The organism is Enterococcus sp. AZ128 (assembly GCF_051714485.1).
Classification (GTDB): domain Bacteria; phylum Bacillota; class Bacilli; order Lactobacillales; family Enterococcaceae; genus Enterococcus_A.
Genome location: NZ_JBIORZ010000003.1, coordinates 57672 through 115342 on the forward strand (window position 1 = coordinate 57672; position 57671 = coordinate 115342).

Here is a 57671-nt window from a genome sequence, read left to right on the forward strand (position 1 = left end):
CCAATAATTTTTATAATTCTTGTCTTCATTCTCCTGCACTCCCTTTCTTTTTTCTCTCCTTTTTCTTCAATAATTTTCTTCCCCGTTAAGCGTCACCTCCCTATTTTTTTAAATCACCTGTTACTTCTCAACTACCGTTAATTTTTTCTCAAGAAGATCATCTTCAAAATAGTTGAAAAATTCCTTATTCAATCGATAGCCTTGCCCCCATACTGTTTGAATTGCTGAATGTCCGCATTCATATTCCACCTTTTCATTGATTTTAGAGACAATTTTCGACAGACTTGCTAAAACAGATTTATTTGCTTCTTTTCTCCAAATCTGGCGGCTGATTTCTTCTCTGGATACGATTCGATTTCCAGAATAGATTAAATAGTCAACAATTTCTTTTTGTTTTAATTTCAAATTCAAATCCGTTAATTTTTGCTTAACATTGAGCTTTTGAGCATTATCTTCCTTCTGGTAAGCCAAACGAGATATCTCAGCAATCAGCAAAATTTCCCTCAATCTTTCCAAGTTTGAATCTATCGGAATCAAACCATCGAAACTGGTCTCTGCCATCTCATCACAGTTAACTTCAACGACTCGACGAAAAAGTTTGAAACGCCCTTTCTGCAGTAGGTGCACCAATTCCTCTACTTCTTTGTCATACAATGATTCACTAAAAATAATTCCATCAAATTGCGATAAAAACTGTTTGTTAAATGTTTCTTTTTTCATCATCGTAATCAGGTTATTTGAACAATAAACCTCATTCCCTAGTTGCTTCAGCTGGCTTTCGAAGGTTTCCTCATACGGAGGAACCTTAGTTAGAATCAATAGCTGCATCATTTTCTCCTTTCTTTACGCTATATTTTTGATTGTTTTTTAAGACCATTCGACAAAATAAGCATCTTAAAGTTAATTAGATTAATAATCATAAAAATAAAAATATTTTTACAAAATAATTATATTATATAGTTAAATTAAGGTCAAATTATCATTTTAGGTAACTTTATAATCAATTATATTTTATCCGTAATTGTTATTATGCGGATTTTTTATATACAAACGACACAAAAAACAATCTTTGATTGTCAGGAAAGTTCTGTTCATTAAAAAGAAATAACAGAAAAGCCTTATAGTTTAACCTCGATTTTTTACATGTAGAGCTTGATTTTTAAAAATAAATTGATTATCTAAATCAATTTATTTGCATCACTGATTGCTATTAAATTTTTTCATTCAAAAAAGGTGCTCGTTTAGTTTTATGTCTGATCCTAAAAAAGATTTTCTTGCACTTAATTCATTCCAAAATTGGCTTCACCTGACTTAGGTCATCCATAGAGCAAACCGTTATTTTTTGTCATAAGAAACTTTCGTTGAAGTTTTCCTTAACTTTTGGGCAGATAAATTGCTTTCATTTTTTTAGACCGTATACTTAAAATTAAAATTGAAAAGCAGGTGATCTTATGTATGTTGTCAAAGTCCTCCATGGTTACATTGGTAAAGAAGGTCGGCGCACCCGTGAAAAAGACCCTGAAAAGCTTTGGATATTCCAAAGCAAACAAGAATCCGATCATTTCGCCGCAAAAATTGGCGGTCGCAGTAAGCATGTATCTAAAATCAGAAAAGATTGATTATCTAAAAAAAAAGAAGACTGCCCTATCACTGAGTGATAGGGCAGTCTTCTTTTTTTTAGAAACTTTTACTTGCCATCGGATACTATTCTCTATCTCCTTCTCTTTGTAAAGTAATATGCAAAATGGTACATCAACATCCAGAGATCTGACCAGCTTTTGGGATCTTTTTCCGTCAAATCGTAAAGACGCTGGATTCGATAATTCAATGTGTTGCGATGAATGTGGAGTTGTTCTGCACCGGCTTTCATATTAGTACTATTAGCAGCAAAACAAATCAAAGTCTCATGATACTCATCATAAATGACTTCCACTCTTTTTAATAAAGATGAATCTATTTCAACTGGAAATTCAAACAATTGGGCAAAATAATACTCTTCAGTAAAAAAAGTATCGGTTAATGGAACTTGCAAGAAAGATAAATAGAGGAACGTATTCTCTACCTCTTTTACACACCTGCCTACATTCAATCGTGGAGGGCTAACAATCAATGTCGTCGAACTTTTAGCGATAGTGTGTTCGATATCAACAAAAACGAGATATTTTCCGTGCCAAGAAAATATCTCTTGTAATGGAAACGAGTTTCGCAGATTTTCTTTTTCGATTGCCCATACACAGCGGTTGGGACGCAACAAATTTATTCCATAATTTTCCAGAGCTCTTTGGATTAATTCTTCGCTAAACCGTTCTTCAGCTAGAAAGACTTCCTTCAAAAAATCTGTTTTCAGTTGTTTTTTCTTTTCTTTCTTGCTAAACTCGTTCAATTCTTCAACTAGAAGTAAAACGATCGATTTTACTAACTTGGTAAATGGGCGTACTTCCTCAGGCTCACCAGATATTCCCACTACGCCTAACAATTCTCCATTTAAAATGATTGGTTCGTTCGTTCCTCTTTTTTCTAAAGAGGTGTCTTTGAAAACCTCAACCATCTGCATTTGTTTGATTGCTCGTTCAGCGCCGCGATGGCGTTGACCTATTCGGTGGTTCTTTCCGCTAGCGATAATGTACCCTCGCTCGTTCATGATATTGATATTATATGGGATATCCGCCATCAGCTTTTGCACAATTAGATTGGCTTGATCTTTAGTTAATAGATTACTCATTGAGTTTCCGTCCTAAAATCTGTCTTTTTCTTCTTAGTTTAACGAACTTTGGATAGAAGACAAAAAATTAGTCTTAAATCAAACAGCTAGTACACGAACAATATTTTCGACTGTTCTTTCTAGATTGGCCTCTCCTAATTTTAACGCTTCTGGCAACGAACCCGCTTTTGCTAAGATGCCAAAAATTGCAGTCATGCCTTCCTCGTACAAAACCTCCACTTGCTCTCCAATGTAACCAGCACAAGCAAAAACAGGTATACCATATTGTTTCGCGATTTTCGCAACTCCATAGGGTGCTTTGCCGAATTTCGTTTGAAAGTCCATTCCGCCTTCGCCAGTAAAAACATAGTCCGCTTGAGCAACTTTTTGAGCTAAACCTGTCAGCTCAATTACTAAATCCACACCCGATTGCATAGTTGCTCCAGTAAAAACTAACAAACCGGCTCCCAAACCGCCTGCTGCACCAGCACCAGGAATATCTTGAATATCCATGGATAGATCTCTTTTTATAATTTCTGCGTAATGACCGAGATTCTCATCTAACACCTTCACCATATCAGGTGTCGCGCCCTTTTGCGGCCCAAATACAACAGATGCTCCGTTAGAACCAGTCAGTGGATTGGTTACATCGCTCGCAATAACGACTTCAGTATTTTTGATGCGTGGATCGATAGTCGACAAATCGATTTTCTCTAATTTAGAAATCGCTCCGCCCCCAGCAGGTATTTCTTTATTTTCTTTATCTAACAAGCGGGCTCCCAAAGCTTGAGCCATCCCCGTTCCACCGTCGTTGGTTACACTTCCGCCAATACCGATGATGATTTTTTCAACCCCGTGATCTAGCGCATCTTTTATCATCTCTCCAGTCCCATAGGTGGAGGTAAGAAGCGGATTCCGTCTATCCTCATTCAGCAATTCGATACCATTAGCTTTAGCCATTTCCATTACAGCGGTCTTTTTATCTGCCATCAAGCCATAATATGTCCTTAATTTTTCTGTCGGTATCGGACCGGAGACCGCCACCTCAACTCTAGTTCCTCCGATGCCGTCAATCAACGCATCGACCGTTCCTTCTCCACCATCTGCCATAGGAACATGAATGATTTCGGCAACAGGGAAAACTTTACGAATTCCACGTTCCATCGCTTCACAAGCTTTTTTTGCACTCATACTTTCTTTAAAAGAATCCGGCGCTAACACAAATGTTTTTTTCATCACCATTCTCCTTATTGCTGCTTATTTTTATCAATTGTACCTTGCACATAAAACAAACAACCTTAATTCAAAATGAACCCATATAGAATTGTCGCAACAATCGTCATGACTCCGCCAACACAAAGCTCATAAGGAATGACTTTCATTCGTTCTTTAATGGACATATGCATACTATTCGCAGTAATGTGGAAATAATTTCCTTGTGGTACGCTATCGATCACTGTCGCACCTGTGTGTACCATTACGGCTGCAGCCAACGAAGAAGTTCCCGTAGCTAGAATTGCGTGTCCAAACGATCCTGTCGCCAAAATAACTGCAGTAGATGTAGAACCGACTGCTAAGCCCATCAAAATACCAGAAATCGGCGCTAAAAACGTTCCCGAGATTCCGGTAATAGCGATCAAATGTACAACTTGTTTTGATAAATCTGAGACAGAGATCAATCCTGCAATCGCACCGGCACCTATCAGAATCAAAACCGTATCGGTCACACGATAGATTCCAGCTTTTGAATATTCTCTAATTTGGTGCATATGCCCCATAGCAATCGTACCAACAATCGAAGCAAAAGGTAAGATATACATGGCATCGATTTTTAAATTCGCTAGGACGTGAATATGAAGCATCGTACCTATTGGGTTAATCAACAGTAAAACGATCGATAAAACAGGAGCAATCAAGGCCTTGTTCAAAGGCATCAAGATCTTTTCACCCTTATCTTCAATATCGCCAGCTTGAACCATTCCACCTTTCTTTTTGATCAAACTAGCAATCACGACTGCTGCGATCAAACCACAAACGGCTGGAATAAACCCAGCGATCATAACGCTGCTTAAGTCTAATTTGAATCCATTCGCTGCCGCAATCGTATTAGGGTTGGGCGAGATAATATTTCCTGCTTTTCCCCCACCTGATAAAGCAGTTAATAGAGATAATTTACTGATACCAGTTTGTTTACCAACAGATAAAGCAATTGGCGCAACAATCAAAACAGCTACAGGGATAAATACACCCACAGCGGTAATAATCATTGTCGATAGTGCCAAAGATAGGATTGCTTTATTTGTACCTAATTTATTTACAATCGCATGTGCGATTGATTCGGCCGCGCCTGACTCCATCATGACACCCGCTAACATTCCTGCTGCCAAGACTCGAATGGCTGTCCCCATGATACTTTGTGTTCCATTGATCAATATATCTACTGTATCATTTAATGAAGCCCCTCCAATTAGGCAACCGATAATAGCTCCTAAAAATAATGAATAAACCGGATTCATTTTTTTTAAAATCAAAAAGATAGCAAAAACTAAACCAATGATTGCTGCATACCATGGAATCATAATCCCCGTCATGTGAAACATCTCCCTTATTTTTGTTTACGTTTCCATTCTAATATTTTGAGAAACAAATGAAATTGGTAGATTAACAGCATCCATTGTGCAAATGCACATACCAAGTACTGATTCAGGACAGAATCTGAACAATCGAGTAGCGGTCCGAACGCGTAGGTTCGCCCCCTCTCATACCACCGGACATACAAACCTGTGTACGGCGGTTAAATAATTTAAGTGTACGAACTGGTATTTCAAGGATATATTCATATATCCTCGTTATACCAGTTCTTTGTCTGCAAGCGAACGGTGGGTTACATGGCTTTTAGATATCTCCTAAAGACCTTTTCTTGTAAGGGCACACTTAAAAAAAAGCGTAACCAGCCTTGGTTACGCTTTTTGCTTATTTCAACACATCATTCAATGCCTCGCTCATTGTTGGGGGTGTATAGATCTGATCCCGCAACAGCGTGTACGGCAAATGCCCTTTCATTGCCAACGTGATCAAATTGATCACTTCATGGGATTCTTCAGCATAGATACTTGCCCCAAGAATTTGATCCGTTTTTGGATCGATTAATACTTTAAACATCCCTTTAGGGTCTTCCAAAACATTCGCTTTAGGGACACCAGCAGTCATGAATTTAAATAATTTGTAGTTGATTCCGCCTACCTTCGCGGCTTTTTCAGTCAGACCTACATTTGATAAGGGTGGTGTAATGAAAACACTATATGGAACAATCGTCCGGTCCTTCAGCGAACGGGTATCTTTTCCATCTAGTTGATCCAGGATAATTCGATAATCGTCTAAAGAAACGTAAGTAAACTGCAATCCGCCTTTGACATCGCCGATCGCCCAAACATTCGGCGCGTCTGTCTGTAACCAATCATCTACAATAATAGCATCACGATCGGTCACTTTTACATCTGTATTTTCCAAACCTAATCCTTCTATATTCGGTTTGCGACCTGTCGCCGCCAATAATTTATCTGCTTTGATCACAAACGACTGGCCTTCTTGAGTATACGAAATCTCGACGTATTCCGCTTGATCCCTCACTTCATCTATCGAAACGCCAAAATGAAACACAATTCCCTGAGCTGATAAATCATTGTAAATCAGTTCGGCAATATCATCATCTTCACGCGCCAAGAATTTCTCCTTCGCATCTAAGACGATGACTTTCGAGCCATATTTCGCAAATATTGAGGCAAATTCCAACCCAATATAGCCCGCGCCGATAATCACTAGTGTTTCCGGTAAATTTTCCAAATCCATCGCTTCCGTAGAATCGATGCTATACTTGCTTTCTCTTAAGCCGGTGATTGGTAAAATAATCGGTGTCGCTCCAGTATTAATAAAAATTCGTTCACCTTCAACTCGTGTTGTTTGCCCTTCATTTTCAACTTCTAAAACATGATTGGAAATAAACCGAGCCGTGCCATCCATGACTGTGCCTGTCGCTTCATCAGCGATCATATGATAATTTTTATTGCGTAATTTGGCAGTCAACGCATCCTTTTTCGTTACTCCTTCTGTAAAGGATGTGCCTTTTTCACCATTAAGTATCATGGATTTTGATGGGATACAGCCAATATTGATACAGGTACCGCCATACATTTGGGTTGATTTTTCGATAACTAGTACCGTTTCCCCGCGATTGGCTAAGGTCTTAGCCAATGTTTTCCCGCCTTTACCAAATCCTACAATGATGTTTTTATATTGTTTCATAATCAATACCTCCATAAAGGGTTCAAAAACTACACTTGAAGAATACTCCTTAATTTTTTTAAAGTGAAATTTCTAGCTTACAGCTGAAAGGATTATCTTCGATTATTCTGAATAATGAAAAAGAGGTTGTGACAGAAGTGATCAGCTTCAAGAAATTTCGGCTTATTTCCGAATGCTAGCTCTGCTTAGTGAGACTTAACAATAACTGTATGCGTAGCTTGCGAAGAAGAAGCTGCTTCTGACACACTGTTTGTTCGGAAAAAGGACCTGTGACAAGACTTTTGTCACAGGTCCTTCTTTGTATTCTTGGATCATCTAGTCCTTATTATCTTCAAGCGAGTTAAGGACTGTTTTCAGCTGCTCGCAAGATACAGCGAACTTTTTCCGTTCATTCGGATCAATATTCAGTTCGATGATTTCTCGAACACCATTTTGATCCACAACTGAGGGCACACCAGTGAAAATATTCTTCTCACCGTATTCCCCATCTAAGTAGGCAGACACAGGCAACACAGCCTGTTCATTGTTCAAGATTGCCTTCACAATTCTTGCTACGCTCATACCGATCCCATAAAAAGTCGCTTTCTTTCGATCAATGATCTCATAGGCCGTATTTTTTACACGATCAGATATTTCAGTTAAATCATCGACGGTTAAGCGATTGTTTTCGACCATAAATTCTAGTATCGGTTTACCGCCTACTGTTGTGTGGGACCACACCGCTACTTCGGAATCTCCATGTTCACCGATAATATAGCCATGAATACTTCTTGGATCTATTTGCAATTTCGCTGCGATCTCTTTCCGAAATCTTGTCGTATCTAATGTGGTTCCCGTACCTACTACTCTGTTACTTGGCAGACCAGATGCTTTCCACGCACACTGAGTCAATACATCCACTGGATTTGACGCAACCACTAGGACACCATCAAAGCCTGATGCCATGATCTTAGCAGCGACATCTTTAATGATCCCGGCGTTGATATCGATCAATTCCAAGCGCGTTTGACCAGGTTTTTGATTCACCCCTGCTGTAATAACGACGATATCCGCATCTCGACAATCTTGGTAATCACCAGCCCAAACCTTGATATTTTCTTGTGCCCAAGACATGCCGTCTAAAAGATCTAGTGCTTCGCCTTCAGCTTTCTCTTGATTGACGTCTATTAACACCAATTCATTGATGATCCCTTGATTGATCATCGAATAAGCAATACTTGTTCCTACAAATCCTGTTCCTACGACGGCTACTTTTCTGCTGGTATTTTCCATACTAATCCACTCCCCTTATTTTTTTGATTTGAATCCTTCCAATAAGAAAATTTGGAAAAGAAAACAATGAATGCTGCAGAATTTATTTAAAGCTTTCAACGGCTTCTTGCCAAGTCGGCAACTCAAACCCAAGCGCTTTGGTTTTACTTAAGTCCATAATCGCGTATTGCGGGCATTTCGCTTCCCGCTGATAGTCTTTTGACGCTATCGGTAATATCTCTATATCTGTTTCCTTCAGCAGTTCTTTTGCAAACTCATACCAAGAACAGCTATTCTCATTCGACAGATGATAGACACCAAAGGGCGATTGATTTTCAATAATAAACAGCATGAATTCCGCTAACGTTCGGGTCCATGTGGGACGACCAAATTGATCATTTACAACGGTTATCCGTTTCTGGGTCTCGGCTAAGTTTTGAACAGTAGAGACAAAGTTCTTCCCATACTGACCAAATACCCATGAAGTTCGAATGATATAATAGTCATCCAAGATTTCCTGAACCAATTTTTCTCCCGCAAGCTTTGTTCGACCATATTCATTTAATGGGTTGGTTTCATCATCCACTTGATACAGCTTATCTTTCTGCTCTCCGTCAAAAACGTAATCCCTACTAATGTAGACCAAAGTTGCGCCAACAGCTTTGGCTGCTTCGGCCACATTGCGAGTCCCTTCAATATTAATTTTTTCAGCGGATGCTTTCCCGCGAGTTTCTGCCTGATCAACTGCGGTATAGGCAGCACAATGATAAATGACCGTCGGCTTTAATTCATTAATAAAGCTAAAAACCGCTGTTTTATTGGTAATATCCAGTTCCTTAGAACCCGTGGCTACATAGTCGATTCCCTTTTCATCTAACAAATAGCGAAGTTCTGTCCCTAATTGACCCGTTCCACCTGTTATTAAGATCATTCAGCTCTGCTCCTTTTTACTATTATTCATACTCACCTTTTAAATGTAGCAGTTTTGCTTGATTACGCAAGTGAAGAACATAGGTGACCAATACATAACAGACTACTAAAATCGCTACACCTGTTTCAAAAATGCTCAAAAGTTCAGTAATCCTTGATAATGTCGGAGACCCTGCAAAAAAGTTAGAGACTTTAAAGATCGCCGTAGCTGATATCACCATTGGAAAGGTAAATGCCGCATAGCTAGGATAAAAACCAACTTTCAGCATCTTTCTCAAATAAATGACGATCCCAAAATATATAAGCTGGGATAGAACCATTAAGCTAAGAACTACTGGCAACGAAGCATCTTTAAAAACGGAAAGGTATCCAGCTAAACACAGCGAACCTGGCGCTGTCAAAATAGTGATTAAAGGAATCGCAGCGTCTTCCATTTTTTTTGGATGCGCTAAGCGTTTGATGATTATCGGCAATAAAATGAGATACGTTCCTAATGCCAGCCAAATCACCGCTTCGCCTAATTCTTTGACAAATACTTCAGAGGTATTAGGAATAACACCAATCCCGACAAAGGTAATGAACCAACTAGGGTAGATACACTCAAGTGTTACCTTAACTGGGAAGATGTGAGCGGCAATGAAATAAAGCATTAACCCAAGGTGAACGATAATAGACAACATCCAAATCACACTGACAATCAACGAACCCGGAAACAAGCGATTTAGAAAGACGCAAATGACCATCCAAGCCATCGTAAAGGTTGGCGCAACAGACGCGATAATCGGATTTCTCAGATCTGCTAATGTTTCCTTCAATGTGAAGAGCAATTTCATGACAAACAGAAGCATAATAAAACTGCCGATTAAACAAAATAAAGTTCCTATTCCTCTGAATCCTTCTGAAAACAATAAATTTCCTAGTGAGACGGTTCCTAATATCAATCCGCAAATTGGAATAGGGATCGCTTTTAAAAAGCCTTTGATCTTATCATTCATAAAATCATCCTTTCTATCTATAAAAAAGCTCTTAAGCACTTGATAATTATTTATCACACCCATATAATAAACAACGATATACTATTTGTAAAATAAAGATATTACATATCAACTATAAATATTTTTAATAGAAAGAGAGGCAAAGCATTTGTTTGATTTGCTAAAAACGTTCGTCGCCGTTTATGAAACTAGAAATTTTAGTCTTGCTGCGGAAAAGATGTTCAAAACACAGCCTACGATCTCCATCCAAATTAAAAAACTGGAAAATGAGTTAGGCTTCAAATTATTCGAGAGAAACGGAAAGCAGCTTATTCTGCCGACTAAACAAGCTGAGTTCTTATATCCGAAGGTCGTTGAGTCGCTAAATTCCCTTTCAGGTATCTTCGCTCAAGCCAAAGATTCAAGCAATTTTAAGACAGACTGTCTGTTGGCCTGCTCCAATACAACAGCCGTCTATCTATTACCTAAAATCATGAGCGATTTAGTCGAAGCCTTTCCTGCTCTTGCTTTTGAAATAAGGATCATGAATTCTCAAGAAGTGATTGATGCCGTCGAAAAAAATAAAGCACATATCGGTCTTATTGAAAAAGCGATCGTCTCACCCCTGATCAAAAAGGATTTTGTTTATCGAGATGAGCTAGTACTTGCAGGAAATATCGAGTCAGATTTTTGGATTCTCAGAGAGAACGATTCGGGAATGTACTATATTAACGAGAATTATCTCTATACCAATCATTTAAATCCTCAAATTATTAAAGCCAATAATAGCGAGGTCATTCTAGCATTATTAGAAAACGGTCTAGGAAAATCAATCATCTCGAAATTGGCATTGACCGATTCGCTGAATTGGCAACCTTTAGATCCCGATTTTAGCTATCGTGATTTGTTTATTATCCAAAATGAGCAGGCTCCCGTGCCGGATGCCGACTCGGTTTATGCCTTAATAAAGGACTTGTTAGCAAAAATGCTGGATAACGCGGATCACTCAAAACAATAGCAATTGTCGGTTGAAAAAAAGGAGCTATGACAAAAATCTTGTCATAGCTCCTTTTTCCGAACAAACGGCGCCCCAGAAGTAGCTTCATCGGAAAGAAGCTGACCTTTCTGTCGCAATCCCCTTTAGTCGCTTATTTGTTGTTCACTTCTTTCCAAACGGACACTACCGCTTTGATATCTTCCTTGAGCTGCTTATCATACTTTTTCATAATGGCTTTCGCTTCTTTGATCGAAGTGCGTCCATCCCCAAGCTTCTCGTAAGCTGGATTTTGCTGTTCACTTTTCTTATAGCGTAAAGAAAAATCTGTATTTTTCGGAATATCTAATTTGGTTCTTTCCGCGGGTTCATACAGCCCCACATAAATATAGTCTCCATCAATTCCAACATCAAAGGAACTTCCTCGATACGTATGAACCGGTATATTCCCATTGTGTAAGGGCTCCAGATACTTGAGATCGTGTGCTTGAAACGTGTAACCCTCTTTTTTTAGATAATTATTTACCTCTGTGTGCTGCCAATCGGCTAAATTCTTGTTTTTTGTATAAACAGAACTAAACCAATAGAGGTTATAAAGGGCAAAGCAGCCCAAAATTATTATCCCTATCACCTTGATTGTCTTGTAGCGCTTCAAACTCTTTCTTTCAGTCACGATGTTTTCCATGATCACCGGCTCCTCTTTAATTAGTTGGTCTAAGGAGAGATCATATAAATTGCTTAGATAGACCAGCTTTTCAATGTCAGGAAACGTTCTTCCTGTTTCCCAGCTGGAGATCGTCGTTCTAGAAACGTTAAGCTTTGCGGCAACCTCCTCCTGTGTGAAATGTTTCGCTGTTCTATGTTCTTTTAATCTTGAACCAATATCCATAAAATCCTCCCTAACCTCTCTTGATTATAGTGTACAAACTAATTAATTCGTGTCTATGAATTGTGACATCGCTGGTTTGCCACAATTCATAGCATTGATTTTTAGTGATAGATACTGGAGAAGCCTATCCCTTGTCAGTTTATTGTAACAAACTATTCTACGTGCTGATCGAAATAGTGTTATCTATTGATTTCCATGAATGACTTTTTTCTCTATATTTATTCCTTTAGTTTTCACCTGACTTTCTTGGTTACTGACAATGCTTCTTCCCCTTTTTTGGTACAAAAATAACCCAACCATCCGATGAAGATGATTGGGTCTTTGGATACTAGATATCAATTTACTCCATGCTATCATACAGGTGGCAAGCCACTCGATGACCAGGAGAACGTTCTAGAAACTCCGGTGTCTTCTCAGCACATTTGCTCATCGCATAAGGACATCTAGTACGAAAGGCACAGCCTTTAAACGTATCGGTTCTGACCGGCTGCTCTCCATTAAATTCGGGAACGGCTTCTTTGCGGATATAAGGATCTGGTACAGAAGCAAACAACGCTTTTGTGTATGGATGCAGCGGATTTTTAAAAAGCTCATCGGTTTCTGCTTCTTCAACTAAAGTGCCAAGGTACATGACTCCTATTCGGTCAGAAATATAGCGAATCACTCCGATATCATGCGAGATGAAAAGTAAACTCAGCCGTAAATCCTGCTGCAGCGCCATCAAGGTATTCAAAATCTGTGCCTGAATTGAAACATCAAGCGCGGATACTGGTTCATCACAGATAATCAAGCGCGGCTTGATCACCAAAGCACTGGCAATCCCCAGCCTTTGGACTTGCCCGCCTGACAACTCATGAGGATATCTGAAATAGTGATATTCCGACAATCCCACCTTTTCTAAAACGTCAACCACTTGATCTCGACGGTCACGGGCATCAGATACGCCATGTACTTTTAAAATATCTTCAAGAATACTGCCAATTCTTTGCCTTGGGTTTAGTGCAGACAAAGTGTTCTGAAAGACCATCTGCAGCTCTTTTCTCAATGGGAAAAATTCTCTATCATTCAGCATACCTAAGTCTTTTCCCTTATACATGATAGATCCGCTGTTGGGTTTCTCCAGCCCAACGAGCATTCGTCCTGTCGTTGACTTGCCACAGCCTGATTCTCCCACCAGTCCATATGTTTCGCCTTCTTTTATCGTGAATGACAAGTTATCGACTGCCAGCATTTGTTCACGCTGGCTAAAAAGACCTAACTTTTGTTTGCGGATAGGAAATGATTTTTGAAGGTTTCTAATCTCTAATAAATGATTTTCCATCACTAATCCTCCTTTATATCCGCGGATTTGTCATATCTCCAGCACTTTACAAGATGATCCTGCTGGGCTTCGATCATCGGCGGCTGTTCTTGGAAACAACGTTCCTCCGCATAGGTGCAGCGAGTACAGAAATGACAGCCTTTCGGAATCTCAGAAAGCGCCGGAACCGTCCCAGGAATTGTAGGGAGAGGATTACCACGTTCAGTTTCTAGATGGGGAATACAAGCGATCAACCCTTCGGTATAAGGATGTAACGGCGTTTCAAATAGTTTTTCGGTTTCAGCATCTTCGACGATTTGTCCTAAATACATGACTTTAATGCGATGACAGAGTTTGGAGACAGCGCCCATATCGTGTGTAATAAAAAGGACAGACATTCCCAACGTTTCGTTCAGGTTCTTAATAAGACGTAAAATCTGCTCTTGAATCGTTACATCTAATGCGGTCGTTGGTTCATCTGCAATCAAAAGCTTGGGTTCGCAGGCCAGTGCCATTGCGATCATTACCCGTTGCTGCATTCCGCCTGACAGCTCAAAAGGATATTTTTTCAGACAAGCTGCGGGATCAGGAATACCGGTCAAATGCAGCATTTCCATACTCTGTTTTTTTGCTTCGCTCTTTGATACCTGCTTGTGAAGCGTAATCACTTCACTTAGCTGCTTCTCAACTGTATGCACAGGACTTAGCGAGTTCAATGGATCTTGAAAGATAATTGAAATTTCATTCCCGCGAATGTCTCTGATCTGGGAAGGGGAGCTCTGCAAGAGATCGTTGCTTTCAAAGAGAATCTCGCCTTCATATCTTACGGCTGTATCATGATCGCGCAGCCGCAAAATAGATTGCGACATGACACTTTTCCCCGAACCTGACTCCCCAACAATCCCAATGATCTCACCCGCATGAATCTTTAGATCCACCTCGTCTACTGCCGGAAGCCACTGCTTGTGAATAGGGAATTTCACTTTAAGACGTTTGAATTCTAGAATTTCTTTAGCTTCAACCTCTTGTTTAGCCACTATTTTTTACCTCCTTTGACTCTTGGATCAAGGTAATCTCTAATCCCATCACCTAAAAGATTCAAGCTCAGCACACAAACGACTACTGCAACTCCTGGTGCGATCATTGTCCATGGCGCTTTTGAAAAAACTAGCTTACTATCCTGCAGCATATTTCCCCAGCTTGCCGCTGGAGCGGGGATCCCCGCTCCTAAAAAGCTCAAGGATGCCTCAGAAATAATCGCTTGCGCAAAAATGAATGACGCCTGAACAGTCAGCGGGGAAATAACCCCAGGTAAAATCAGCTTCCGCAAAATTTTGAAACTACTGAAGCCTTGTACTTTGGCTGCCTCGATATACGGCTGCTCCTTAATCACCATCGCACTAGCTCGAACAGTCCGGGCGACACTTGGTGTATATACGATGGTGAGTGCCCATACCACATTCCAGCTAGAGGTACCGAAAGCCGTAATGAAAGAGATCGCTAATAAAATTCCGGGAATCGCAATCAGCGCATCACAAATCCGCATCAGTAGATGATCCAGCAGCTTAAAATAGCTGGCATATATCCCAACAACCGTCCCAATCACACAAGAAAACACGGCTACAGAACCGCCCACCCACAGCGAAACTCTGGCTCCATACATTAAGCGAATCAAGATGTCCCTGCCAAATTCATCCGTACCGAACCGATGAAGACTACTAGGTGCGTTGAAACGTTCCGTAACGGCCATGGCATTAGGGTCTGTTGAATTAAACATCGGAAGAATCATTGCAGCGGCAAAAATTGTGGCAAAACCAACCAGTCCAATGATCAGCGCTGGATTTGTCAGTAGTTTTTCCTTGCGAAGCTGCTTTTGCTCCTTGACGATTGCCACGCCCGCTTCAGATATACTTTTTCTGGTTAAATACATGCTTTCACCTCCTACTTACGCCCCGGCTGAAGCCTTGGGTCCACAAATCCATACAACACGTCTACTAACAAATTAATCAGAACATAGAGTAACGTCACAAATAGAACAACTCCTTGAATCACAAAAACATCCCGCCGATTGATAGCGGACATCGTGAGCATCCCAAGCCCTGGAATGTTAAATAGTGTTTCGGTAACGATTGTTCCTGTTATCAGACTGCCGAAAGATTGACCGATCGCAGTTAGAATGACTGGTGCAGCATTCTTCAGCCCATAACTCAAGATGACGCTCTTTTCCTTTAATCCTTTAGCGCGAGCGGTTTGAATGAAACTCTTATGTAGAACGTCTAATAAGGAGGACCTTATCATCCGCGTGAGGTAGGCTGCTTGTACAATGCCTAATGACAACGCCGGAAGAAATAGGTATTTAAAATACTCGCCGATACCTGAAGAAATATCGACATAACCCGCTACGGGAAACCATTGATTATAGACGCTAAATGCCAACATTAAAAACATACTCAATAAAAAACCGGGAAGAGCTGAGCCAAGCAGCGACACAGATACGGCCACTACATCGATTACGGTTCCCCGCTTATAAGCAGCTAATATTCCAAGGGGCATCGCAATAATCACCGCAAAAATTTGAGCCACAATCGCCAAACTCAGCGTCGGTCCAAAATACTCGCCAATCGCAGAAATCACTGATTGCCGCAGAAAATAGGATTCGCCCCAATTCCCTCTAACAATCCCGCCCAACCAATCAACATATTGAACAAGAAACGGCCGATCAAACCCAAGCTGCGCGTTCATTTGATTGATCTGTTCAGGCGTCGCTTCCATCCCAAGAATAGCAGTAGCTGGTCCCCCAGGTGTTAGATAGACAATCAGAAAAGTGATGAGGGATACGATAAACAAGACTGGAATCAATGATAGTATTCGTTTTACTATATAAGAAAACATAATGTACTCCTTTTTAACTATACTTCTGTTTAAAAAACGGCGAGCCGCTGTCGCAGCTCACCGCGTCTATCTTTTATTTTGAGACCGTTGCATTCCAGAAAATCGGGAATCTCATATATTCGTAGCCGTCTACGTCATTGCTGACCGCATTCACTCCAGTAAAATGACCAAGGACTGTTGCGCCGCCATATTCATAGATGTATCCTTGCAAATCGTCCCAGGCTGCTTTCGCGTCCTCTTGTGAATCCGCAAAACGCATTGCCTTGATCCCATCCGTAACCTCTGGTCTATCCATCCCAGCCCAAGTCTTATCAAGTACGGTTAATTGGATTGGAAGAACATTATAGGCATTGCTGGTGATGAACATACTGTTTTGATTTGGATCCGCACGACGCTCCATAAACGTACTGAAGTCATAGCTTTCAACTTCGGCGTTTATTCCTACTTTCTTAAGCTGCTCTTGTACGACCAATGTAGCGTTGTACATCTCTGGATAGTCCTGAGTCGTTACTAGGACCAGCTTCTCATTATTGTAGCCAGCCTTCTTCAACAATTCTTTTGATTTTTCAGGATCATTTTGATTGTAGTATTCTTTCCCAGCATCGCTGCCCCATTGTTTATCCTCTGGGTTGAACCAGCCTGGATTTACTTCATAAAGCTTTTTGTTTCCATAGCTTGCCAGAAGAATGTCATCCATATTAAGTGCTGCCAATACCGCTTGTCTCATCTCCTGTTTTTCCATTATTCCTACAGTCGTATTAAGAAACAGGTTCAGCGTTCCGCCTTTAGTCACGTCCAGTTTTAGATTAGACGCTTTTTCCAGCTCTTCATAATTATCTTGCGGAACCTCTTCTACAATGTCATATTGTCCATTTTTCGCACCAGCGATTCGGGTTGACGCATCTGTTACAATTTCAAACGTCAGCGTCTTTGTAGCCGCTGTTTTTTTACTTGCTAAACCAGTCGTCGCATTCTCTCTGACTTTGTAATCATCAAATTTATCCAATTGAATAAATTGATCCTGCTTCCACTTCGTTAATTTATAAGGACCGGTTCCAATGTATTCACTGATTCCTTTTTCTCCGGCTCCCTCTACGACTTCCGCAGGGTAGATCGCCGCAAACATAATCGGATTCGCCAACACAGTGATAATATCTGATGCAGCTTCATTAGCAGTCATCTTGACTGTGTAGTCATCGACTTTTTCAAACTTAGAACCACCGATCAATGTACTCGCTTTTTGCGAATCTTTCACCCAACGATTTAAAGAGGCCACAACATCATCAGCGGTCATCTCTTCACCATTATGAAATTTAACGCCTTTCAACAATTTGATCGTGTATTCCTTACCATCCTCGCTTACCTCATAAGAATCAGCAAGCACCGGTTGCGGCTCAAAGTTCTCATCCATCGCGAAAAGCGGCTCAAAAATATGATAACCAACTTGTGCTGTGATATTAGAGTTTGCAATCTGAGCATCTAGAGAAGGGGGATTCGCTGAAATGGCGATGCGAAGCTCGTCTTTTTTTTCAGACGCCGCCTTCTTATCACTATCCGCCGTCTTCCCTCCAGAACCTCCACATCCTGCTAACAACAAGAGCAAACACAATGGTAATGTTAAATATTTCAAAACTGACTTTCTCAACACAAACAACTCCTCCAATTTTCAATTCATTTTATTCAGGCAGTATAAAATAGGACGGTGATTTCAAAAAACAACTCTGACTGAAACATCAAATGGTGACTCGAAAATAGCCCACTCTTTCCATTTTTTATTGAACTCCTATTCATTAAGAGCACGAAAAAAGCACACCGAGCCACAGCATGCTTTCTCTCATATCCTAAATAAACGCCTTGCAACCGAAACATTAAAGACAGCTTTCGGGCACACAAAAAAAGCCAGAAATCACGGAAAGCTTCAGTATCCAAAACATTAGAAAAAATGGGTACAGAAATTTCCGACAATACGGTTTATTTATCTAATAAAATATGATGAGAAAATGTTTCATTCCATACTGACTTAGAGCACGCTAAGATTTCAGTGCTCGTTCAGTAATAGCGAATGGTTTCATTGAAATCAACCTTCAAGATCATTTTCTCACCTCATCTCTTTCTATTTTCATCATCGTTTTATAATCAAAATAAAACGTTTTCGACAACAAAAAGATTAGCATTCCTACTCGTAGACTGTCAAGAACATATTAAGTGCTGGAGCGGTTAAATTAACAGGAAAATATCATTCCTGGTGATAAATAGTCCTATTGCTCCTTCCGTTGGATTTTTTTCGACTTCAAACTCTATTTCGTTTGATACTGACTTGTTCGCTCCTCTTATACAGAGTATTTTTATTAGTAAGCAGCTTTCGGAGCAGTGAACACAATGTAAGTCGTCCGATAAACTCGAAATATCTTACTGAAAAAACTGAATTGAGCCACCTAAAAAGGGCATCCACATGCCAAATAACCCGCTGAATCGGCGGGTTAAAATTTTGCTTAGAATGTCATCGAACAGACACGTTCCCCCCATACCAACGTTGGATTTTTGATGAGGAACGTTCGTCAGTTATTCCCGCTTGCGGATTCGATCGAGTAACCGCTTACGCTTTTTCTTTGGCTGGACTGGCGGCGACTTAGTTGCTTCTGGAGCCGACTCTTGGACTGAAGCAGGGGCCGCCCGCTCCTCTGCCTCTACTATTGCCGTAACGAGCAGCTTCGCCGGTACGGATTGATCATCGACATCCAGATTGATCGGTGTCGCATGCTCAGGCAGACAGGCCGATATCACGGCGATCGCCTGTTCTTCATTCAATGACCATGGATCTATCCCTCTCGGCAGTTCAATCGTTTGAATCAACCGATCCGGCGCTGGCCGTTCTTCAGCTATACGCAAATCCTCCGGAATGCGGACGTGTTCTAAGGTCTCCTCCGTTTTTATTGGTGTTGACTCTGTTGCTAGTTCAACTGGTGCAGACACTGGTGCAGCCGCAACACTATTCATCAGTGTGCTCAACGGATCCTTCGGCACTTTCGGTTGGCTTTCAAATTTCGCGGACTCATCAAATACTTCCGTTTCTCTTTCTTCGATAATAGTCGCGTGCTTCACCTTTTTGAATAATTGCACGCCGTCCTTTTCAAACAGACTCAATTTAGTTAATTTTTCTAATGCCGAGCGGATTTGTTCCCCCGTTTTCGTTGCATCAAAATTCTTGAAGTAAAAATGATGTGATTTTCCATTGCTATTTTCAAACTCTGCATCTAATGTAACTGTACTTATCATGGTTTTATCCTTTCTTTTTTCGTATTTTTTTGCCTCCTTCCTTCACTCATCGTCATGATTCCGCTAATCCTTCTAATGATGGATTGATGACTTGGCTATAGAGGTGTTCCAACTTTTCTGCGATAAATGTTTGTGCTGGAAAGAGCTTGACTGACAATAATCGCCACTCTTTCTTTCCAAAATAATCAATAAAATAGAGATAATAGCGTCGCATAGCTTTCGTTGATCTTGTTTGTAAAAAGATCCGCTGCACTAAGCTTCGTAAAATATATGAGAAGTCCGCTTTACACAATTCTTCGCGAACCTGCAGCGTAATCAACATTTCGAGGGTGGCCATTCCATCGTTTGTTTCATGATAAAAGCTGTTGATTCGTCGTTCTAACGTTTTCCGTGTAAGCGAAAACAATTTTTTCATGTTTAAACCGTAGTCTTCCAAAACACTGTCTCCTTTCCAATTTTTTTTCGTTTGAGATATCTTCACAATCAAAATACGCCTTTCTTTAAACAAATTACACACCAAAAAATTTATAAAAAATAAACCATAATGATTCTCAGAAGCGAACCGTTACCGCCTCAAGGGATTCCGCTCCAATAAATAATGAAATCCTTTTCAAAAAAACTTCTAGTGTCGTTTACGTCAGAGAACCTGTTAACTATAGAATTTAGATACCCTCTCCATGAATGAAAGTTCGATTAGATCATAAAGTTCAAGCATCAACTCAAACTACTTTGAGTTGATATTCCTCCGTACAGTACTGCCCACATTCTTTATGGTAAATCACGGCCTTAAAAATGAACACGTTGTCATTTTTATATTGACAAACAAATTCCGGGTTGCTATTATATAAAAGTGAACAGTATGTCATTTTTATTTTTGAATCTAAACTAAAAAATTTGATTTCATTTTAAGAATACAAGGAGGACGGCAACATGCCAAAAGTTAATAAGGAGTATTTTAATAAAAAAAGAGATGAAATTCTAGACGCTGCCTACAAGGTCGTGATGGAAAAACCTATTTACACCGTCTCTTTACGTGACATTATCCAGCAAAGCGGACTAAGCCAAGGCGGGATTTATCGCTACTATTCGGGATTAGATGATATCTTGATCTCCCTGATCAACCGTGAGTGCCCGGCCTGTGACATGGAACAAGAAGTGGATGCAATCTTGTCTCTTGAACTTGTCCCTGAACAAACATTAGAACGGCTGTTTCAGCTTTGGCGGAACGAGGTGCTGCAAAATTATGTAGGCGCAGGAAAAATCTACTTTGAGATTTCAAACATGTATGCCAATGATTTGGAACGATTGGAGCACTTCAAGTCTGAAAATCGCCTCGGCGCACAGGAAGTGATTTTTCAAGAAAAATGTTTCGGCTGGCTGGCGGCAAACATTCAAGAAGGCTATTTTCAACCAAAAACAACTATTGAAGATCTGATTCTATTTCTGGGGACCTCTTTCGATGGGATGATTCGGGACTTGATCCTGACACATCACTACAAAATAGGCAAAACGTACGAAAATGCTATGCAGCTAGAGCCTGAAAAACTTGTAGCAACTTTATGCACAGCGACCGTCCTCTTGCTGAGCGGCGATGTAACAAAACTAAAAAATGGAGGGTTATCTAATGAAAAATAATAAAAGTGGTTTGAAGACCTATTTACTATTGGTGTTCTTGGCTCCATATTTACTGTGGGGATTCATCCTGTTGGCTCAGGAGCTTGGTTGGTTTAATTATGGCGAGTCTTTTTCTGTGGTTCTTGTTGTTATTGCCGCCAACTTCCCGTCCGTCGCTGCATTTTTCGCACTTCGCCGGGAACAACCTAATTATTCACTGAAAAAATTCGTCAAATCGTCTTTTGATATCAAACAAAAGCCTGTCTATTACGGACTACTGGCACTGTTTGTCCTACTATTCTTTGTGGTACCTGCTTTAATGGGCGGGATTGCATCAGAGGTTAGTCCGTTTTCAGGTGGAACGGCCGCTGCCGAACGTTTCCCGATCTGGATGACGTTGCTGATTTCTCCCCTTTTCTTTTTCGTTGGCGGATCAGAAGAACTTGGCTGGCGTAAATACCTGCAGCCGACTCTTGAGAAGAAGTTTTCTTTCATACCTGCGACACTGATTACCTCAATGATCTGGGTGGCATGGCATTTACCACTATTCCTGATCGTCGGTACATCGCAGAATTCTAGCAATCTGCTGTCTTTCACTCTATATGCCATCGGCGCCTCATTTGCAATGGCAGCGATTCGCCGCGTAACAAACAGCACTTGGCTCTGCGTGCTGTTCCACTGCATGACCAACGCGTTGCAAGGCTCTTTGCCGCTCATCGACGATTTATTCATTAAATGTGTCGGCGCTATCGTTCTTATAGCAGTTTCGTTAATCGTTGTTGCTTTCCATCAAGCTCGGACTCAGCGACAAGTAGCCCTTTGAGTAAAAAAATAACCCAATCACCGATTAGGATGATTGGGTTTCATGGTAATAATATATAGTTTTCCATATTACTAAAACATCTATTCATCTAACAACATATTTACTCACAATCGATAGCCTTCATCTCTATACCTGTAATAATTTGTTTATCTTCTCTAATTCATTGATCTGTTCGGACTTTTCAGCTGATATCTGTTTCAAATCTGAATCAATCTCCCAAAGTGTAGTAAACAAATCTTGACTATCATTAAAAGTAAAAACTATCCCTATATACCTTTTAAAAGCTTTGTATTCATTTAACCGTATCATCTCAATTTCATTTTGTGCCATTTTTTGTTCTAAAGCTTTTTTTGCTAATCTCAATCCAATACGTTGTAATTTATTTTTTATCCTTCTAGCTTTATTTCTTTCAGTAATAATAGGTAAGAAGAGGGCCACAATTAATGCAACTGTTTCTGCAATTCCTTCCACCCACTCAGCAAGACTACCTGTTTCCATTTCTTTCCTCCTTACTAAAAAATATACTCAGACTCTAATTTTTGAAGCAATTTTCTAAGCGACTGATTAAAATGCTCTGTATTAGTCTGTTGGACCAATAGATCATTAATTTCCTCAGAGATCTGTATTAACCCCTCATCATCACAAACAATCATCAGCATTGAATTGAAGCTTTCAAATTGTTTGTATGATTCTAGATCTAGAATAGTCTCTTGAGAATTATTAAATTCATTTTCGATATCTCTTACTAGGGCATATTCTCTGCGAGCTAAACGACTGGTTGAAGCCCTTCTTCGCTTTCTTTCGCGTACAATTGGGAAAGTAATTGCACCAATAATAGCAATTATTTTGGAAATTCCTGCAACCCATTCTGCAATATTGCCTATTTCCATAAAATGATCTCCTTCCGTAAGTTATTCATCATTTTGTAAATATTGTCGCCAATCAATTTCCAATAATTTTCCTTCCATATCTTTTGGAACAATCTCCTCAATAGAATGTTTTTTTAGAACATCAAGATACTTTTCCTCGGCTTCAGACAAAATATCTACTGTCAAATTTCCATATTGATGAACCAATTCATTCGATAAAAACATTGAGTGAAAAATATTCGTTTTTATATTTTCTAAAAAACTATTCTTTGTTTCAACTGCCCGAAACACATCATAAAATGATATATCTCTGGCTTCTTTATTCAAAGAGTAGCCACCTTTTTTTGAAGCTTCTGATCGAATGATACCGCCATTATTTAATTTTTTTGCTATTTTCTGTAAATAAGTATGAGAGACACCCATTCTTTGACTTATTTCTGAAGCTTTTAAATATGAATCGTCTGGTAATTCGGCCAGCATTACAAGGACAGCAATGGCTTGAATAAATGCATTACTTAGTTTCAAAATCATACACCCTTTCTTTTACGTTATTCAATCATTGAGTTTTTTTACTTTCAATAAAATTAAAAACCATTCATATCCACAGATTCACCTCAACTATAGAACAGAGTACATAGACTTTCAATTATGGCACTCTGATAGTAGTCATTTTTTTCAACGAAATATTACTACCATTGTTAAACCCTTTACAGTTTTTCAGGTCTATATCTAAGCACTCTGCTTTTTATTTACTCACCTAAATTGAATGAAGACAATCCTTTTTTATAGCATCAAGATACGTTTAATTTACCAAAAAATTTTTCTCAGCAAATCTATTGACAAATAAAATCCATGGATATATTATATCCGTAGTTAATAGATATCCGCGGATTTATTTATTTCAATATTACAATAACTAATTCAAGAGGTGTTTAAAAATGAAAAGAAAAATTACTTTAATTTTTGTATTAACATTACTATCAATCATTCCAATGCTATATTCAGGTTTATTTTTAGGGGCATCTAAGGATCCATACGGTAATTTAAATAAGCTTCCAGTCGCACTTGTGGATGGTGAAGATAATATTGTTAAAGATAAACTAATTGAAAGTAAGCTATTCGATATAAAAAAAGAAAAAAGCTTAGCCTCAGCGCACGAGGATCTCAAGGCTGGAAATGTTTATTCAATAATTAACTTTGATAATGATTTTCAAAATAGAATAATGAATTATCCAAAAACAAAGGAAAGTGCTTCAATTACTTTAACTATTTCTGAAGGACTCAACTACTTTTCTTCAAAAGTAATAACTAGTACGATGAAACAGTTTGTTGAAAAAGTGAATACTAACTTATCAAACACGATGATCAGCAAAATGAATGGGATGGGGATTCCCCAATCGGCTAGTACTATTATTCAATTGAACACAAAAGATATCTATCCAGTAAAAAATAATAGTGAAGCCATGGCTCCTTACCTCTTCTCATTGACTTTATTTGTCGGTGCAATTTTTGTTAATCAGTTCATCATGCGGAATTTAAAAAAGAAAGGTGAATCTCTTCCTGTTTATTGGACAAAACAATTTCTCATCTCATTTATAATTGGAATTGGACAAGTACTTTTATTGATGATTGGAAATAGCCTTTTCATCCATGTACCAATGACTTCACTTTTTAAACTTATGGCTTTTCTATTTTTAACTTCTGCCACTTTTTATAGCATTATCGTTGGGTTTAATAAGTTAATTCCTGGTATTGGTAGTCTAATTGTTTTGTTGCTGACTATGCTTCAAACATCTTCAGCAGCCGGTGTGTATCCTATTGTCTTATCCTCAAAACTGTTTCAACATATTAATAATTGTATCCCTATGACCTATAGCATTAGGGGCTTAAGAAGCATCATTAGCATGGGAAGTACTAACCTAATAAATAATGTGTATGTCTTAATTGGCTTCTTGATTTTTGGTCAATTTTTGATCTTAATTTCTTATTTAATCCATGAAAAAAAATTTAGGACGATTGCGAAAAATAATTAATTAGACAAAATAGTGATTGTTATGAATTTTAAAGAAAAATGAATCGTTCAAAAAAGAAAGTCTGTTGACAAAGCAAAAGCTGAACAGAAAAACAATCGCTTTAAATGTATACTCCTTCTATATTTGTCGCTAAAAAGTTGAGGTGGCAAATATAGAAGGAGTTTTTGTGTAAATAACAACAATTGAAATGGAGCTTAGAAAGAGAGTTAGTAATTCCAGAATTGGGTTTTATTCATTTGCTGCTTCAATTTTTTCTGAATAGAATACCCTTGAAACAAAGATATTAGAAAGTTCTTTATACACCAGCATATTTACGATCACCTCTCTGAAGAAAATCAATAACTTCATAATAAGTATCAATTCCCTTTTGTTCTTTCAGTATGTCGATGGCATCCTTCAGCATATCCACTCATTTCCTTCTCCAAATCGAAAACCCTAACAACCAGCAACAGTCATTAGGGTTAGTCATCATTATTGATATGTCCTTCAGATCGCATCGACAAGTACTTTCCACCGGAACCAATGATAATGTGATCCTGCAACTTGATCTCTAGTAGCTTGGCAGCTTTTTCTAGTCGAGCGGTCAATTGTATGTCCGCAATAGAAGAAGTCACATCTCCAGATGGGTGATTATGGCCAATACAAATGGAGACACTATTTGATAACAAAGCTGCTTTCAAGATATCTCTAGGATAGGCTAACGATTGGTTGATCGTACCAATATGGATTGTTTGTATAACAGTTGGTTCTAGCTTTTGATTGAGTCCAGCCATCACAAGGTGTTCCCGATCTTTTGTCTCAATGAATGGCGCGAACAACCGATACATAGCATCTGGAGTATTGCAGCGTCTGCCTGTATACATCGTACTGGCTTCTTTGATCATTTGGAGGCTGACAATGTTCACTCGTTTTCTCGGCTCTTTCAGGGATTTGGTCATTTTTCTCTTTCCTTCTTTCTATCTGTTTTTGAAATTCTCTACTTTGTTCCTGCTAATTTTTAGTACTCTTCCGGCAACAACATCGTCTGATGGGTTTGATCATCGATGACCCATAGTTTCTTTATACGAAAATTTGATAGGGCTTTGTTTATTCGGCATTCATGGTACTCAATGAAAAACGGTTCCTCTTGTCGATGAATGATCGTGATCGTCTTTCGTTGGTTATCATTATTAAATTCGAAAATTTGTAGATAATCCAGCTGAACCTCTGCTTGTTTTGCTTTTTCATCAATCAATTGAAAGCACAGTAGCTGCATTCCCCGTGGTACTTGTTCGTTCACTCCCCTTGTGACGTAGCGATTTTCTTGTGTATCGAACATTGATTTCCCTCCTTTTAGACACAAAAATAGCCCAATCATCAAAGTTAGATGATTGGACTTCATGATAATAATATATAAGTATTTTTTTAATCGTTACTGAAACTTCAATAGCTTGTCATCTAATTTGGTCCATTTTGGTTCTCAACTTCTTCATGTCTTTCTTTTGTTGATATAAGATACTTTCTTTTGCAACTTTATCAAATGAACTCATTTCCTTTAATGAATTCGCTTCCTCAAGCGTTCCAGATATTAGCTGTGATGTTTGCTGAAAAATGTCATCCATTTGCTTTATTGCACGCATTGCTTCAAGTTGATTATCTTTATTTTCTGACAACATGTTCTCTTTTACTTGGGAACGAATGTCTTTCCAATTGTCATCAAAATTTTGCATGTCTGTTTTACTACTGGTAATAATGAGCTCCTCCTATTCACAATAGGTGTATCAGCATTTCTCCTATGTCTCACGCTTCAAGCTATACATGATAACTTAATTTTTTACATCTACGTTTCCTTTAGAGATGTCATTTTTAGAGAAGGCTTCATTTAGAAGTTCTTGAAATCGGATCTCTTCATCATCAGAGTAACCATCAAAAACAACTTTATCGATATTTTCTTCATTGAAATAGAATATTTCTTCCATGTTCAATCCCATAGGATAAAAACAAGCTGAATAGTCAAAATATTCCACCTTTCCTTTGTCTTCAATAACGGGGGCTCTATTCAAAATCATCATTTTTTTTGCACCGTCTTTTAAATATACGATAGAACCTATTGCCAACATGTTACTCATCTCCTAAAAATTCAATTTTATAGTTATCTGGTCTAATTAAATACGAGCTAAAATGGGTCAATTGATAGAAAAGAATAAACCAAAGTAAAAGTATTACTATATCAAAATAGAGAAATAGAACGTATAGCCATATTGCCATCATTATAATAATCAGTAAAAAGAGTATTCCTATTTTTACTAATTTGCTCGTACTTTCTGGTCTGATTCTAATGCTGAAATCATTTATTGGTTCTTTTCTCTTTTCTCTTTTTCTAATATAGTATCTGATAAGAAAGGAACAGATTATCAATATAAATATGAAGATGAACTTTTGATTCTTCTCCACGTTCAGCAACGTGTATTGGCGAGTCCTTCCTAAAATCCTAGTTATTATCAAACCTAAGCTTCCGGCAAGTAGAAAACTCGTATTCTTTCTATTATTTATAGCTATATTATTCGGATTTTCAATCTTGTAAGTTTTGATTGGTAAAAAGAATACCAAAAATGGAAACAATAGAAATATTGAACTACTATCTAAATTAATATAGTATTGATGGTCATCAATTGTTAATAATTTGTACTTATTTCCATATATTGTTTCTTCAATTCTCCCAATTTCCATTTTTATTTACCTCTTGTCATTCCAGCCTTCATTTGTTTGGTACAGAGAATTAAAAGATTCTTTTTCTTCAATTATTCAACTACTATTTTAATTCCTCTTCCAAAAACTTAATTTCATAATCCCCGGCCTTCATTACCCAGAAATGGAGTCCTGTTGACATGTAAAACAGGATGATCCCTAACCCCATATAAATAAGATTTCCATTTTTTAATATATCGATAAATATCGTAAGTAACATGCCGTAGTAAACTAAAAAAACAAGAAACAAACCAATTCTTCTAGACTTTCTTTTGGGTCTAATAATAATATCTCTATTTTTTCTTAAATCTAATTTTCGTTCCTTCTTTATTATTTGAGAATATATTCTAAAAAATAAAATCGAAAGAATTACTAACAATGCTAGTATTAATTTAACATTTGATTTCCAAGTTACATTAGTATATTCAATCAATCGATAAAGAAGTCTCGAACCTACGACAGATACACCTGTTCCAGCCATAACACTAATGCTCTCATGTAAAATTGTATTTTTCACAAAACCATTTTCGATTTTATACGCTTTAACTGGTAACAGAAAAACAAGGAATGGAAATATCGGAAATATCGGATTACAATCAAGATCAACATAGTATTGATGGTCATTCATCGTTAACAATTTGGTTCTATATTCCCCTTTTATATCCTCTAAAGTACCGTATTTCTTTTTATACACCTCTTGTCATACCTGCTTTCATTTGTTTAGAATAACTATCATTGTAATTTTTCCAGCCACTATCGATAATTTCACCTACTTTATCAGTAGATTTCCTAACACTACCTTGCTTATTTTCATACAACTGTTCATATTTTGTAGAAGCATACCATGCTGCTCCAATTCCAATTACAATGGCACCAACACCTGTAAAAGCTAATCCCGCTCCTACAGTAGCTAATATTCCAATCCCCACTGATGCTCCATTATGAGTAATTGCTTGCCCGGCGGTCTTTCCGTGATTAGTCATATCATTGGCAACACCTGTACCAAATCCTATCACAGTTAAAATAGTTCCTGCTTTCCCACCATATTTTGTAAATGTAGTCCCTGCTTTGGATAAAGCCTGACCTTTTCCTTTTGGATTAACTAAAATAAACGAAGGTTTTCCATTTGACATTGCAGGTCCTTGCACGGAGGAAGCTACTCTGTAACTTAACATTCCTTGTCCTGCTAGTTGTGTCAAATCCGCTGAGTGGCTCAATGCAGCTGATTTATTATTTAATTTATCAACCTTTTCATTCTTTGGTTTTTTTCCTATTTCACCATACTCTGTATTCATTTGTCTGATAATACGATCCAGCTCTGCTTTTGTCATTGTTCCCTTCATTGCTGCCATAGAAGGATGAACATTACTTAAAGCTTGTAGATTAGCTTTTTTTTGTTCCTCCTCAAATTTTTGAACCTCTTTATGTTGCTTATTGATTTCATTTTTGAAGTCCTTATTCATATAAATCTTCAACGATTTTGGATCGGTGTAGCTTAACCCAGCTACACCTTTAAGGCTTTTTATCTGTGCTTTTTGTTGAGAAAGAATACTACTGATGGCTTTACTAGATTTTTTCCCATTGAAAGTATCCATTCCTTTTTTTGTTTCAGTCAATACTTTCTTTGTTTCCTCCATTTTTTTGGTAAAACCAGAGCCAAATACTTTGGAAACAGTTACAAGACCAGTTACTGAGTCATAAATTGTAGTAAATTTCTTTTCAATCTCGGTAAATTTTGTCAATTGATCAGAAAACTTACTTTCTGCTGTTGTTAATGCATCTGTATCAATAATAGCAGAACCACTTGTCTCTTTTACCGTTGACTTGAAATCGCTAATTGCATTCGTGAATTCTGTAGACAATTGATGCATCGCATCATAATAATTTGTAAGCAGAGGGATTTGATAATTACTAATCTGCGAATCGATCGCCAGTTTGACTGAACCAGATAAACCATTACTGCTAACAACACCTTTCCAAGAACTTTTGGCGCTATTGATTTGTCCTTGAAGTTTAGTCTTAGACGATTCAATACTTGTTTTAGCTGCTGTTACTTCGGACATCACTATTTTCAATTGGATCACCTCACCTTATATAGATAGGATCGCCTGCCTTCATCGATCCATTGTTTTCTCAACACTTCAAAAGTAAACTGTTCTTCATACTCATTCGTCAATCCCGATGAGATTACTCGCTTAATCATCAGATTCGTCACATAGATTGGATCGGTTTCTGGCATGATGCCAAACGGCCAGAGTGATGCGACATAATCAATATATGCCATAGAATCTCCATATGGGAGCCTTCGTCCGTGAATCATTACAGAGAGACCTAATTCACTATCACTAAACATTCGTTTCAACTCATCAGAAAGTAACTCTTCATTCAATTCGATTACGCTACCTGTAGGAAATATCTCACTAAAAACAGCATCGATCAGTCCCATATATTTTATGTATTGATCGAAAGTCAGCATAAGCTCAACAGGATTTCGTTGAATCACTACTTGTTGCTTCTCATGATCAAAATGCACTTGAAGACGAGCACCTATTGTTGGTTTATACTCAAAATCGGTTTCTTCTTGAAAGAAAGCCAGATTAATTTTTCGAAACAATACTGGCTGTCCACCTAAAAATAATCCGATAGTTTGTAGTTCTTCAAGATTCGTCATTTCCAGATTTTCTTTGGTACAGACCTGTTGCCACAATTCTCTTCGCTGATTCATCCTTATATCACTTCCCAACAATTTTCATGCTGGATGCCCCAGCTTTGTCATCTTTTGCTTTGTTCTCTCCAGCCTTGATCATTTTGGCCACGTCTTGTTCAGCCATACCTTTATAACTAGCGAGTGAGCTATTAATCTCTGAGATCATTTCTGTAAATTGAGTAAAAGGCGATAAGTTTGTTTGTCTAAAAGAGACAGAAGCTACTTTTCCAATATTTCCAGCGGAGCTCCCTGCTTTGGAAACATCCCCTGACCAACCGCTCTTTACACCTACTCCTGCTTTTGCCATTATCTTCCTCCTATATTATTGCGCTCTTAATCTTTTGGCTTCCGCTGTCAAATTCGCAATATTCGAACTTAAAGTACCAATTGACATCCCTAGGCGTTGAGAATTTTCTTTCAGTTCTGCCAACTTTTTATCCAAAGCATCTTGATTTTCTTTATGTTTGTCTGCAATTTTCGTTAATTCTGTTGCTACATCACTGACTTTTGTGTTGTACTCATCCCTACGTGTTCCTTGGAAAGAACCTGAATCAATCGATTTCAATTCAGAGGAAACACTCGTACTAAAGCTTGTCAGTGAGGTGGTGGTCGCTGTTAACTCGCTTTTCGCCTTTTCCAATATTTCAATTTGATCATTTAAAATTTTCTTATTTGCATTTACTTCATTCAATTTAAGTTGGTTCTGTTTCGCTCTACTTTCTAATGCTTCTGCTTGTTTGATATTAGCCTCACTCATATGACCTTCTCCTTTTTGAAAAAAGCACCAGCACGCAATGTACTGATGCTCTGTTTTCCTATTAGTTTAAGCCGAATGATCCAGCATCTTGGCGGTCGCGTTCTGCCACAGTATCCGCGTACTTGTTCAATTGTCCGTGGATACTTTCAAGCAACTCTTCCATTTGTTTGACGTTGCCTTCCAACTGGCTGTATTGTTCCAAATAGGCACGGAAGGCTTCCCCCTGCCATTGTTGCGAGATCGTTTGGTTCATTGAATTGACTTTGCGGATCGCATCCTCGATTTGGGCTGAGGCTTGTTGATACACCTTCGCTTGTGATTTCAGCTGCTCGGGTGTGACTGTAATTGCTCCTGACATTTAGTGAATCCTCCTTGAAAATAAATTATTTTAACACTATCGTTTATAGCAACTCTTTCTATAAGCAAACGTTGCTAAAATCGTTTAGTGTTCATCAATTGCTTTACTATCCAATGCTTTTTTCCAATGATGACTATTCATCACTGAAAACAACTAGCATTGGATCTATACAGAAATTGTTAGTTTTTGACACATTTGAATTTAATCGAAAGTAGCCATAGTTATATCGCTAACTATAATTAATCTACTTTAATACTAATTAAAACATATAATCACAATTAGAATCTCTCAATACCCTAAATGGTTGATTTTAGACCCTCAAAGGTTCTTCCGTTTGACTAGTCCAAATAACAATAAGTAAAACTCTTATTTTTATCTGCATCAACTCGTAATCAAGATACATTTTTCAGAAAGCTGTCTTTCTCAAAGGATGCCATGCCAAAAACGTATGCTCATACTCTGTCACTACATCCACTTGTTTGTTCAACAGTTCTGCAATGTCTTTCATAGTTCCTTCTAGCTGGTTATACTGTTTCAACTATGTCCAGAGCGTATCTCCTTGCCATTTTTATAAATACCCCTGACATATGATACTTTCTCCTATGAAATATAAGTTATTTTCTACTTATCAGCTTATACTAACTCTATTGAAATATCAATATAAGATATTTTTATCGTCTTTTTTCACGTATCAGAAATATTATTCGTAATTAATTTTCTATAAAAATTATTAATACAAATAAATATAAGAATTTTACTTTTTACTCGTGAGCATTAACTCAAATAAATTATTCGGTGAAAACTTTACTATTTTTTGAAATCCTATTCAATAGAAAAAATTGCTTAAAAAAAGAAACCATGGATTATCCACGGCTCCTTCTCTTCTATCTGAAAATTGATGTATTTCGATTCATTTTTCTCAATTACTTTTATGATTAACCTAGACTCCCGTATCATTCTACGTACAATTTCTTTTTAGAAAGCCTAGTATAGAGCACCTAAATTTCCAATAATATCATCACTTATGATACGGCTCATTCTGATTGATCCTAAACGCCCGATAGATCTGCTCTACCAAGATCAGCCGCATCAGCTGATGTGGATAGGTCATCTTACCGAATGAAATCTGGGCGTTGCTGCGTTTTAGGACTTGCTCGCTGAGTCCGAGTGAGCCGCCGATGACGAAGACGAACTGGCTGTTGCCGCTGGTTTGTAATTTATCTAACGTGGCAGCGAATTCCTCGCTGCTGGGATTCTTGCCATTGATTGCAAGGGCGAAGACGTATTCTTGCTCCTTGATTTTCGCGAGGATGCGTTCGCCTTCTTTTTCTTTGACTTGGATCATTTCAGCATCGCTTAGTTTCTCTGGTGCTTTTTCGTCGGGCACTTCGATCAATGTGATCTTGCAGTACTTTGATAGCCGCTTTGTATACTCACTGATTCCTTGGACGAGGTATTTCTCTTTTAATTTTCCCACAGAAATAATTTTGATATTCATGTTTTTCCACCTTTTTCATCTTAAAGAGTTATTATTCTACTCGTTAGATTGCTTCTATAACGCGATATTCTGATCTCCAAATGAAGCTTTTCCACGGATCATCTCAGTAAAAACCAGGGAAGACTTCCTTTTTCCACGAAGTTATACACACTAATCACAGGTTTATCCACAGAAAACGACTGATTCATTCCCTTTTTACAGGTATTCTTCTATACAAACATATGTTTTCCACCAACTTATCCCCGTTATCCACAATTATGTGGATAACCTACTTTAGGGAATTAACAAACTTTTTCCTTAGTTTTCCACTAATGTTGTGGAAAACAAGTTTTTTTATCATTTATCTACATTTTCCTCCGATTCTTTTTCATAAAAAAGTCAAATCGGTGTAGTAGACTTAACTTACAAAAAAATACTATACTCAATATAACTTAAATTATAGTAGAGGTGGAGGAAAATATGATAAGAAAAGATATTACATCAACACCCAAAAAGTCACCAGGTTTCTTTAGACGATTTGGGATCAGTTTATTAGGAGGTGTGCTTGGTGCCGTTTTAACGATCGGGATTTTTTATGTGGCAAATGGTTCACTGTTATCCCCGAATAATCAAACTGCCAGCGGTTCACCAAGTGCCGGCAACACAAAAGTCAGCAACATGAAAGTCGATGTGAATTCTGATGTCACAGAAGCTGCCAGCAAGGTTCAGAATGCAGTTGTCTCTGTTATCAACCTGCAGAAGCAGCAATCACAAAGCGGTTTAGGCGGTTTTTCTGATATTTTCGGTAATGGAAATGACAATAATGACTCACAATCAAGCGATGATAGTCAGCTGGAGGAAGCCTCTGAAGGCTCTGGTGTTATCTACAAACTTGAGGGCAAAACAGCCTACATCGTTACAAATAACCACGTGGTAGAAAAACAAGATGGCCTTGAAGTATTATTGAAAGATGGTTCGAAAGTTAAAGCAACCTTGGTCGGTACCGATTCTTACACTGACTTAGCTGTTTTAAAAGTAGAATCAGATAAGGTTGCCAACATCAAACCAGCTACCTTTGGTGATTCTAGCAGCTTAAAAGTTGGTGAACCAGCCATCGCGTTAGGCTCTCCGCTAGGTTCTCAGTATGCGAACTCAGTTACTTCAGGGATCATCTCTTCCTTGAACCGCCAAGTGGTTAATCAAAATGAAGATGGACAAACAATCAACATCAACGCGATCCAAACAGATGCGGCTATCAATCCTGGTAATTCCGGTGGACCATTAGTCAACATGGCTGGTCAAGTGATCGGGATTAACTCTAGTAAGATCGTTCAAACAGAATCAAATGTCAGCGTAGAAGGAATTGGTTTTGCTATTCCAAGTAACGATGTCGTAAATGTTATCAACCAGCTTGAAAAAGACGGTAAAGTAATTCGTCCGGCTTTAGGTATTACGATGGCCAGCCTTTCTGATCTATCGACTGAACAAGTAAGCGAGATCGTTAAGGTACCAAGTTCTGTTACTCAAGGTGTCGTAGTCGCAAGTGTTCAATCTTCTACACCAGCAGATCAAGCAGGCTTGAAGAAATACGATGTCATCACAAAAATCGATGATACTGAAGTGTCATCAGGTGTTGAATTGCAATCTGAATTGTACAAACACAAGGTTGGCGATACGGTGAAAATTACTTACTACCGCCAAGACAAGAAAGAAACGGTTTCAGTCAAATTGAGTATCGATGCAAACTCATTGAAATCAAACAGCAATCAGCAAAGCAACAATTAATTAAATGGCTATCCGTTTAGCAGCCCTTCTTTATTAAGAGGAAGGCAGCTAAGCGGATAGTTTTTTTCATTCAAACAAAAAAAAGAGAAGCTTCCTTCTCTTTTAGTAAACAAGCAGATTCAGTTTCTGCAGCAGCCTGACTTAAATCCTTTTTTTCTCATAACGTGAGACGCCGGTACTGACAAGACTCAATAAACCTAAGGCGATGAATAATTTTGAAGACCTCATTATCCCTAACGGCAGAAAAATACCGGTCATTATTGTGCCGGTCAGCTGGGTCCATTCCAAATCTTTTTTGGTGGGAGCTGGAATTTTAACGGCTGCTATTTCTTCTTCATTTAATTGTTCGATTTTTCGATTTAACGTTTTTAACATACTACCCCCTCTCCCTTAATTGAAAAATAGATACAGTACGGGGTTAATCAGCAACAAGCACCCTGTCAATGTTACCCATTTCGCATAACGATACTTTTTCATTCGTAGATAAATACTCCCGGCGATGCAAAGAATCGCGATTATTCCTGTAATAAAATAAATATTTCCTAGATGACCACTGGTAGCACCCATCATTCGATTAAATAGTTCAACTATGTCCATTTCTATTCCTCCTCAAATAAGTTGTAAAGTGAATGTTCTAGTAAAAAGTTGAATGTTTGTTCATTTCCCACGAGTGTATCCATATCGACTAACGCTAAAAATAGGATCGAATGAATAATATGAATGACCTCTTCCTCAGGTAACAACAGTTTTAGTTTTGATTCCTGAATTGTTTTTGAGAATAACAATAGACTATTTTTCTTTAACTCATCTACTTTTTCTTTCGGCAGTTTCGCTAAGAACAAGTCATACTCAGAACTGTTGAAATTATACAATGCTGGATATTTTTGGTATTCGTGATACAACCATTGCAGTCCTAGCTTAAAGCCTTCAATCTTATGTTCATTCTCATGGATAAACGTCAGCCAAGTGTTCAATAAGTTGGCTTGAACCTTTTCTAAGACTTCAATAAATAAGTCTTCTTTACTTTTGTAAAGTAAATAAAACGCTCCTGCTGAGATTCCGACTTTCTTTGTGAGCAGCGGGATATTCGTTTGCTTATATCCTCTTATTTTCCAGCTTTCTTCACAAGTTCGTTGCAAGTCGCTCTTGATAGATTTCATATCTTCTTTTGAAAATTTTTTCGCCATTCCAACTTCCACTCTCTTTCATGAATATAACTTAACATATATTCATGAATATTGTAAATGTTTTTTTCACAAAAAGTTTTTCTTTGGCTCAAGCTTAAGGAATTACACAAAAAAATCTGTTGAGAAAAAATTTCTCAACAGATTTTCTATTTGCCTAATTCAAATTTTTCGCCGATCTTAGCATCCTCTTCCAATACGAGGATGCCCTTTTTTTCTGGCGCGTTTGGTAAATGGAGTTCTTTGGCTGAACAAATCATACCAAAGCTGTCTACACCGCGTAAGCTGCCAGGCCAAATCATTTGTCCGTCCGGCATCATCGCGCCTGGTTTTGCTACAACGACTTTTTGTCCGGCTTCAATGTTTGGTGCACCGCAGACGATTTGCAGCGTTTCACCGCCATCGATCTCAGTTTCTGTAATATGCAGGTGATCCGAATCGGGGTGATCGATACACGTCTTCACATAACCTACCACGAATTTTGGTGAAAGATCGGTTGCTAAGCGCTCTTCAAATCCAGCCTGTTTCAGCTGTTCATTTAACGCTTCGATATCTTGTTCCGTTACGTCCACTTGGCCATTGCCGTGGATCGTTAAGTACTCAGAGACATTGAAGAAGTTCCAAGCTACTGTTGTGCCGTCAATTGTTTGGATGCGGGAAACGTCCCCTTTTCTTTCGGCTTTATTTTCTTTACTTTCATCATTTTTGACGATTACCATCAATGTATCGCCAACATTTTGTTTATTATACGCAAAAATCACGTTTTTACCTCCAGTCGTAGTCCTCTCGTATCTTAACAAATCTACAGGGACTTTTGCATGAGATTTTTTTCATTTCTGTCTAAATCAAATTTTCCCCAAATAAAAAGCTGGACAAGCCAGCTTTTATTCCGCACTTGGATGAACGATTAAGACATCGCACGACGCCTCTTTGATCACGTAGCTGGCAACACTGCCAGTCATGAAGCGTTCTACCGCATTCAGACCAGATTGACCGACCATGATCAAATCAATGTCGTATTTTTCCGGTAAGGTTCTTGCCATCGCTTCTTTGGCTGAACCATAGGCGATGATCCCTTCGATCTTGTTATAACCGAAATCTCTTCCGATCGCTTTGCATTGGCTGATCAGCTCTTTGGCGTCCGCGGCCAATTGATCCATGATGTTTTCATTCAATGGCGAATAACTCATGAACGTATAAACCTGATGATCGATTACATTCGCGACATAAACCGTTCCGTGATTTCTTTTAGCAACTGCTAATGCCTTTTTGAAGGCTTCCATCGCTTGATCGCTGCCATCGATCCCAACTAAAATATTTTGATATGATTGTGTGAACATCTTGATCTCCTACCCTTCTACTCGTTGTAAAAAGCCAGCAATTTCATCTTTGGTTTTTCGATTTTTATTGACCAATCGGCCAAGTTCTTCCCCGTCGTTTACTACAACAAAACTAGGGATTCCAAAGATATTCCACTCGGCCGCTACATCGATATATTCGTCTCGATCGACTTGGATAAATGTAAACTGGGGAAAATCTGCTTCGATCTCAGGCATCTGTGGTTTGATAAAGTTGCAATCGCCGCACCAATCAGCAGTAAAGAAGAAAACATTTTTCCCTTTTTCCGCATAACCAGCTAGCTCTTCAATACTTTTAGGGATAATCATTCCGTCACGACCTTTTCTTTTACTACCTTTGATTATACACTTTTCGCTCTTTTTGAGAAAGAAGGTCACTCACGGCGGCTTCTCTTCCAAAACCCGCTCTAGACTTTCTTTTTATGGGAAATAATGACGTATCCTTTTCATTTTTGTTTACAACAATGGTAGAATAAGGCATATGCAGAGTTAGGGTGTCATCTATCCCTTCTATTTTTTTAGGTTCATAGGAGGAGAATAATCATTCTATACGGAAACGTTATTACTAAGGAACAAGGAGGAGTGCTCTATGGAGAAGGCTAAAAAGTTCGCTCAGGGTCTGGCCATCGGTTCAACGATCGGCTTAGCCGCAGGTGTTGCTGCGAACCATTACTACCGAAAAAAACAAACCATGTCCCCAGATAAGGTCTTAGATCAAATCAAAGCAGCTTTTTTAAAGGAAGGCCCGATTGAAGGTTCTTGGATCTCTTTTGATACAGAACACATGCAAAAATTCGCCATTACGATGGATATTCTTTCTGGCGGGATCACCAGATCAGAAGATAATCAATTAGTTGCGTATGAATTTAAAGCAGATGCTAAAACCGGCGCTGTTTTAAGTATCGATCGCGTTATTAATGATTAATTTACAGCAAAAAACTTGGAGCTTCAGGAGCTATAAACTCTCCTAAAGTTCCAAGTTTTTTTAGAGCATAAATTCTCTTTTCTTTACAACTTATCCAATGTATATATAACATTTCCAGTTTTTTCTTCTGTAGAAAAGTGTTTTGCAATATCCTTTCCTGCAAAAGCATCAACTCCATGTATATGAACAGGAAGTCGATCATCAACTCCATTTAATATGCTCTGACAAGTCGAAATGTTATTGTTGAGCAGGTTTAACTTTGACTCAAATGTACCATGATTTCTCAAAATTCGAGTATAGCGTCCATCCCATTGCTTCAATCGTTTTAAAGCGGCATAGTGCTCATCAATTCTTGTGCTTTCGGGAAAACAAATCAAGGTATTCTCACCACAGGCATCTCCAAATATCGCTACTTTTTCTTCTGGCAGTAAGAAAATCATCATTCCTCGAGTATGCCCAGGAACAAGTAAAAGCTCGATTGTTAAGCCACCCAAATCAAAAATCTTCTCTTCAGTTAGTTCAGAATATTTCCCAGTTCTTTGCGGAAGTACCTGATCAGGCTGCCAATTATCCGGCAGCGGAGTTGGTGCATGCTGAATTTCCTTAATTCGAAATGCTTGATCACAGTGCTGCTTTTCTAACTCATAATCTAAAGGGCTTAAATAAACTTCTTCGAACTGCCCGCTGCCTCCCGCATGATCACAATGACCATGGGACAAAATAACTGTATAATCAGTTGTCGCGATATGATCAATAAAACTTTTTAAATCTCCACAGCCTAGTCCCGTATCTAATAGGGCTCCACTTTTTTCTCCCTGTACATAGTAAGCACAAACTTCAAATGCCGTGCGAATCCGAGTAATCTTATTTGTGACCTTCTCAGTTGTAAAATACATTAATCCTTCACCACGCCTTCATCTAACTTGAAGAACAGCATCACGACAAAGCCGGAAACCAAGCCCAATACGACCGTCACTCCTAAAATAATGTAGTTATACGTACTGCCTCCAACAAATCCCGCCAAGCCATAAATACCGTTAGAAATATTTAACACATGTCCAGTCAAATTAAGGATACCCGCTACTAGACCAGTGATCGCCCCAGAAATGACACCAGCAACAAAAGGAGTTTTATACGGAACATTCAATCCATATAACAAAGGTTCCCCTACACCGCCCAAAAACCATGTGATAACATAACCTAGCGTTAAAGTTTTCTTTTCTTTCGATTTGAATTTATAGATACAAGCTAATGCGACGCCAGTTCCTGCCCATGAAGCGGCTAAAATACCTGGCATCAAGAAATTATCATAACCTACTGCTGGGAAAGTAGTGAATAAATACGTAAACAATACTGGATGCATCCCCGTCATAACGATAAATGCAAATGTTGCGCCAACGACACAAACTGCTAGTGGACGTGCGAAAGTGTTCAACGAAATAAGCGCTTCTCCGATATATGTTCCTAAAAAGCCGCCTAAAGGACCAAAAACAACAAGAGTCAGGGGAATCATGACAAGTAATGTCCCGAATGGAATCCAAAATACCTTTAACATATCAGGCGTTACTTTCTTCCAAAATTTCTCTACAAAACTCATCGCGGCAATGGTTAAAATCATCGGCAAAACGGTACTCGAATAATTTTGCAGCATTGTAGGAATTCCATAAACTGAAAATGCGCTGCCTTCTTCCGCCATCTGCATAAAATTCGGATATAATAAGACGCCGCCTAACAACATTCCAATTGGAATACTCACGTTCAGCTTGCGTGCTGCTGACCAACCGATAAAGACTGGTAAGAAATAAAATCCCGCGTCTCCAATGAAAGTAAAGAGCTGATAGATATCACTTTTTTCAGTAACAACATTTAGCAGAGAAGGCCCTAAGACGACACCTACTGTTTTACATAACGAAGCGACTAAAAGAATGGGAATCAGAGGTGTTAAGGAGCCGGAAAGATAATCCAATACCTGATCAAAAATCGCTTTTGCCCCTCGTTTATTTTCCGCTGTTTTTTCAGTGGCAGGTTCTTCTTCAGCTACTGGCAATAATTCTTCAATAACATCATATAAGTTCGTTACAGCCGGGCCAATGATCAGTTGATATTGACCACCTTTTTTCGTTAAGCCCATCACTCCATCTAATTCTTTTACCTTTTCATCCTGCGCTTTTTCTTCATCCTTTAAGACAAAACGTAGCCGCGTCATACAATGAGTTACATTTACGACGTTCTCATTTCCACCGATCGCTGCAATAATTTGTGGTGCTGTTTCTTGATAGTTCATTTTTCTGTACCTCCATTTATTTTAGTTTAGTAAAATAAAAGGTCTAGCCGGCCGTGCCGTAACCATCCAGTACGAGTGCCTTGATTCACCTCTTTCTTTTTTCATTATCCGCTGATATTCTTTGCGGTCGTTAAGCGAATGACATGAATCAACAAGAACAATCGCTCTCCTTCAATTTCTTTTTGGTACTTTTTAGTGATCACCTGCATGATTTTCGATACACAGTCGGCCTGCTGCGGATATTCCTTCATCAACAGCGCTACCATATGATCACTTTTGTCGTATTGCAGCATGCCTCCTTGAATAATACGTTGAAGTAAAAATCTTAGATGTAGAACAAAGCGTGCTTTATCTAACTCCAAATTATCCGACTCAAGTGAAATTTCCAGATTTTCTTGAATCACGAGCATGATTTGATTGATCATTTCGGTAATACCCACAGTTTCTTGAAACTCAATGTCCATTTCCGAATTAACTATATGAATCGCGATAAAATTCGCTTCATCATTAGGAACCGCTAAATCAAAATATTCTTTGATCCTAGCGACGGCCTTCGTGGCTAAATGGTATTCTTCCGGGTATAACGCTTGAACATTCCACAATAGCGAGCTGTCAAAACGAATTCCCATAGATAACCGCTCTAATAGATTCGAAATATGATCTGTTAAAGTGATATAAATTTTGTCGTTTATCGTTTTGTCAGTTCCATTTTTGATTTCTTCAATGATCGCTTCTGTCAATTCGATAATGTCATCATCAATATCCATCATCACTTCTTGGTATTGACGAACAGTTTCTTTGGTATCCAGCGTAAAGACCTTTTCAACTTTGCGTTCATCCACCTCTTGTCCAGTTTTCTTTCCGAAAGCAATCCCCTTTCCTTTAACAATGATCTCTGTTCCTTTTGAATCTAAACTAACGATTGTATTATTATTTAATACCCGTTCTATGATCATTTTCCCACCTACTTTATTGTAAGAATCGGTGTATCAAATGTGACTTTGCCTGTCGGCGTGAAGCTTGTGATTGTCTTTCCGGCAGAATTCGTGATAATCATCAGGATATCAGTGTCATACCCCGCTTTTTTTATCTCTCCACAATCCATCTCGGCAAGCAGATCCCCCGCCTGAACTGTTTGATTCAATTGGACTTTACTTTCAAAAAATTTTCCATTCAATTCCACTGTATCAATTCCTAAATGGAGTAAGATTTCCACTCCCTCGTTTGTCTTCAAGCCAAATGCGTGACCTGTAGGAAAGATAGCCGTTACCTCCGCAGAAACAGGAGCAACAATTCGCTGATCCATAGGCAAAATTGCTACGCCATCGCCTAACATCTTTGCAGCGAATACCTCATCATTCACCGTTTCAATTGCCTTTAATTCTCCCATCGCTGGACTTAATAAATCCATCAACTTCTCACTCCTTTTTCAACTTGTCATTCTATTTGAAAAAACAAAAAAGACCCATTTACACAAAATCTCCACGGATTTTGGTAAACCGGTCATGCTTGGCTATGCCAATAACATTCCTTAATTACAAATTTAGATTAACATGGAAATAATGGAATGTAAACACTTTCTTTCAATACACAAATTGAAGAGGCTAAACAAGATTTGAAAGCTGCTGGTGTTTTTGCTATTTCTGTTAGTCATGTAGATTTTTTAGACGATGATCTAGAGCAGATGTACAACTGCTCTAGATCATCTTTCTAATGACTAAATGGTTCTTTCCAACGACTCAATAAACCATTCTTCAAACTGCTGCGCATTTACACTAACAGCCACCTCTGCATTTGCTGGTAAATTCAAATAATTTTTAAGATCGATCAACGACGCGCCATACGTCAAAGAGGCGGCCGTTTCGATCTCAACTCTCGTCGAAACAATCTCAAATAGCTCCGGTTTTAGGATCAACGCGATTGCTAGCGCATCATACATATTTAAACCAGCCTCGAGACTCCCGCTGCGATATTTCGTAAATAGGTGATAAACCATCTCGCCGATTTTCCCAAAGCTTTTTAGCTTGTTCGTGATTTCCGGCATAATCTTCGCTTGATCTCCGACCTCTAAGGGTGCAACTTGAATGGGGATACCGCTATTGAAAACGATCTTCGCCGCTTCAGGATCGGCAGCAAAATTGAATTCAGACAGCACGCCATAATTTCCTCTTCCTAAACTGCCGCCCATTAAAACGATCCGATCGATTCTAGTTAAATCTTGGGGATACAGATGGATAAATAATGCAATATCCGTCAGCGGGCCGATCCCAACCAAGGTAGTCTTCTCTTCTTGATTCACCACCTCATGCATCGCCTCAACCGCTGTCTGGGAACCATCTGCAACAATGGCGGCGGCAGGAAACTCGTACCCGTCCATTCCTGACTCTCCGTGAATATCACTTGCATCAATCGCATCGCGTAAAAGCGGTCGGGCACTTCCTAAAACAACTCTTGGGGTCTTTTTGTAAAGAGTTAACAATTTTTCTGTATTGGCCTTCGTATTTTTTAAACTAACATTACCAAAAATAGGACAGATCAGTTTTACCTCCAGCTCTTCGCTAAAAAGAGCTAGCGCAATCGCTACTGCGTCATCGATTCCCGGGTCCGTACTCAAAATGACTGGTCTTCTTTTCATGGGATACTCCTTCTCATAAAACATTCTCAAAAAAGCATACAACAAGATCAGACTTTTCGCCAATCGCAATTCGTAGACAGCCATCTCAGTTTGAAGGAAGGACATTTTCACAAAACCGGGAAAAATGGGCTTATCTTCGTACGCCTATCACCACGCTACCCTGTTCGTTGTATTTACGAAAACCATAATTACAGGTTACTCTTTGCAAATTGCGGAAAGCGGAACTGACAAAAACCCCACAATTTTAGAATTGTGGGGTTTATCTACTACTTGATTATTTTACCAAACGATAAATCGCATCTGCATAGATTACGGCAGAGTTTAAAATGTCTTCAACAGACATGTATTCGTTGGCTTGGTGCATCGTATCTTCGAAGCCTGGGAATTGTGCGCCGTAAGCAACACCGCGTTCTAGTAAACGGCCAAATGTTCCGCCGCCGATTACTTTTTCTTCCCCTTTGATGCCTGTGTGTTCTTCAAAGGTATCTAGCAACGTAGCTACCAATGGATCATCTGCTGGGACATAATGAGGAAGCATATGGTGTCCGCCTTGTGTTACTTTAGCGCTTGAACCAAATAGTTCTTCCAATTTTGCTTTGATCTCTTCAGCCGTAGTCCCTTTAGGATAACGGAAATTCAATGTGATATGGTTGTCATTGTCTTGACCATCTTTGAAGCTGAAAATCCCAGCGTTCATGGTCAATTCACCCATTTTTTCATTGTTGAAATCAACGCCTAATTTTTTACCATAAACATCTTCATGGATGTATTTTGCACTGTTTTCGATGAAGGCCTTCGCACCTTTGTCGAAGTCATAGTTGTTTAAGAAGACCGCTAAGAAAGTACCAGCATTTGTTCCTAATTGGGGACTAGCGCCATGAGCTGCTTTTCCGTCTAAGTGTAAAGTAACGGTTGTACCAGCAACATCCGCTTTCCCGCTAACTGGATTGTTTTCGACATAGTCGGCAAAGTCTTTCGCTAATTTTTCAGCAGCGTCCGCATCTGCAACTTTTACTTCAGCGACTGCATTGCCGGGAACCATGTTTTCACGCAGTCCAGCTTCGAAACTAACCAATACATAAGAAGTTCCGTTAGTACCGTCAAAATGAGGGATCATTGTTACATTCCCTTTTTCACCGTTGATGATTGGGAAGTAAGCATCTGGTGAGAAACCAAAGTCAGGTTTTTCTTCGTGTTCGAAGTAGTAGTCCATGTCTCCCCAGCCGCTTTCTTCGTCAGTACCGAAGACGAAACGGATTTTTTTAGAAACAGGCAAACCTAATTCTTTAATGATTTTTACTGCATAGTAAGCCGCAACTGATGGGCCTTTGTCATCGCTTGAACCGCGGGCATACAATTTGCCGTCGCGAATTTCTGGTTCATAAGGATCTGAATCCCAACCGTCGCCAGCAGGTACCACATCTAAGTGACCGAAGATCCCTAAGGTTTCATCGCCATCACCGTAATCAAAATGGCCGGCATAGTTGTCGACATTTTTTGTTTTGAAGCCATCACGTTCTGCGATCTCAAGCATTTTCTCTAATGCTTCGACCGGTCCAGGTCCGAATGGTGCTTCTTTGGTTGCTTTGTCGTCTTCACGTTCACTTTTAATACGTAATAAAGTGAATAGATCCGCTAATAGATCGTCTTTGCGTGCTTCGACTTCTTTTTTAAAATCGATTGTCATTGAAAGATTCCTCCTTATTCGTTTTAAAGAAAAATTAGTTCCATTCGAATGCCGTATATCATTCAACTAAAGCAGGCACACGGTTGATTCGATCAGTTTTTGAAACTGCTCTCTCTTCTTAGTAAACTGCGAAAAGTTGAACCAACTCTAATAAAGATATGAAAATTTGAGACAAATTTCCTTATTGTCGTTGGCATACGATTCCACTACCGCATTAGAAATACGAAGTGGAACTCGCAACTGACATCCTTTAATTTAAACCACTATAATGATAGCATTCTATTCAATAGAATAAAAATGAAAACTCTTTAAGAATTGCTGAGACAGACTCTTCTTTTTCCCTTATAATGATACCCATAGTGATTTTTATCCTTTATATTTCCATTAAAAATGATCGATAGATAGATTTAATGAAAGCAGGTGACAAGATGGTCCAGCTTAATAAAGAAATACTACATAAAGTGATCACGAAACGAGCGGAGATCTCCCATAAAGGAACCTTTGGGCACGTTGTTTTAATCGGCGGCAACCGACAATATGGCGGCGCAATCATCATGAGTGCTGAAGCCTGCGTCAAAAGCGGGGCCGGTCTTACTACCGTCATCACTGCAGAAAAAAATCATAGTGCGCTCCACGCCCGCTTGCCTGAGGCCATGGCTGTCGATTTTAGCGAAACCAAAACGATCTATCAGGTATTAGATAAAGCGGATGTGGTCCTGATTGGCCCGGGACTTGGCTTAGCAAAAGAGATGGCGATGCTGTTAAAAGGCGTCTTGAACAATCAACATGCGGAACAATTGCTGGTGATTGACGGATCAGCTATTACACTGTTTCGCGACCATAATTTATCACTGAAATTTCCGCATCAAACAGTCTTCACTCCCCATCAAGCGGAGTGGGCTCATTTGAGCGGATTGGAATTTGTCGACCAGACCGATGAAAATAATCGGGCAAACCAAGCGCTCTTGGGCGCTAAAGTCGTTTTGAAAAGTCACCGCACTACGATCTATGATGAAGCGATTGCCTATTATCAGAATCCCTTAGGCAATCCCGGTATGGCCACTGGCGGAATGGGCGACACCTTAGCTGGCGTGATCACCGGATTTTTAGCTCAGTTTGAAAAAAATACGGACACCATCGGAGCTGCGGTCTATCTTCACAGTCTGATCGGCGATGACTTAGCAACAGAGAATTATGTCGTCTTACCCACTTCTATTAGTGAGGCACTGCCCCGCTATATGAAAAAATATGCAACTGAAAGGAAATAACCATGGAAAAATATCCCGGCTATCTGCGCAAGCCTTTTTATTATGAAACAGACAAGATGGGGATCATCCATCATTCGAATTACATTCGCTGGTTTGAAGAAGCCCGAGTTGACGCACTGACTTTTATGAATTGTCCCTTTGAAAAGATCGAGGCCGACGGTATCATGATCCCTGTCTTGGGTGTCAGCTGCGAGTACAAGGAAATGGTGCGCTTCGGCGATGAGGTCGTGATCCTGCCGATCGTCACCAAATACACCGGCACGCGCTTAGATTTCGAATACCGTGTCTATAATGGAGAGAAACTGGTCACCACCGGGACAAGCCAGCACTGCTTCATGTCCTATGAGACCAACCGATTAGTGCAGCTGCGAAAAACACATCCTGCCCTGCACGAATTGTTTTTAGAATACTACGAGACAACCAAAGAAGAAGGATAAACGGAGAGCAACTACTAATGAAACAGCATTTACTCAATTATAGAAAATATTTACTGCTTCCGGCTGTTTTTATAGCAATAGGAACAGTGATTTTTCTCCTCCCGACTCCTGCAACGGAACCCTTTATTAAAGATGACTACCATTATTCGCTGATCTATTCCAAGGAGCTTGAGGACATCGCCGTGATGAAGCAGAAGACGGCGTATACCTGCGGCGTGGCATCCATAGCCATCCTTGATAACTACTTAGGGGGAAAAACGACCGAAGTCACATTAAGCCAACGCCTCAAATTACTGGATCGCAGGCAAGGAATGCTGCCGACTACCTATCTTTCGTACGCCAACAAGGCGCTGAAACCGTTGGGCTATTCCATCTCATTGGAAAACCCGACATCGCAAACAGAAATAATAAACAGCATCTCTTCTTCATTAGAAAAGCATTTACCCGTAACGATCTTTTATGCGACAGAAGATGATTTGGATAAATCGCATCAGAACACGCATTATGCAGTGATCTACGGAATCAATATGGAAAAAGGCCAGATAAGCCTCTCCAATCCCTATGGCTATAAGGAACAGATAACATTTAATGAATTATTTCGTTCATTAGAGTTTACAAACTACCAAGAGCAGCCCTTTACCTTTCGACTAGGCAGAAAAATGGGGGCGCTCCACACAAATAATCTGTTTATTTTAAAAAAAGAATTCTAAATAAAAGAGGTTGTGACAGAAGAGGTCAGCTTAGTGAAACTTAGCAGTAACTGTATGCATAGCTTGCGAAGAAGAAGCTACTTCTGACACACCGTTTGTTCGGAAAAAGGACCTGTGACAAGATTTAAAATGGACCCTAGATAATAGACACCGATAAAAAAACCGTCGGTGAAACTATTATCTAGGGTATTTTTGTCGTACAATCAACTCAAGCAAGCAGGTGATAAAGATGAGCATAAACCATTTTTCGAAGGATCAGATGAAGGAATTTCAATACAATCCATATGTAGATAAAGTCTCGAGCAAAGCTGTGACTTATTCGGAGGAATTCAAAAACCTTTTTTTGGTGGAATACTCGAAAGGAAAATTACCAACCCAAATTTTTATTGAGGCTGGGTTTGATCCATCTGTCCTTGGCAGGGATCGTATTGCCAATTTTTCGAAGCGAATCCGCAAGATGGGGAATCGTCCAGAGGGGGTAACGGATCTTCGAGGTCAAAACTCTGGTCGTCCTCGTGAAAAAGACCGAACAAAAAACGAAGAAATTGCCTATCTCCGCCATCAAGTTGCTTTACAAAAGCAACAGATAGAAGCGTTAAAAAAACGAATTCTATCAATCGCAAGGCGGCCAAAACTATAGCCAAGAGAAATTCCAACTAATTCAAACATTGATTTCACGTGACAATAATCTATTGAATATCTCGTGGGTATGCGAAATTGCACAAGTTTCAAGATCGGGTTACTACGCATGGTTGAGTCGACATGACAAGCGCGAGGAGCGAGAACTCAAAGATCGAGCTGAGTTTGAATGGATTCTTAAAGCATATAATAAGAGGGGCTATAAAAAGGGCTCCCGAGGAATCCATATGACATTGCTTCAGATGGGAATTCTGATGAACCGTAAGAAAGTTCAGCGGTTAATGCGAAAATTTAATTTGGTTTGCCCTATCCGCAAAGCGAATCCATATCTTAGAATGACTCAAGCGAAAAAGGAATCAGTCACGAAACCAAACATCGTGGATCGCAAATTCAAAGAGCTTGGACCACAGAGAATCTTATTAACTGACATCACCTACTTATTTTACGGTCGAGGCAAGAAAGCTTATTTATCAACGATAAAGGATGCTTATACAAATCAAATTCTTTCTTACGTATTGAGTGATTCTTTAGAGGTCGATTTTGTGTTGGAAACAATCCAACAGTTGTTTGAGAAGCATTCGATTCCCAAGAACAAAAATACCCTCATCCATTCAGATCAGGGTACCCACTACACGAGCATAAAATTTCAAACATTAATTGAAAATCATCAATTACGCCAGTCCATGTCTCGACGTGGGAACTGCTGGGATAACGCACCTCAAGAATCCTTCTTTGGACATATGAAGGACGAATTACCCATCCTAGGTGCCATTAATTCGTTTAGCGAGCTTTCCTCAGTCATCGATGACTATATGGACTACTATAACAATGAGCGCTACCAATGGGGACTAGTAAAGTTGTCACCTAATCAATATGCGGATTTTATCAAAACGGGAGAATATCCCCTGAAAAATCTGGTGAAGACGCCCAGTCTTTCTCAACTGGTTTGAGAGAATCGCCATAAGCTTGTTCAAAACGTTCGCGGTATCTCTCATCGAGCAACTCAAACTGTCCTGGTTTGAAAAGATCATCACTATCTGCATCCGGGTCGCACATCAGTTGGACATAGAATCCATCGAAATCATTCATACTATAATTGGATTAAGCAAACCTGCACTCTTAGTATTTGAGTGCGGGTTTGCTTAATCGCTCCTCCTATGACCTCATCATAGAAAGATTTTCAACACTTTTATACGGTTTTTTATTGATTGTCCTTGACTTGGGGTCCGCTTTAATTTTTGTCATAGGTCCTTTTATTTTCTTATGCTGAAATACTTTCTCCGGCAGTTTCTTCCGTTACACTTGATTCTTCATCAACCAATTTCTTGTCATAAGCACGCGCAAATGGCAAGTAGATGGCGAAGGCTGAAGCCGCACAGATAACTGCGACTACCGCTGCTTTCCAGTCGCCGCCGGTACTGATGAAGGCTCCGACGCCAACAGGTGAAGGCCAAGGCATATTGGCGATTACCGGACGAATCAATTCTAATTGGATCGCGAAGTAAGCGATCGTCGCTGAAACCATTGGTGCTAAGAAGAATGGGATCGCCATAAATGGATTGTAGATCAATGGAATACCGAAGATCAACGGCTCATTGATATTGAATAAACAAGGAACGATTGCCGCTTTTCCTAACACTTTCAATTGTTCTGATTTAGCCATGTAAACTAAGAAGAAACACAAGCCTAATGTTGCACCAGATCCGCCGATCGTTACGAAGGCGTTTTGGAATTCACCTGCTAACGGGATATGCGCGCCATCAGCGTTCAACGCCAAGTTGCCTAAAGTAATCGGTGCGATCAATGAAGAAATAATATTGGCTCCGTGAATCCCTACGATCCATAACGCGTGGATCAAGAAATAGATCACCATGACACCTAACCAGCTGCTGGTCATGTTCGTTACGAACCCGAACGGAATAGCAATCAATTGGAAAATATCTGTGTTAAATAAGACCAGTACACCAGTGATAATCAGAATAACGAAAGCAACAATAAATGCTGGAATCAAGGCTGTAAAGGCTCTCGATACACCTTCTGGAACCTGCTCGGGCATTCTGATGACCCAATTTTTTGAAACACACAAACGATAAAGCTGAACGGCGATAACCGCCATAATGATCCCAGTAAAGATACCGACTGTTCCCAAACGAGAAACCCCGTCGCCGCCGATTGCCCAACCGTTGATAATATTTTCTTTCGCGTCGGTCAAACGAACCACTGTGCCATTATCCATCACTAATTGAGGGATAGAAAGGAAGAAGGCAAACATCGCTAGCAATGCTCCGGTGATCGGCGCCATGTTTAAATCATCTTCTTCAGCGATGATTTTTGTATATTCATACCCTAAACCAACACAAAAGTATAATGCCAAAATCCCCATCGTCGTACTGTTGGCTAACATGTAAAGGTCGCTGAATTTGAAAAACGTCGCATTAAAGATGTCTTCTAAAAACGGGAAGGTCATTGGCAAAATATTGAACACTAAGAACATTGAACCAACGATCGTAAATGGAATCGCACCCATACCAGCGCCCATGATTGCACGCACAACTTTTAATGACGCGATTTTCCCCATAGGGCCCATCAGGTTTTTCTCTAAGAAAGCAAAGACTTTATTATTTGATCCGTCCATGTTTAATCACCCTTTATTAATTATTTAGTTTACTGAATTCTGTAATGTATGATGCATGTTTGTCTTTTTGACTATAAATGCTCTTAATTCTCTTCAATATAACTCCTGACAACAGACTGCCGACTAGTAAGATGCAGCTGACAAAGCCTTTGCTGGTCACAGTATTTGTGAAAAATGGAAAAGCTTGTTCAAATCCTAGATTGGTCAAAACAGACACCAACAAAATAACATTCGTTATCAATTGGGTTATCTGATACAATCGATGCCATTTTAACTGGTTGCGAACATCATCTGATGGATAACCGTATAGACGTAAATGTTCTGCGATAGCTGGAACTGAAAGGACAATTAATCCCAGCGGCAGCAAGGCCCAGATACTTTTACTCATGGCTAAAGAAAGCAGCCAGTATAAATTAGTAAAGAAAAAGCCGGCTAATAAATATCTAAGCAGCAGAAAACGATTGTACCTAAAATTCTTCAGTGCCGTTTCTTTTTTTAATTGACTAACAGTTTCCTTATCCATCCTCTGTTCTCCTTTAATTTCTATTTATTGACGCTGTCTCTTCCTACGATACTTTTCGATATAAGGACAGCATCTCGATGGCAACTTCACGAAGTGTCATGCTCGTCATTAGATGATCTTGCGCATGTACCATAATAATCTCCATCTCGATCTTTTCTCCACTAGCATATTGCTGTAAGAGTTCGGTTTGTGCTTTGTGTGCTTTGACTAGTGAATCATTTGCTTCTTCCAAATGTACCTCAGCTTCTTCATAGTTTCCTTCACGCATACTTTTGAAGCCTTCATGTACAAGAGTTCGGGCATCCCCACTACTCAAAATAATTTCGAATGCAGCTTCTTGTAATTTTTCAGAGTCCATTGTTTTCTCCTTCTATGTTGTTTTTTGAAATTGCTCAATAAACGCATGGATAAAGTTATCAAAAGTATCGCTGAAAGCTAGCGCCTTCCTGAAGTGATCATCTTCCATGATTTCGACCAACATTTGACTAACCTTTTCTATCTCAAACTTCCCAAATTTATCCGGTGACAGCAAGAATACTAGCTGAATCGTTTGACACTCCTCACTCCAAGTAATCCCTTCTGGTACTACAGCTACCGCAACATGTCCTTCTTTGGTCAGTGCTTCGATGGGATGAGGAACCGCCATAAATTCAGAGAATACCACTGAACTATAGGATTCTCTTAATTTCAGCTGGTTTAAAAAACTTTCCTGCAAGTCGTTTTTTTCGACTGCTTCGATCTTACTGATTAGTGCCTTTAAAACCTGCTCTTTGGTTAAGCGCCCTTCAGCAAAATAAAACAGCTCTGGTTTGAAACTTCGTTTAATTAATTCAATTTTTTCTTCGACCATTTCTGTTTGATTGTTTTCTTTGTATCCTTTGAAATGGCCACCCTTGTTGCTGGATATTTCATGATTGATTTTTTGGATGTCTTCTTTCCCTAAGAAGACACTGACATTAACGATCGGTGCATTTAAGACGATATTCCCTAAATTGATCGAAGAGATGATTAAGTCAATTTGACTTAGGTCCTGTTCGACTATTTCATAATAGCTGATGACTTTATCGATCAAAATTCTAGAACCAAATTCTCGTTCCAAACGATTTTTAATCATTTGCGAACTGCCTAAGCCCGTCGCGCAAATAACAAGCACATGGGTTTTCTGTTCATTAAAATAGCGTTCCACTGCTGCTGTGATATGGATCGCGAGATATGCCCATTCCCCATCCGTCACCTGATACGGTCTAAATACCGCCATTTTTGAAAAGTAATTGACGGTCAGCTCAAACAAATCGGGATATTGCGTCTTGATTTCCTCCAGTAATGGGTTCTCGATACTGGAGTTATTTTGCAGTCTCGTTAACAATGGGATGAAGTGAATCATCAGTCCATCTATTAAAATCGTGTCGTGTTCCAAATTAAATGGTGTGTCCTGATCAATGGCTTTTAGCGTTTCTAACAGCTGCGTGCGGATCTCTTCCTCAGTCGCATCGGCTTTTTGAAAAATTGTTCTAGCCGTGATCTTGTTCTTCAAATGCAGCGCGATAAAATCGGCTTCTTCTGAAGAAAAGGTGATCCCCATCGCCTGTTCGATTCTCGCTAATATTTTTAACGCCGTTTGGTATTCAATCGACGCTTCATCAAACGACATAGGTGCCTGAATATCCATCAGAAACCCATTTTGGATTCGCTTGATCGCCAGACCAATATGGAGTACTAAATTATAAACGATGAAATCTGAAAGCTTTAATTGTGATTCCCGGCACTCATCTAAAACAATAATGACAATTTCTTCAACACTGATTCCTTCCAATAAATTCGCATACATTGAAAAGGCGAATAAGTTGTCATGCAACCGTTCCATAAAGAAATAATTCATAATGAAGTGGCGAATATTCTGTTCGTTTCCTACTATGAAGATTCCTTTGTTGCTTTTACTTTGAAGCTCTACTTGATAAGGCATGATCAGTTTTTTTATTTCAACTAGATCGTTTGAGATGGTTGAGCGAGAAACAAATAATTCATCCGCAATCGAATCCACATAGACGGCACTCTGTTCAAAAAACAAGCGGTTTAAAATATAGTACTGTCGATCATTTGACTCTTGAATCGTCGTGATATCCTTTGAAGTCGTATGGTCTCTTACTTCAGTGAGATAAAACTCGCCAAATTTCTTCGCGTCCTCAATTTTCAACTGGTACCCATTTCCTTGTTTCGCTTCGATGGTTGCGACGGCTTGATCTTTCAAAGCATCCTCCAGCAAATGCAGATATTTTCTGGCTGTCCGATTAGAAACATCAATCCCCGAAGCAATTTCTTGGCTCGTCAAATAAGTATGCTTATGATCAAAAAGCAGCTTTAGGATTTGCGTCTCTCGTTTGCTCAACATAGCTATCAATCCTTACTCAATATTTTCGAGAATCACTTTAGACAATTTATCAATTCCCATCGGAATCGGAACATACGCTTGCGGCGGAATGTTGACGATTGGTTTGCTGTATTTCTTCGCGCTTTTTTCTAAACTGTCGAAATACATTTTTGTTTGCGGACTAACCAAGTACAAATCGTATTCATCTTTTGCGATCGTGCTGGCTCCTTGTGATTGAGAAGTAGCATCTACTTGAATCTCTTCACCTTTTCCTTGTAGATTTTCTGTTGTTTTTTTGGCAATGACGGATGAAGACATCCCTCCGGCACAAATGATCAAAGCTTTTTTCATCGTTTTTTCCTCCTATTTCGTTTTAATAAATTCATTTTTGATAGACTGCGAATAACGGAAAGAACTTTCTAGTACGGTTCTTTCTATACAATTCGTTTAATGGATGCCACGATCGCAGCGGATTCTTTTTTAAGCTAAATCGTCACCATTTGACGCAATGACTTGTTTGAACCAATCAAAGGAATCTTTTTTACTGCGTGCTAACGTACCATGGCCTTCGTTGTCTCGATCAACGTAAATGAAGCCGTAGCGTTTTTTCATCTCACCGGTTCCAGCGGAAATCAAATCGATACATCCCCAAGGGGTATAGCCCATTAGGTCGACACCGTCTTCTACAACCGCTTTCTTCATTTCTTTGATATGGTCGCGGAAATAGTCAATGCGATACGTATCGTGAACACTGCCGTCCGCTTCTTTTTCATCGATCGCGCCAAACCCATTTTCGACGATAAACAATGGCAGTCGGTAATGATCCGTAAACCAGTTCAGCGAATAGCGTAAGCCTTCCGGATCAATCTGCCAGCCCCAGTCTGAGATTCCGATATACTCGTTTCTGACAAAATCCTCCTGCTCATGATAATCGAAGTAAACATTGTCTTCTTTATGTGTGATGGCAAATGACATGTAATAACTGAAGCCGATATAATCAACTGTTCCTTTTTCTAATTCGGCTAAATCCTCGGGTGTTATATCTAAATCATAACCTTTTCTGGCGAAGTATGTCATCATATAAGCTGGATAAGTACCATGGACATGAACATCTGTGAAATAATACCGTTTTTCCATCGCTTTTTGAGCCATCAAAACATCTGCCGGTTTGCAAGTCGCTGGATAAATTGGACACATGGCGATCATACAGCCGATCTCAAAATCTGGATTGATCGCTTTACCGATTTGGACTGCTTTAGCACTAGCTACTAGCTCATAATGAGCCGCTTGATACATGATCTGCTCACGATCATCCCCTTCTCTATAGGCGATCCCTGAATTCGTAAATGGGAAAAACGGATCCTTGTAATTCGCTTGGTTGTTGATTTCATTAAAGGTCATCCAATAGCGGACCTTATCCTTATAACGTTTGAAACAAACTTCCGCGAATTTCACAAAGAAATCAATCAGCTTGCGATTCGCGAAGCCACCATACTCGGTCACTAAATGATAGGGCAACTCAAAATGCGAAAGGGTCACAACAGGTTCGATACCATACTTTAAACATTCATCAAATAGATCATCGTAAAATTTCAAGCCTGCTTCATTTGGCGTGTCCTCATCACCCTTTGGAAATATTCTGGTCCAAGCAATCGATGTACGGAAACATTTGAAGCCCATCTCAGCAAAAAGCGCGATGTCTTCCTTGTACCGATGATAAAAATCGATGCCCTCGTGATTCGGATAATATTCTCCGTCAAGCACACCTTCAGTAATTCTTCGTGAGACCCCTGGCCCGCCGACAGTCATGACATCTGCAACACTGGTTCCTTTGCCGTCCGCCTGCCAAGCACCTTCCAGCTGATGAGCCGCTACTGCACCTCCCCACAAAAAATCTTTTGGAAATCCTGCCATAAATCAACCATCCTTTCTTTTTCTATCCTTATCATAAGAGATAGCGTTTACATTTAGAACACAGACAATTGCCACAACGTTGTGGCAATTTCTTGGCTGCAGTATTTTCTATAGAAGAAAAACAACAAAAAGACGCCCAAAGCAGAAACTTGTTTCTGCTTTGGACGCCGATTTATATAGAAGAGAGCTGTGACAAACGGTGAGTCAGAAGTAGCTTCTGTCACAACCTTCTTTAATAATTATTTGTATTTTTTCTTCAAGTAGATGTAGAAAGGAATACCTAATGCTGTGATCGCGATACCGATCATCGCTAATTGGAATTGGTTGATCAATGTCATCACTAGGATGAACACTCCGCCAATGATCGCAACGATTGGGATGATTGGGTAAAGCGGTACTTTGTAAGGACGAACCAAGTCTGGTTCTGTTTTTCTTAATTTGATAACCGCGATAAATACTAGTGTATAGAAGATCCAGATAACGAAAACCAGCATATCTGTCAGCATATCGAATCCGCCGACCATCATCATACCGATGGCAATCACTAATTCTAAAATACCAGCGATGTAAGGGACATGGTTTTTGTTTAATTTCACTAATTTGTCTGAGAATGGTAATTGTTTTTCAAGTCCCATTGTGTAAGGAAGACGCATACCAGTCATCGTGTAGCCGTTGATCGTTCCGTATACAGAGATCAAGATACCGATCGTTACTAGCTTACCGCCCATACCGCCGAAGATTTTTCCAGCAACATCCATCGCAGCGTTTTCGTTGCCTGCTAATTGAGACATATCAATCGTACGTAGGAATGCAAATTGAACCAATAAATAAACGACCATGATTCCTAAGATCCCGCCAGCGATGGCACGAGGCAAGTCGCGTGCTGGTTTTTTCAATTCGCCGGCGATATTTCCGACGTGAATCCAACCATCATAAGCGAACATCGTTGCTAATAGACCAGCACCTAATGCTGAAGCAAAACCGCCAACTTGCGGACCTGCTTGTACTGGGAACAAGCTGACTGACACATCGCCTTGACGCATTAGACCGAAGATAACGATCAATGCTAAAGGCACTAATTTACAGACTAACGTAATTGATTGGAACATTCCGCCGGCTTTCGAGCCTAGGAAGTTAATCAACATAATTGAAGCTGCAGCGACGATCGCGATTGGAATGATCGTTGCATCGCTCATACCGAATAAGTTCTTGAACTGAGTGGCAAAAATAATTGCTAAAGCGGCTACGTTCGCTGGGAAGTAGATAACTACTTGTGCCCAACCAAGTAAGAAACTCCAAAACTCTCCATACGCGCGTTCAATGTAACGCAACATCCCGCCAGTTTCTGGAATTGCAGCGGCTAATTCCGCACCTGTTAATCCCGCACAGACACTAATCAATCCGCCTAAGAACCAAGACAACATGTGTAAGCTAGTTGAACCTGTTACTGCTGCAACACTAGCTGCTTTAAAGAATACCCCTGCCCCGATTACCGTACCCATTACTGTCGAAAGAGCTGGGAAGAATGTCATCGTTCGTTTAAGTTCACCTTGTTGTGAACCAACGATTTCTTGTTGGTCGACTGCCATAATTTTTCCTCCTAAATTGTAAATAATTGTTTGTTCACTTATTAACATGATTTCTAAAACAAATAGACGAAGTTATTACATAAACGAAATAAAACAAACAATTGCGATATACCAAGTATTTAACAACTTTCCTTATTTGTTCGGACATTATTTTAACACGAGGCAAGAAAAAGGGAAACGTTATTTAAAACATTTCCTTTTTTCTTATTTCCTCCTCATGCGTTACTAAGAATTTTTTGCCATTTTATGAATTTACTTTATCAAAAGACACCTTTGTTTCGACGCCTTCAGCCTTAAATTTTGCTGATAATTTTTCTAACATTTCGTCAGTCATTTTATCTAAGTCAAAGCTTGGATTGAAGTCCCACTCTTTACGAGCATCGCTGTCGTCGATTGAATTTGGCCAAGAATTTGCGATTCCTTGACGAGCTGGATCGACATCATAGCTCAATTTAAAATCAGGGATACGACGGCGAATTGATGCTGCGATTTGTTCTGGTTCAAAAGCCATTGCTGTGATATTGAATGAATTGCGGTGTTCCAAACGGCTTGCGTCCGCATTCATTAACTTCACGATTCCTTCGATTGCATCGTCCATGTACATCATGTCCATGTAAGTTCCTTTGTCGATGAACGAGGTATAAGATTTGTTTTTTAATGCTTCATAATAAATATCTACCGCGTAATCTGTTGTTCCGCCGCCAGGTTCTACTTTATATGAGATCAAACCTGGGAAACGTACGGAGCGTGTATCCACACCATATTTTGTATGGTAATAGTTTTCTAATAATTCACCAGCAACTTTTGTTACACCATACATGGTAGTTGGGTGCATCACAGTATCTTGCGGTGTGTT

63 protein-coding genes and 1 pseudogene (2 of these 64 cut by a window edge) are annotated in these 57671 nt (G+C 39.3%); 12 read left to right on the plus strand and 52 right to left on the minus strand.

Going from position 1 to position 57671, the window contains the following annotated elements:
• A protein-coding gene (locus IGI38_RS19055) for a hypothetical protein (protein ID WP_438733450.1) crosses the window boundary here: on the minus strand, positions 1-29 show its 5' portion. The gene continues 688 nt to the left of window position 1, outside the view; the window shows 29 of its 717 coding nt (coding positions 1-29); the start codon lies at positions 27-29; its stop codon lies beyond the left edge, outside the window.
• Positions 30-120: 91 nt separating this feature from the next.
• Positions 121-828 (minus strand): helix-turn-helix domain-containing protein, encoded by a 708-nt coding sequence (locus IGI38_RS19060; protein ID WP_438733451.1) that lies wholly within the window; start codon positions 826-828, stop codon positions 121-123.
• A 623-nt stretch (positions 829-1451) separates the two neighbouring features.
• On the opposite strand from IGI38_RS19060, the gene IGI38_RS19065 reads away from it, so the two are divergent.
• Entirely contained in the window at positions 1452-1619 is a 168-nt protein-coding gene (locus tag IGI38_RS19065) for a hypothetical protein (RefSeq protein WP_438733452.1), read from the plus strand.
• Positions 1620-1711: 92 nt separating this feature from the next.
• Here the strand turns inward: IGI38_RS19065 and IGI38_RS19070 are convergent, their stop codons facing one another.
• The 7 genes from IGI38_RS19070 to IGI38_RS19100 form a co-directional block, all read right to left on the minus strand.
• A complete protein-coding gene (locus IGI38_RS19070; protein ID WP_438733453.1) occupies positions 1712-2722 on the minus strand; it encodes a sugar diacid recognition domain-containing protein in 1011 nt (336 codons plus the stop codon).
• A gap of 78 nt (positions 2723-2800) precedes the next feature.
• Positions 2801-3937 (minus strand): glycerate kinase, encoded by a 1137-nt coding sequence (locus tag IGI38_RS19075; protein ID WP_438733454.1) that lies wholly within the window; start codon positions 3935-3937, stop codon positions 2801-2803.
• A 62-nt stretch (positions 3938-3999) separates the two neighbouring features.
• Positions 4000-5292: a GntP family permease gene (locus IGI38_RS19080; protein ID WP_438733455.1), complete on the minus strand. Its 1293-nt coding sequence runs from the start codon at positions 5290-5292 to the stop codon at positions 4000-4002.
• A gap of 382 nt (positions 5293-5674) precedes the next feature.
• Positions 5675-7003: an FAD-dependent oxidoreductase gene (locus tag IGI38_RS19085; protein ID WP_438733456.1), complete on the minus strand. Its 1329-nt coding sequence runs from the start codon at positions 7001-7003 to the stop codon at positions 5675-5677.
• 315 nt (positions 7004-7318) lie between these two features.
• Complete coding sequence (locus IGI38_RS19090; protein WP_438733457.1) at positions 7319-8275, minus strand: L-lactate dehydrogenase; 957 nt, start codon at positions 8273-8275, stop codon at positions 7319-7321.
• A gap of 82 nt (positions 8276-8357) precedes the next feature.
• A complete protein-coding gene (gene rfbD / locus IGI38_RS19095; protein WP_438733458.1) occupies positions 8358-9185 on the minus strand; it encodes a dTDP-4-dehydrorhamnose reductase in 828 nt (275 codons plus the stop codon).
• Positions 9186-9207: 22 nt separating this feature from the next.
• Positions 9208-10179, minus strand: a complete 972-nt coding sequence (locus IGI38_RS19100; RefSeq protein ID WP_438733459.1) for a TDT family transporter — start codon at positions 10177-10179, stop codon at positions 9208-9210.
• Positions 10180-10327: 148 nt separating this feature from the next.
• Here IGI38_RS19100 and IGI38_RS19105 point away from each other — a divergent pair, with 148 nt between their 5' ends.
• On the plus strand, positions 10328-11176 hold the full coding sequence (locus tag IGI38_RS19105) for a LysR family transcriptional regulator (protein WP_438733460.1): 849 nt from the start codon (positions 10328-10330) through the stop codon (positions 11174-11176).
• A gap of 130 nt (positions 11177-11306) precedes the next feature.
• On the opposite strand, the gene IGI38_RS19110 is transcribed toward IGI38_RS19105, so the two are convergent.
• The 8 genes from IGI38_RS19110 to IGI38_RS19145 all read right to left on the minus strand — a co-directional run bounded on the left by IGI38_RS19110 (position 11307) and on the right by IGI38_RS19145 (position 19945).
• Positions 11307-12041: a helix-turn-helix domain-containing protein gene (locus IGI38_RS19110; protein ID WP_438733461.1), complete on the minus strand. Its 735-nt coding sequence runs from the start codon at positions 12039-12041 to the stop codon at positions 11307-11309.
• 340 nt (positions 12042-12381) lie between these two features.
• Positions 12382-13362 carry an ABC transporter ATP-binding protein gene (locus IGI38_RS19115; RefSeq protein WP_438733462.1) on the minus strand — a complete coding sequence of 327 codons (981 nt, stop codon included), beginning with the start codon at positions 13360-13362 and terminating at the stop codon, positions 12382-12384.
• A 2-nt stretch (positions 13363-13364) separates the two neighbouring features.
• Complete coding sequence (locus IGI38_RS19120; RefSeq protein ID WP_438733463.1) at positions 13365-14378, minus strand: ABC transporter ATP-binding protein; 1014 nt, start codon at positions 14376-14378, stop codon at positions 13365-13367.
• Positions 14378-15271, minus strand: a complete 894-nt coding sequence (locus IGI38_RS19125; RefSeq protein ID WP_438733464.1) for an ABC transporter permease — start codon at positions 15269-15271, stop codon at positions 14378-14380. The genes IGI38_RS19120 and IGI38_RS19125 overlap by 1 nt, the downstream gene beginning before the upstream one ends.
• Before the next feature lie 11 nt (positions 15272-15282).
• Positions 15283-16233, minus strand: a complete 951-nt coding sequence (locus tag IGI38_RS19130; protein ID WP_438733465.1) for an ABC transporter permease — start codon at positions 16231-16233, stop codon at positions 15283-15285.
• Positions 16234-16306: 73 nt separating this feature from the next.
• On the minus strand, positions 16307-17881 hold the full coding sequence (locus IGI38_RS19135; RefSeq protein ID WP_438733466.1) for an ABC transporter substrate-binding protein: 1575 nt from the start codon (positions 17879-17881) through the stop codon (positions 16307-16309).
• A gap of 914 nt (positions 17882-18795) precedes the next feature.
• Positions 18796-19509, minus strand: a complete 714-nt coding sequence (locus IGI38_RS19140; RefSeq protein WP_438733467.1) for a DUF2922 family protein — start codon at positions 19507-19509, stop codon at positions 18796-18798.
• Between the two features lie 52 nt (positions 19510-19561).
• The gene (locus IGI38_RS19145) at positions 19562-19945 is read right to left on the minus strand and encodes a hypothetical protein (protein ID WP_438733468.1); all 384 of its coding nucleotides are present in this window, start codon (positions 19943-19945) and stop codon (positions 19562-19564) included.
• A gap of 494 nt (positions 19946-20439) precedes the next feature.
• Between IGI38_RS19145 and IGI38_RS19150 the strand changes: the two genes are divergently transcribed.
• Both IGI38_RS19150 and IGI38_RS19155 read left to right on the plus strand, forming a co-directional pair.
• Positions 20440-21144 carry a TetR/AcrR family transcriptional regulator gene (locus tag IGI38_RS19150; RefSeq protein WP_438733469.1) on the plus strand — a complete coding sequence of 235 codons (705 nt, stop codon included), beginning with the start codon at positions 20440-20442 and terminating at the stop codon, positions 21142-21144.
• Entirely contained in the window at positions 21134-21946 is an 813-nt protein-coding gene (locus tag IGI38_RS19155; protein WP_438733470.1) for a CPBP family intramembrane glutamic endopeptidase, read from the plus strand. Before IGI38_RS19150 ends, IGI38_RS19155 begins: the two co-directional genes overlap by 11 nt.
• A gap of 126 nt (positions 21947-22072) precedes the next feature.
• Here IGI38_RS19155 and IGI38_RS19160 read toward each other — a convergent pair whose 3' ends face one another.
• The 3 genes from IGI38_RS19160 to IGI38_RS19170 are packed head-to-tail and all read right to left on the minus strand — an operon-like array spanning position 22073 to position 23346.
• Entirely contained in the window at positions 22073-22444 is a 372-nt protein-coding gene (locus tag IGI38_RS19160; RefSeq protein ID WP_438733471.1) for a hypothetical protein, read from the minus strand.
• Between the two features lie 14 nt (positions 22445-22458).
• Positions 22459-22836: a hypothetical protein gene (locus IGI38_RS19165; protein ID WP_438733472.1), complete on the minus strand. Its 378-nt coding sequence runs from the start codon at positions 22834-22836 to the stop codon at positions 22459-22461.
• A gap of 21 nt (positions 22837-22857) precedes the next feature.
• Positions 22858-23346 carry an RrF2 family transcriptional regulator gene (locus tag IGI38_RS19170; protein ID WP_438733473.1) on the minus strand — a complete coding sequence of 163 codons (489 nt, stop codon included), beginning with the start codon at positions 23344-23346 and terminating at the stop codon, positions 22858-22860.
• A 407-nt stretch (positions 23347-23753) separates the two neighbouring features.
• Here IGI38_RS19170 and IGI38_RS19175 point away from each other — a divergent pair, with 407 nt between their 5' ends.
• Positions 23754-24848, plus strand: coding sequence for a YhgE/Pip domain-containing protein (locus tag IGI38_RS19175; RefSeq protein WP_438733474.1), 1095 nt, complete (start codon positions 23754-23756; stop codon positions 24846-24848).
• Positions 24849-25309: 461 nt separating this feature from the next.
• Here IGI38_RS19175 and IGI38_RS19180 read toward each other — a convergent pair whose 3' ends face one another.
• The 12 genes from IGI38_RS19180 to rlmH all read right to left on the minus strand — a co-directional run bounded on the left by IGI38_RS19180 (position 25310) and on the right by rlmH (position 32895).
• Positions 25310-25786, minus strand: coding sequence for a JAB domain-containing protein (locus IGI38_RS19180; protein WP_438733475.1), 477 nt, complete (start codon positions 25784-25786; stop codon positions 25310-25312).
• Positions 25787-25845: 59 nt separating this feature from the next.
• Entirely contained in the window at positions 25846-26166 is a 321-nt protein-coding gene (locus IGI38_RS19185) for a DUF960 family protein (protein ID WP_438733476.1), read from the minus strand.
• A 115-nt stretch (positions 26167-26281) separates the two neighbouring features.
• A complete protein-coding gene (locus IGI38_RS19190) occupies positions 26282-26557 on the minus strand; it encodes a hypothetical protein (RefSeq protein ID WP_438733477.1) in 276 nt (91 codons plus the stop codon).
• A 96-nt stretch (positions 26558-26653) separates the two neighbouring features.
• Positions 26654-26947 carry a DUF4176 domain-containing protein gene (locus IGI38_RS19195; protein ID WP_438733478.1) on the minus strand — a complete coding sequence of 98 codons (294 nt, stop codon included), beginning with the start codon at positions 26945-26947 and terminating at the stop codon, positions 26654-26656.
• 1 nt (position 26948) lies between these two features.
• Positions 26949-27557, minus strand: a complete 609-nt coding sequence (locus tag IGI38_RS19200; RefSeq protein WP_438733479.1) for a DUF443 family protein — start codon at positions 27555-27557, stop codon at positions 26949-26951.
• 82 nt (positions 27558-27639) lie between these two features.
• Complete coding sequence (locus IGI38_RS19205; protein WP_438733480.1) at positions 27640-28269, minus strand: DUF443 family protein; 630 nt, start codon at positions 28267-28269, stop codon at positions 27640-27642.
• On the minus strand, positions 28262-29650 hold the full coding sequence (locus tag IGI38_RS19210) for a hypothetical protein (protein WP_438733481.1): 1389 nt from the start codon (positions 29648-29650) through the stop codon (positions 28262-28264). The genes IGI38_RS19205 and IGI38_RS19210 overlap by 8 nt, the downstream gene beginning before the upstream one ends.
• Positions 29651-29655: 5 nt before the next feature.
• Complete coding sequence (locus tag IGI38_RS19215; RefSeq protein WP_438733482.1) at positions 29656-30300, minus strand: DUF4176 domain-containing protein; 645 nt, start codon at positions 30298-30300, stop codon at positions 29656-29658.
• A 7-nt stretch (positions 30301-30307) separates the two neighbouring features.
• Positions 30308-30589, minus strand: a complete 282-nt coding sequence (locus IGI38_RS19220; protein ID WP_438733483.1) for a hypothetical protein — start codon at positions 30587-30589, stop codon at positions 30308-30310.
• A gap of 15 nt (positions 30590-30604) precedes the next feature.
• Positions 30605-31039 (minus strand): YwqH-like family protein, encoded by a 435-nt coding sequence (locus tag IGI38_RS19225; RefSeq protein WP_438733484.1) that lies wholly within the window; start codon positions 31037-31039, stop codon positions 30605-30607.
• A 61-nt stretch (positions 31040-31100) separates the two neighbouring features.
• On the minus strand, positions 31101-31397 hold the full coding sequence (locus tag IGI38_RS19230; RefSeq protein WP_438729923.1) for a WXG100 family type VII secretion target: 297 nt from the start codon (positions 31395-31397) through the stop codon (positions 31101-31103).
• 1018 nt (positions 31398-32415) lie between these two features.
• Positions 32416-32895, minus strand: coding sequence for a 23S rRNA (pseudouridine(1915)-N(3))-methyltransferase RlmH (rlmH, locus tag IGI38_RS19235; RefSeq protein WP_438733485.1), 480 nt, complete (start codon positions 32893-32895; stop codon positions 32416-32418).
• Positions 32896-33354: 459 nt separating this feature from the next.
• Between rlmH and IGI38_RS19240 the strand changes: the two genes are divergently transcribed.
• On the plus strand, positions 33355-34659 hold the full coding sequence (locus IGI38_RS19240) for a S1C family serine protease (RefSeq protein ID WP_438733486.1): 1305 nt from the start codon (positions 33355-33357) through the stop codon (positions 34657-34659).
• 141 nt (positions 34660-34800) lie between these two features.
• Here IGI38_RS19240 and IGI38_RS19245 read toward each other — a convergent pair whose 3' ends face one another.
• The 6 genes from IGI38_RS19245 to IGI38_RS19270 all read right to left on the minus strand — a co-directional run bounded on the left by IGI38_RS19245 (position 34801) and on the right by IGI38_RS19270 (position 37510).
• Positions 34801-35034, minus strand: a complete 234-nt coding sequence (locus IGI38_RS19245; RefSeq protein ID WP_438733487.1) for a hypothetical protein — start codon at positions 35032-35034, stop codon at positions 34801-34803.
• A 15-nt stretch (positions 35035-35049) separates the two neighbouring features.
• Positions 35050-35256: a hypothetical protein gene (locus tag IGI38_RS19250; RefSeq protein ID WP_438733488.1), complete on the minus strand. Its 207-nt coding sequence runs from the start codon at positions 35254-35256 to the stop codon at positions 35050-35052.
• A gap of 2 nt (positions 35257-35258) precedes the next feature.
• A complete protein-coding gene (locus IGI38_RS19255) occupies positions 35259-35846 on the minus strand; it encodes a TetR/AcrR family transcriptional regulator (RefSeq protein WP_438733489.1) in 588 nt (195 codons plus the stop codon).
• A 146-nt stretch (positions 35847-35992) separates the two neighbouring features.
• Positions 35993-36604 (minus strand): YtpR family tRNA-binding protein, encoded by a 612-nt coding sequence (gene ytpR, locus IGI38_RS19260; protein WP_438733490.1) that lies wholly within the window; start codon positions 36602-36604, stop codon positions 35993-35995.
• A gap of 123 nt (positions 36605-36727) precedes the next feature.
• Positions 36728-37183 carry a universal stress protein gene (locus IGI38_RS19265; protein WP_438733491.1) on the minus strand — a complete coding sequence of 152 codons (456 nt, stop codon included), beginning with the start codon at positions 37181-37183 and terminating at the stop codon, positions 36728-36730.
• A 9-nt stretch (positions 37184-37192) separates the two neighbouring features.
• Complete coding sequence (locus tag IGI38_RS19270) at positions 37193-37510, minus strand: thioredoxin family protein (protein WP_438733492.1); 318 nt, start codon at positions 37508-37510, stop codon at positions 37193-37195.
• 280 nt (positions 37511-37790) lie between these two features.
• On the opposite strand from IGI38_RS19270, the gene IGI38_RS19275 reads away from it, so the two are divergent.
• On the plus strand, positions 37791-38126 hold the full coding sequence (locus IGI38_RS19275; RefSeq protein ID WP_438733493.1) for a hypothetical protein: 336 nt from the start codon (positions 37791-37793) through the stop codon (positions 38124-38126).
• 83 nt (positions 38127-38209) lie between these two features.
• Here the strand turns inward: IGI38_RS19275 and IGI38_RS19280 are convergent, their stop codons facing one another.
• The 6 genes from IGI38_RS19280 to pepV all read right to left on the minus strand — a co-directional run bounded on the left by IGI38_RS19280 (position 38210) and on the right by pepV (position 44732).
• Complete coding sequence (locus IGI38_RS19280) at positions 38210-39022, minus strand: MBL fold metallo-hydrolase (protein ID WP_438733494.1); 813 nt, start codon at positions 39020-39022, stop codon at positions 38210-38212.
• Positions 39022-40410, minus strand: a complete 1389-nt coding sequence (locus IGI38_RS19285) for a PTS transporter subunit EIIC (RefSeq protein ID WP_438733495.1) — start codon at positions 40408-40410, stop codon at positions 39022-39024. Before IGI38_RS19285 ends, IGI38_RS19280 begins: the two co-directional genes overlap by 1 nt.
• A 104-nt stretch (positions 40411-40514) precedes the next feature.
• A complete protein-coding gene (locus IGI38_RS19290) occupies positions 40515-41366 on the minus strand; it encodes a PRD domain-containing protein (RefSeq protein WP_438733496.1) in 852 nt (283 codons plus the stop codon).
• 8 nt (positions 41367-41374) lie between these two features.
• Complete coding sequence (locus IGI38_RS19295) at positions 41375-41821, minus strand: PTS sugar transporter subunit IIA (protein WP_438733497.1); 447 nt, start codon at positions 41819-41821, stop codon at positions 41375-41377.
• A 306-nt stretch (positions 41822-42127) separates the two neighbouring features.
• Positions 42128-43045 (minus strand): nucleoside hydrolase, encoded by a 918-nt coding sequence (locus IGI38_RS19300; RefSeq protein ID WP_438733498.1) that lies wholly within the window; start codon positions 43043-43045, stop codon positions 42128-42130.
• A 274-nt stretch (positions 43046-43319) separates the two neighbouring features.
• Complete coding sequence (gene pepV, locus IGI38_RS19305) at positions 43320-44732, minus strand: dipeptidase PepV (RefSeq protein WP_438733499.1); 1413 nt, start codon at positions 44730-44732, stop codon at positions 43320-43322.
• A 428-nt stretch (positions 44733-45160) separates the two neighbouring features.
• On the opposite strand from pepV, the gene IGI38_RS19310 reads away from it, so the two are divergent.
• The 5 genes and pseudogenes from IGI38_RS19310 to IGI38_RS19330 form a co-directional block, all read left to right on the plus strand.
• A complete protein-coding gene (locus IGI38_RS19310) occupies positions 45161-46000 on the plus strand; it encodes an NAD(P)H-hydrate dehydratase (protein ID WP_438733500.1) in 840 nt (279 codons plus the stop codon).
• 2 nt (positions 46001-46002) lie between these two features.
• On the plus strand, positions 46003-46437 hold the full coding sequence (locus tag IGI38_RS19315) for an acyl-CoA thioesterase (RefSeq protein ID WP_438733501.1): 435 nt from the start codon (positions 46003-46005) through the stop codon (positions 46435-46437).
• A 185-nt stretch (positions 46438-46622) separates the two neighbouring features.
• Positions 46623-47147 carry a C39 family peptidase gene (locus IGI38_RS19320; RefSeq protein ID WP_438733502.1) on the plus strand — a complete coding sequence of 175 codons (525 nt, stop codon included), beginning with the start codon at positions 46623-46625 and terminating at the stop codon, positions 47145-47147.
• 229 nt (positions 47148-47376) lie between these two features.
• A complete protein-coding gene (locus tag IGI38_RS19325) occupies positions 47377-47787 on the plus strand; it encodes an HTH domain-containing protein (protein ID WP_438733503.1) in 411 nt (136 codons plus the stop codon).
• 10 nt (positions 47788-47797) lie between these two features.
• Positions 47798-48736: pseudogene (locus IGI38_RS19330) on the plus strand (IS3 family transposase); the annotation flags it as partial.
• A gap of 311 nt (positions 48737-49047) precedes the next feature.
• Here IGI38_RS19330 and celB read toward each other — a convergent pair.
• From celB to IGI38_RS19370, 8 genes are all read right to left on the minus strand, one after another.
• On the minus strand, positions 49048-50421 hold the full coding sequence (celB, locus tag IGI38_RS19335; protein WP_438733504.1) for a PTS cellobiose transporter subunit IIC: 1374 nt from the start codon (positions 50419-50421) through the stop codon (positions 49048-49050).
• Positions 50422-50437: 16 nt separating this feature from the next.
• Positions 50438-50944, minus strand: a complete 507-nt coding sequence (locus IGI38_RS19340; RefSeq protein WP_438733505.1) for a hypothetical protein — start codon at positions 50942-50944, stop codon at positions 50438-50440.
• 43 nt (positions 50945-50987) lie between these two features.
• Complete coding sequence (locus IGI38_RS19345; protein ID WP_438733506.1) at positions 50988-51302, minus strand: PTS cellobiose transporter subunit IIA; 315 nt, start codon at positions 51300-51302, stop codon at positions 50988-50990.
• Between the two features lie 12 nt (positions 51303-51314).
• Complete coding sequence (locus IGI38_RS19350) at positions 51315-53333, minus strand: BglG family transcription antiterminator (RefSeq protein ID WP_438733507.1); 2019 nt, start codon at positions 53331-53333, stop codon at positions 51315-51317.
• A 12-nt stretch (positions 53334-53345) separates the two neighbouring features.
• A complete protein-coding gene (locus tag IGI38_RS19355) occupies positions 53346-53663 on the minus strand; it encodes a PTS cellobiose transporter subunit IIB (protein WP_438733508.1) in 318 nt (105 codons plus the stop codon).
• 129 nt (positions 53664-53792) lie between these two features.
• Positions 53793-55226 carry a 6-phospho-beta-glucosidase gene (locus IGI38_RS19360; RefSeq protein ID WP_438733509.1) on the minus strand — a complete coding sequence of 478 codons (1434 nt, stop codon included), beginning with the start codon at positions 55224-55226 and terminating at the stop codon, positions 53793-53795.
• A 239-nt stretch (positions 55227-55465) separates the two neighbouring features.
• Complete coding sequence (locus IGI38_RS19365) at positions 55466-56815, minus strand: APC family permease (protein WP_438733510.1); 1350 nt, start codon at positions 56813-56815, stop codon at positions 55466-55468.
• 244 nt (positions 56816-57059) lie between these two features.
• A protein-coding gene (locus IGI38_RS19370; protein ID WP_438733511.1) for an NAD-dependent epimerase/dehydratase family protein crosses the window boundary here: on the minus strand, positions 57060-57671 show its 3' portion. It continues 390 nt past the right edge of the window; only the last 612 of its 1002 coding nucleotides appear in the window; its start codon lies beyond the right edge, outside the window; its stop codon occupies positions 57060-57062.

Bases quoted from the DNA above. Each gene is read 5' to 3' on its own strand.
- celB (WP_438733504.1), bottom strand. From the start codon at position 50,421: ATGGACGGATCAAATAATAAAGTCTTTGCTTTCTTAGAGAAAAACCTG.
- IGI38_RS19100 (WP_438733459.1), bottom strand. From the start codon at position 10,179: ATGAATGATAAGATCAAAGGCTTTTTAAAAGCGATCCCTATTCCAATT.
- IGI38_RS19360 (WP_438733509.1), bottom strand. From the start codon at position 55,226: ATGGCAGGATTTCCAAAAGATTTTTTGTGGGGAGGTGCAGTAGCGGCT.
- IGI38_RS19285 (WP_438733495.1), bottom strand. From the start codon at position 40,410: ATGAACTATCAAGAAACAGCACCACAAATTATTGCAGCGATCGGTGGA.
- pepV (WP_438733499.1), bottom strand. From the start codon at position 44,732: ATGACAATCGATTTTAAAAAAGAAGTCGAAGCACGCAAAGACGATCTA.
- IGI38_RS19190 (WP_438733477.1), bottom strand. From the start codon at position 26,557: ATGCAAAATTTTGATGACAATTGGAAAGACATTCGTTCCCAAGTAAAA.
- IGI38_RS19150 (WP_438733469.1), top strand. From the start codon at position 20,440: ATGCCAAAAGTTAATAAGGAGTATTTTAATAAAAAAAGAGATGAAATT.
- IGI38_RS19110 (WP_438733461.1), bottom strand. From the start codon at position 12,041: ATGGATATTGGTTCAAGATTAAAAGAACATAGAACAGCGAAACATTTC.
- IGI38_RS19365 (WP_438733510.1), bottom strand. From the start codon at position 56,815: ATGGCAGTCGACCAACAAGAAATCGTTGGTTCACAACAAGGTGAACTT.
- IGI38_RS19170 (WP_438733473.1), bottom strand. From the start codon at position 23,346: ATGATTTTGAAACTAAGTAATGCATTTATTCAAGCCATTGCTGTCCTT.
- IGI38_RS19185 (WP_438733476.1), bottom strand. From the start codon at position 26,166: ATGTTCGATACACAAGAAAATCGCTACGTCACAAGGGGAGTGAACGAA.
- IGI38_RS19350 (WP_438733507.1), bottom strand. From the start codon at position 53,333: ATGTTGAGCAAACGAGAGACGCAAATCCTAAAGCTGCTTTTTGATCAT.
- IGI38_RS19175 (WP_438733474.1), top strand. From the start codon at position 23,754: ATGAAAAGAAAAATTACTTTAATTTTTGTATTAACATTACTATCAATC.
- IGI38_RS19080 (WP_438733455.1), bottom strand. From the start codon at position 5,292: ATGACGGGGATTATGATTCCATGGTATGCAGCAATCATTGGTTTAGTT.
- IGI38_RS19240 (WP_438733486.1), top strand. From the start codon at position 33,355: ATGATAAGAAAAGATATTACATCAACACCCAAAAAGTCACCAGGTTTC.
- IGI38_RS19180 (WP_438733475.1), bottom strand. From the start codon at position 25,786: ATGACCAAATCCCTGAAAGAGCCGAGAAAACGAGTGAACATTGTCAGC.
- IGI38_RS19220 (WP_438733483.1), bottom strand. From the start codon at position 30,589: ATGGCAAAAGCAGGAGTAGGTGTAAAGAGCGGTTGGTCAGGGGATGTT.
- IGI38_RS19340 (WP_438733505.1), bottom strand. From the start codon at position 50,944: ATGGATAAGGAAACTGTTAGTCAATTAAAAAAAGAAACGGCACTGAAG.
- IGI38_RS19130 (WP_438733465.1), bottom strand. From the start codon at position 16,233: ATGTTTTCTTATATAGTAAAACGAATACTATCATTGATTCCAGTCTTG.
- IGI38_RS19090 (WP_438733457.1), bottom strand. From the start codon at position 8,275: ATGGAAAATACCAGCAGAAAAGTAGCCGTCGTAGGAACAGGATTTGTA.
- IGI38_RS19070 (WP_438733453.1), bottom strand. From the start codon at position 2,722: ATGAGTAATCTATTAACTAAAGATCAAGCCAATCTAATTGTGCAAAAG.
- IGI38_RS19265 (WP_438733491.1), bottom strand. From the start codon at position 37,183: ATGTTCACACAATCATATCAAAATATTTTAGTTGGGATCGATGGCAGC.
- IGI38_RS19225 (WP_438733484.1), bottom strand. From the start codon at position 31,039: ATGAGTGAGGCTAATATCAAACAAGCAGAAGCATTAGAAAGTAGAGCG.
- IGI38_RS19060 (WP_438733451.1), bottom strand. From the start codon at position 828: ATGCAGCTATTGATTCTAACTAAGGTTCCTCCGTATGAGGAAACCTTC.
- IGI38_RS19300 (WP_438733498.1), bottom strand. From the start codon at position 43,045: ATGAAAAGAAGACCAGTCATTTTGAGTACGGACCCGGGAATCGATGAC.
- IGI38_RS19280 (WP_438733494.1), bottom strand. From the start codon at position 39,022: ATGTATTTTACAACTGAGAAGGTCACAAATAAGATTACTCGGATTCGC.
- IGI38_RS19200 (WP_438733479.1), bottom strand. From the start codon at position 27,557: ATGGAAATTGGGAGAATTGAAGAAACAATATATGGAAATAAGTACAAA.
- IGI38_RS19255 (WP_438733489.1), bottom strand. From the start codon at position 35,846: ATGGCGAAAAAATTTTCAAAAGAAGATATGAAATCTATCAAGAGCGAC.
- IGI38_RS19270 (WP_438733492.1), bottom strand. From the start codon at position 37,510: ATGATTATCCCTAAAAGTATTGAAGAGCTAGCTGGTTATGCGGAAAAA.
- IGI38_RS19310 (WP_438733500.1), top strand. From the start codon at position 45,161: ATGGTCCAGCTTAATAAAGAAATACTACATAAAGTGATCACGAAACGA.
- rfbD (WP_438733458.1), bottom strand. From the start codon at position 9,185: ATGATCTTAATAACAGGTGGAACGGGTCAATTAGGGACAGAACTTCGC.
- IGI38_RS19085 (WP_438733456.1), bottom strand. From the start codon at position 7,003: ATGAAACAATATAAAAACATCATTGTAGGATTTGGTAAAGGCGGGAAA.
- IGI38_RS19250 (WP_438733488.1), bottom strand. From the start codon at position 35,256: ATGGACATAGTTGAACTATTTAATCGAATGATGGGTGCTACCAGTGGT.
- IGI38_RS19075 (WP_438733454.1), bottom strand. From the start codon at position 3,937: ATGAAAAAAACATTTGTGTTAGCGCCGGATTCTTTTAAAGAAAGTATG.
- IGI38_RS19140 (WP_438733467.1), bottom strand. From the start codon at position 19,509: ATGATAAGTACAGTTACATTAGATGCAGAGTTTGAAAATAGCAATGGA.
- IGI38_RS19165 (WP_438733472.1), bottom strand. From the start codon at position 22,836: ATGGAAATAGGCAATATTGCAGAATGGGTTGCAGGAATTTCCAAAATA.
- IGI38_RS19355 (WP_438733508.1), bottom strand. From the start codon at position 53,663: ATGAAAAAAGCTTTGATCATTTGTGCCGGAGGGATGTCTTCATCCGTC.
- IGI38_RS19245 (WP_438733487.1), bottom strand. From the start codon at position 35,034: ATGTTAAAAACGTTAAATCGAAAAATCGAACAATTAAATGAAGAAGAA.
- IGI38_RS19315 (WP_438733501.1), top strand. From the start codon at position 46,003: ATGGAAAAATATCCCGGCTATCTGCGCAAGCCTTTTTATTATGAAACA.
- IGI38_RS19065 (WP_438733452.1), top strand. From the start codon at position 1,452: ATGTATGTTGTCAAAGTCCTCCATGGTTACATTGGTAAAGAAGGTCGG.
- IGI38_RS19345 (WP_438733506.1), bottom strand. From the start codon at position 51,302: ATGGACTCTGAAAAATTACAAGAAGCTGCATTCGAAATTATTTTGAGT.
- IGI38_RS19125 (WP_438733464.1), bottom strand. From the start codon at position 15,271: ATGTATTTAACCAGAAAAAGTATATCTGAAGCGGGCGTGGCAATCGTC.
- IGI38_RS19230 (WP_438729923.1), bottom strand. From the start codon at position 31,397: ATGTCAGGAGCAATTACAGTCACACCCGAGCAGCTGAAATCACAAGCG.
- IGI38_RS19320 (WP_438733502.1), top strand. From the start codon at position 46,623: ATGAAGCAGAAGACGGCGTATACCTGCGGCGTGGCATCCATAGCCATC.
- rlmH (WP_438733485.1), bottom strand. From the start codon at position 32,895: ATGAATATCAAAATTATTTCTGTGGGAAAATTAAAAGAGAAATACCTC.
- IGI38_RS19115 (WP_438733462.1), bottom strand. From the start codon at position 13,362: ATGGAAAATCATTTATTAGAGATTAGAAACCTTCAAAAATCATTTCCT.
- IGI38_RS19195 (WP_438733478.1), bottom strand. From the start codon at position 26,947: ATGTTGGCAATAGGTTCTATCGTATATTTAAAAGACGGTGCAAAAAAA.
- IGI38_RS19295 (WP_438733497.1), bottom strand. From the start codon at position 41,821: ATGGATTTATTAAGTCCAGCGATGGGAGAATTAAAGGCAATTGAAACG.
- IGI38_RS19290 (WP_438733496.1), bottom strand. From the start codon at position 41,366: ATGATCATAGAACGGGTATTAAATAATAATACAATCGTTAGTTTAGAT.
- IGI38_RS19215 (WP_438733482.1), bottom strand. From the start codon at position 30,300: ATGAATCAGCGAAGAGAATTGTGGCAACAGGTCTGTACCAAAGAAAAT.
- IGI38_RS19275 (WP_438733493.1), top strand. From the start codon at position 37,791: ATGGAGAAGGCTAAAAAGTTCGCTCAGGGTCTGGCCATCGGTTCAACG.
- IGI38_RS19155 (WP_438733470.1), top strand. From the start codon at position 21,134: ATGAAAAATAATAAAAGTGGTTTGAAGACCTATTTACTATTGGTGTTC.
- IGI38_RS19160 (WP_438733471.1), bottom strand. From the start codon at position 22,444: ATGGAAACAGGTAGTCTTGCTGAGTGGGTGGAAGGAATTGCAGAAACA.
- IGI38_RS19325 (WP_438733503.1), top strand. From the start codon at position 47,377: ATGAGCATAAACCATTTTTCGAAGGATCAGATGAAGGAATTTCAATAC.